General features: G+C 54.2%; 51 protein-coding genes (2 of these 51 running past the window's edge). 24 read left to right on the top strand and 27 right to left on the bottom strand.

Annotation, left to right across the window (positions count from 1 at the left end; translation table 11 throughout):
- From ACO08I_RS15165 to ACO08I_RS15140, 6 genes are all read left to right on the top strand, one after another.
- Positions 1–2994: the 3' portion of a VPS10 domain-containing protein gene (locus ACO08I_RS15165; protein WP_421946359.1), read on the top strand. Its footprint begins 255 nt before the window's first position; the window shows 2994 of its 3249 coding nt (coding positions 256–3249); its start codon lies off the left edge, out of view; it ends in the stop codon at positions 2992–2994.
- A 138-nt stretch (positions 2995–3132) separates the two neighbouring features.
- On the top strand, positions 3133–4383 hold the full coding sequence (locus ACO08I_RS15160; RefSeq protein ID WP_421946358.1) for a YCF48-related protein: 1251 nt from the start codon (positions 3133–3135) through the stop codon (positions 4381–4383).
- 179 nt (positions 4384–4562) lie between these two features.
- Positions 4563–5606 (top strand): alpha/beta hydrolase, encoded by a 1044-nt coding sequence (locus ACO08I_RS15155; protein ID WP_421946357.1) that lies wholly within the window; start codon positions 4563–4565, stop codon positions 5604–5606.
- Positions 5607–5652: 46 nt separating this feature from the next.
- Positions 5653–6642, top strand: coding sequence for a 3-keto-disaccharide hydrolase (locus tag ACO08I_RS15150; protein WP_421946356.1), 990 nt, complete (start codon positions 5653–5655; stop codon positions 6640–6642).
- Between the two features lie 348 nt (positions 6643–6990).
- Positions 6991–7368, top strand: a complete 378-nt coding sequence (locus ACO08I_RS15145; protein ID WP_421946355.1) for an Rpn family recombination-promoting nuclease/putative transposase — start codon at positions 6991–6993, stop codon at positions 7366–7368.
- Positions 7344–7559: a hypothetical protein gene (locus ACO08I_RS15140; protein WP_421946354.1), complete on the top strand. Its 216-nt coding sequence runs from the start codon at positions 7344–7346 to the stop codon at positions 7557–7559. The genes ACO08I_RS15145 and ACO08I_RS15140 overlap by 25 nt, the downstream gene beginning before the upstream one ends.
- Before the next feature lie 69 nt (positions 7560–7628).
- On the opposite strand, the gene aat is transcribed toward ACO08I_RS15140, so the two are convergent.
- Together aat and ACO08I_RS15130 are read right to left on the bottom strand one after the other, a co-directional pair.
- Complete coding sequence (gene aat, locus ACO08I_RS15135; protein ID WP_421946353.1) at positions 7629–8309, bottom strand: leucyl/phenylalanyl-tRNA--protein transferase; 681 nt, start codon at positions 8307–8309, stop codon at positions 7629–7631.
- A 128-nt stretch (positions 8310–8437) separates the two neighbouring features.
- Positions 8438–9844: an MATE family efflux transporter gene (locus tag ACO08I_RS15130; RefSeq protein WP_421946352.1), complete on the bottom strand. Its 1407-nt coding sequence runs from the start codon at positions 9842–9844 to the stop codon at positions 8438–8440.
- 67 nt (positions 9845–9911) lie between these two features.
- On the opposite strand from ACO08I_RS15130, the gene ACO08I_RS15125 reads away from it, so the two are divergent.
- Together ACO08I_RS15125 and ACO08I_RS15120 are read left to right on the top strand one after the other, a co-directional pair.
- On the top strand, positions 9912–10478 hold the full coding sequence (locus tag ACO08I_RS15125; RefSeq protein ID WP_160213683.1) for a glycoside hydrolase family 73 protein: 567 nt from the start codon (positions 9912–9914) through the stop codon (positions 10476–10478).
- A 107-nt stretch (positions 10479–10585) separates the two neighbouring features.
- Entirely contained in the window at positions 10586–11020 is a 435-nt protein-coding gene (locus ACO08I_RS15120) for an HPP family protein (RefSeq protein ID WP_044217830.1), read from the top strand.
- A 2-nt stretch (positions 11021–11022) separates the two neighbouring features.
- On the opposite strand, the gene ACO08I_RS15115 is transcribed toward ACO08I_RS15120, so the two are convergent.
- Positions 11023–12897: a cation:proton antiporter gene (locus ACO08I_RS15115; RefSeq protein WP_282777997.1), complete on the bottom strand. Its 1875-nt coding sequence runs from the start codon at positions 12895–12897 to the stop codon at positions 11023–11025.
- Positions 12898–13066: 169 nt separating this feature from the next.
- On the opposite strand from ACO08I_RS15115, the gene ACO08I_RS15110 reads away from it, so the two are divergent.
- The 8 genes from ACO08I_RS15110 (at position 13067) to ACO08I_RS15075 (ending at position 19922) form a co-directional block, all read left to right on the top strand.
- Positions 13067–14650, top strand: a complete 1584-nt coding sequence (locus tag ACO08I_RS15110) for a peptide chain release factor 3 (RefSeq protein WP_282777995.1) — start codon at positions 13067–13069, stop codon at positions 14648–14650.
- A 216-nt stretch (positions 14651–14866) separates the two neighbouring features.
- Entirely contained in the window at positions 14867–15097 is a 231-nt protein-coding gene (locus tag ACO08I_RS15105) for a hypothetical protein (protein WP_421946351.1), read from the top strand.
- Positions 15094–15438 carry a hypothetical protein gene (locus ACO08I_RS15100; RefSeq protein WP_421946350.1) on the top strand — a complete coding sequence of 115 codons (345 nt, stop codon included), beginning with the start codon at positions 15094–15096 and terminating at the stop codon, positions 15436–15438. Before ACO08I_RS15105 ends, ACO08I_RS15100 begins: the two co-directional genes overlap by 4 nt.
- Before the next feature lie 64 nt (positions 15439–15502).
- Positions 15503–16534 (top strand): OmpA family protein, encoded by a 1032-nt coding sequence (locus tag ACO08I_RS15095; protein ID WP_421946349.1) that lies wholly within the window; start codon positions 15503–15505, stop codon positions 16532–16534.
- Between the two features lie 80 nt (positions 16535–16614).
- Positions 16615–17751, top strand: a complete 1137-nt coding sequence (locus tag ACO08I_RS15090; RefSeq protein ID WP_421946348.1) for a PQQ-dependent sugar dehydrogenase — start codon at positions 16615–16617, stop codon at positions 17749–17751.
- Positions 17748–18533 (top strand): class I SAM-dependent methyltransferase, encoded by a 786-nt coding sequence (locus ACO08I_RS15085; RefSeq protein ID WP_421946347.1) that lies wholly within the window; start codon positions 17748–17750, stop codon positions 18531–18533. Before ACO08I_RS15090 ends, ACO08I_RS15085 begins: the two co-directional genes overlap by 4 nt.
- Before the next feature lie 211 nt (positions 18534–18744).
- The gene (locus tag ACO08I_RS15080) at positions 18745–19233 is read left to right on the top strand and encodes a methylated-DNA--[protein]-cysteine S-methyltransferase (protein WP_421946346.1); all 489 of its coding nucleotides are present in this window, start codon (positions 18745–18747) and stop codon (positions 19231–19233) included.
- A 56-nt stretch (positions 19234–19289) separates the two neighbouring features.
- Positions 19290–19922, top strand: a complete 633-nt coding sequence (locus ACO08I_RS15075) for a Uma2 family endonuclease (protein WP_282774589.1) — start codon at positions 19290–19292, stop codon at positions 19920–19922.
- A gap of 13 nt (positions 19923–19935) precedes the next feature.
- Here ACO08I_RS15075 and ACO08I_RS15070 read toward each other — a convergent pair whose 3' ends face one another.
- The 21 genes from ACO08I_RS15070 to ACO08I_RS14970 all read right to left on the bottom strand — a co-directional run bounded on the left by ACO08I_RS15070 (position 19936) and on the right by ACO08I_RS14970 (position 43305).
- Positions 19936–20517 (bottom strand): hypothetical protein, encoded by a 582-nt coding sequence (locus tag ACO08I_RS15070; RefSeq protein WP_421946345.1) that lies wholly within the window; start codon positions 20515–20517, stop codon positions 19936–19938.
- Positions 20518–20594: 77 nt separating this feature from the next.
- Entirely contained in the window at positions 20595–21212 is a 618-nt protein-coding gene (locus tag ACO08I_RS15065) for a Crp/Fnr family transcriptional regulator (protein ID WP_421946344.1), read from the bottom strand.
- A 62-nt stretch (positions 21213–21274) separates the two neighbouring features.
- Positions 21275–21727, bottom strand: coding sequence for a hypothetical protein (locus ACO08I_RS15060; RefSeq protein WP_282773688.1), 453 nt, complete (start codon positions 21725–21727; stop codon positions 21275–21277).
- 29 nt (positions 21728–21756) lie between these two features.
- Complete coding sequence (locus ACO08I_RS15055) at positions 21757–23541, bottom strand: V-type ATP synthase subunit I (protein WP_421946343.1); 1785 nt, start codon at positions 23539–23541, stop codon at positions 21757–21759.
- A complete protein-coding gene (locus ACO08I_RS15050) occupies positions 23538–24134 on the bottom strand; it encodes a V-type ATP synthase subunit D (RefSeq protein WP_282773684.1) in 597 nt (198 codons plus the stop codon). Before ACO08I_RS15050 ends, ACO08I_RS15055 begins: the two co-directional genes overlap by 4 nt.
- 6 nt (positions 24135–24140) lie before the next feature.
- On the bottom strand, positions 24141–25466 hold the full coding sequence (locus ACO08I_RS15045) for a V-type ATP synthase subunit B (RefSeq protein WP_345894589.1): 1326 nt from the start codon (positions 25464–25466) through the stop codon (positions 24141–24143).
- Between the two features lie 10 nt (positions 25467–25476).
- Positions 25477–27252, bottom strand: coding sequence for a V-type ATP synthase subunit A (locus ACO08I_RS15040; RefSeq protein WP_282773680.1), 1776 nt, complete (start codon positions 27250–27252; stop codon positions 25477–25479).
- Positions 27249–28070 carry a DUF2764 family protein gene (locus ACO08I_RS15035; protein WP_282773679.1) on the bottom strand — a complete coding sequence of 274 codons (822 nt, stop codon included), beginning with the start codon at positions 28068–28070 and terminating at the stop codon, positions 27249–27251. The genes ACO08I_RS15040 and ACO08I_RS15035 overlap by 4 nt, the downstream gene beginning before the upstream one ends.
- A gap of 27 nt (positions 28071–28097) precedes the next feature.
- Positions 28098–28706 (bottom strand): hypothetical protein, encoded by a 609-nt coding sequence (locus tag ACO08I_RS15030; protein WP_282773677.1) that lies wholly within the window; start codon positions 28704–28706, stop codon positions 28098–28100.
- A 23-nt stretch (positions 28707–28729) separates the two neighbouring features.
- Positions 28730–29476 (bottom strand): succinate dehydrogenase/fumarate reductase iron-sulfur subunit, encoded by a 747-nt coding sequence (locus tag ACO08I_RS15025; protein WP_282773676.1) that lies wholly within the window; start codon positions 29474–29476, stop codon positions 28730–28732.
- On the bottom strand, positions 29476–31392 hold the full coding sequence (locus tag ACO08I_RS15020; protein ID WP_421946342.1) for a fumarate reductase/succinate dehydrogenase flavoprotein subunit: 1917 nt from the start codon (positions 31390–31392) through the stop codon (positions 29476–29478). Before ACO08I_RS15020 ends, ACO08I_RS15025 begins: the two co-directional genes overlap by 1 nt.
- Positions 31389–32081 carry a succinate dehydrogenase cytochrome b subunit gene (locus tag ACO08I_RS15015; RefSeq protein WP_044217600.1) on the bottom strand — a complete coding sequence of 231 codons (693 nt, stop codon included), beginning with the start codon at positions 32079–32081 and terminating at the stop codon, positions 31389–31391. The genes ACO08I_RS15020 and ACO08I_RS15015 overlap by 4 nt, the downstream gene beginning before the upstream one ends.
- A 288-nt stretch (positions 32082–32369) precedes the next feature.
- Entirely contained in the window at positions 32370–33671 is a 1302-nt protein-coding gene (locus tag ACO08I_RS15010; protein ID WP_282773672.1) for a sensor histidine kinase, read from the bottom strand.
- Positions 33661–35031 (bottom strand): sigma-54-dependent transcriptional regulator, encoded by a 1371-nt coding sequence (locus ACO08I_RS15005; protein WP_421946341.1) that lies wholly within the window; start codon positions 35029–35031, stop codon positions 33661–33663. Before ACO08I_RS15005 ends, ACO08I_RS15010 begins: the two co-directional genes overlap by 11 nt.
- A 42-nt stretch (positions 35032–35073) precedes the next feature.
- Positions 35074–36246, bottom strand: coding sequence for an ABC transporter permease (locus tag ACO08I_RS15000; protein WP_421946340.1), 1173 nt, complete (start codon positions 36244–36246; stop codon positions 35074–35076).
- Entirely contained in the window at positions 36243–37583 is a 1341-nt protein-coding gene (locus ACO08I_RS14995; protein ID WP_421946339.1) for an ABC transporter permease, read from the bottom strand. Before ACO08I_RS14995 ends, ACO08I_RS15000 begins: the two co-directional genes overlap by 4 nt.
- A gap of 22 nt (positions 37584–37605) precedes the next feature.
- Positions 37606–38271: an ABC transporter ATP-binding protein gene (locus tag ACO08I_RS14990; protein ID WP_044217590.1), complete on the bottom strand. Its 666-nt coding sequence runs from the start codon at positions 38269–38271 to the stop codon at positions 37606–37608.
- Between the two features lie 21 nt (positions 38272–38292).
- Complete coding sequence (locus tag ACO08I_RS14985) at positions 38293–39720, bottom strand: TolC family protein (RefSeq protein WP_421946338.1); 1428 nt, start codon at positions 39718–39720, stop codon at positions 38293–38295.
- A 41-nt stretch (positions 39721–39761) separates the two neighbouring features.
- On the bottom strand, positions 39762–41012 hold the full coding sequence (locus ACO08I_RS14980) for an efflux RND transporter periplasmic adaptor subunit (RefSeq protein WP_421946337.1): 1251 nt from the start codon (positions 41010–41012) through the stop codon (positions 39762–39764).
- Positions 41013–41301: 289 nt separating this feature from the next.
- On the bottom strand, positions 41302–42831 hold the full coding sequence (locus ACO08I_RS14975; RefSeq protein ID WP_421946336.1) for a T9SS type A sorting domain-containing protein: 1530 nt from the start codon (positions 42829–42831) through the stop codon (positions 41302–41304).
- 57 nt (positions 42832–42888) lie between these two features.
- Entirely contained in the window at positions 42889–43305 is a 417-nt protein-coding gene (locus tag ACO08I_RS14970; protein ID WP_421946335.1) for a T9SS type A sorting domain-containing protein, read from the bottom strand.
- 222 nt (positions 43306–43527) lie between these two features.
- Between ACO08I_RS14970 and ACO08I_RS14965 the strand changes: the two genes are divergently transcribed.
- The 4 genes from ACO08I_RS14965 to ACO08I_RS14950 all read left to right on the top strand — a co-directional run bounded on the left by ACO08I_RS14965 (position 43528) and on the right by ACO08I_RS14950 (position 47755).
- On the top strand, positions 43528–44052 hold the full coding sequence (locus ACO08I_RS14965) for a DUF4920 domain-containing protein (RefSeq protein WP_421946334.1): 525 nt from the start codon (positions 43528–43530) through the stop codon (positions 44050–44052).
- A gap of 265 nt (positions 44053–44317) precedes the next feature.
- Positions 44318–44911 (top strand): HD domain-containing protein, encoded by a 594-nt coding sequence (locus tag ACO08I_RS14960; RefSeq protein WP_044217531.1) that lies wholly within the window; start codon positions 44318–44320, stop codon positions 44909–44911.
- 199 nt (positions 44912–45110) lie between these two features.
- Positions 45111–46532: a cytochrome c peroxidase gene (locus ACO08I_RS14955; protein ID WP_421946333.1), complete on the top strand. Its 1422-nt coding sequence runs from the start codon at positions 45111–45113 to the stop codon at positions 46530–46532.
- 83 nt (positions 46533–46615) lie between these two features.
- A complete protein-coding gene (locus tag ACO08I_RS14950; protein ID WP_421946332.1) occupies positions 46616–47755 on the top strand; it encodes a mechanosensitive ion channel family protein in 1140 nt (379 codons plus the stop codon).
- On the opposite strand, the gene ACO08I_RS14945 is transcribed toward ACO08I_RS14950, so the two are convergent.
- The 3 genes from ACO08I_RS14945 to ACO08I_RS14935 all read right to left on the bottom strand — a co-directional run bounded on the left by ACO08I_RS14945 (position 47752) and on the right by ACO08I_RS14935 (position 51796).
- Positions 47752–48435: a hypothetical protein gene (locus ACO08I_RS14945; protein ID WP_421946331.1), complete on the bottom strand. Its 684-nt coding sequence runs from the start codon at positions 48433–48435 to the stop codon at positions 47752–47754. The two genes, ACO08I_RS14950 and ACO08I_RS14945, sit on opposite strands and share 4 nt — an antisense overlap.
- A gap of 154 nt (positions 48436–48589) precedes the next feature.
- Positions 48590–49405: a DUF4249 domain-containing protein gene (locus ACO08I_RS14940; protein ID WP_044217526.1), complete on the bottom strand. Its 816-nt coding sequence runs from the start codon at positions 49403–49405 to the stop codon at positions 48590–48592.
- 21 nt (positions 49406–49426) lie between these two features.
- On the bottom strand, positions 49427–51796 hold the full coding sequence (locus ACO08I_RS14935; protein WP_421946330.1) for a TonB-dependent receptor: 2370 nt from the start codon (positions 51794–51796) through the stop codon (positions 49427–49429).
- A 190-nt stretch (positions 51797–51986) separates the two neighbouring features.
- Between ACO08I_RS14935 and ACO08I_RS14930 the strand changes: the two genes are divergently transcribed.
- From ACO08I_RS14930 to ACO08I_RS14915, 4 genes are all read left to right on the top strand, one after another.
- Positions 51987–52559, top strand: a complete 573-nt coding sequence (locus tag ACO08I_RS14930) for a PhnA domain-containing protein (RefSeq protein WP_421946329.1) — start codon at positions 51987–51989, stop codon at positions 52557–52559.
- A gap of 312 nt (positions 52560–52871) precedes the next feature.
- Positions 52872–54515, top strand: a complete 1644-nt coding sequence (locus ACO08I_RS14925; protein ID WP_421946328.1) for a caspase family protein — start codon at positions 52872–52874, stop codon at positions 54513–54515.
- A gap of 33 nt (positions 54516–54548) precedes the next feature.
- Positions 54549–55739: an NlpC/P60 family protein gene (locus ACO08I_RS14920; RefSeq protein WP_421946327.1), complete on the top strand. Its 1191-nt coding sequence runs from the start codon at positions 54549–54551 to the stop codon at positions 55737–55739.
- 301 nt (positions 55740–56040) lie between these two features.
- Positions 56041–57391: the 5' portion of a transglutaminase-like domain-containing protein gene (locus tag ACO08I_RS14915; protein WP_421946326.1), read on the top strand. Its footprint extends 80 nt past the window's final position; the window shows 1351 of its 1431 coding nt (coding positions 1–1351); its start codon is at positions 56041–56043; the stop codon falls past the right edge of the window.

Below are 57391 nucleotides of genomic sequence, written 5' to 3'. Positions count from 1 at the left end.
TTTACCCCCATTTTTGACGATCAGCCGGTCTACTCCATTGGCTGCGTAACCCTTGACCCTAACAATCCCTACACGGTGTGGGTGGGGACGGGTGAAAATGTAGGCGGGCGGCACGCCGGATTCGGAGACGGCATCTACCGGAGCCTCGACGGGGGCGCTTCCTGGGAAAATATGGGGCTGAAGAACTCCGAGCACATCTCCAAAATCATTGTGCACCCTGACGATTCGGATGTCATCATGGTCGCTTCACAGGGCCCGCTGTGGAGCCCGGGCGGCGACCGGGGCTTTTTTAAATCCACGGATGGTGGAAAGACGTGGAAGAAAACCCTCGGCGACGATCAGTATACCGGCGTGACCGATATGGTCTACGATCCACGTGACCCCGACCGGGTGTACGCCGTGACCTGGGAGCACCACCGCACAGTAGCCGCATGGATGGGCGGTGGAGAAAAGTCCCGCCTGTACGTCTCTGATGATGCCGGCGATACCTGGCGGCAGCTGGAGACGGGTTTGCCGAAAGGCAAATGGGGAAAGACCGGGCTGGCTATCTCTCCCCAAAACCCCGATGTGCTGTACGCTGCTATAGAACTCAACCGCACCAAGGGCGGCGTATGGCGGTCCGACAACCGTGGTGGCAGCTGGACGAAGATGTCGGATGCTGTAGCCGGTGCCACCGGGCCGCACTACTATCAGGAGATCTTTGCTTCGCCTCACAAATTTGACCGGCTTTACCTGATGAACAGCCGCCTGATGAAGTCGGAAGATGGCGGCAAAACGTTCACCAATATGGACGAAACGGCCAAGCATGGGGACAACCACGCCGTAGCCTTCAAAGCATCTGACCCCAACTACCTGCTGGTGGGTACGGACGGCGGCGTTTACGAAAGTTTTGACCTGGGCGCTTCCTGGCGCTACATGGAAAACCTACCGCTAACGCAGTTCTACAAAGTCGCAGTCGATGATGCCGAGCCCTTCTACAATGTCTACGGAGGCACACAGGACAACAGCACGGAAGGCGGGCCCTCCCGCACCGACAACCACCACGGCATCCGCAATGCCGACTGGAAGGTGGTCCTGAACTGGGATGGCCATCAGCCGGCAACGGAGCCCGGCAACCCGGATATCATGTACGGGCAGCGGCAGCAGGGTACGCTTTCCCGCATCGACCTGAAATCGGGCGAGGTCATTGACATCATGCCGCAGCCCGGGGCGGGCGAAGACTACGAGCGCTACAACTGGGATGCGCCCATTCTGGTGTCTCCGCATGTACCGACTACGATTTACCACGCTTCCCACCGGCTTTGGAAATCCACCGACCGTGGCGACTCCTGGACCGCCCTTTCCGGCGACCTGACCAGAGATGAGGAGCGGCTGGCGCTGCCCATTATGGGAGCAGTGCAGAGCTGGGATTCTCCCTGGGATGTAGGTGCGATGTCTAATTTCAACACCATCACCTCTATCGCGGTCTCGCCGAAGAACGCATCGGTCATTTGCATCGGCACCGATGATGGCCTGATACAGATTACCTCCGATGAAGGTGCGAACTGGAAAAAGATCGAAGTCAGCGCCCTTGGCATACCGGAGCGCTGCTATGTCAATGACATCAAAGCAGACCTGTTTGACGAAAGTACCTTTTACGTAGCCCTGGACAACCACAAGGAGGGCGACTACAAGCCCTACCTGTTCAAAACGACGGACAAAGGCGCGACCTGGACGGCCATGTCCAATGGGCTGGGCGAGAAAAACCTGGTCTGGCGCATTGTGCAGGACCATGTGGAGAAAGACCTAATGTTCCTGGGCACAGAGTTTGGCGTCTATTTCACCGTAGACGGAGGCGCCCACTGGACGGAGATGAACGGGGGGATTCCCACCATCTCCTTCCGCGACCTTGCCATACAGCGGCGGGAAAATGATTTGGTGGCGGCTTCCTTCGGCAGAGGCTTCTACATCCTGGATGATTACACCGCCCTCAGAAGCGTAAACAAGGAGCAGCTACAGGAACCGGCCAGCCTGTTTGAGCCCCGGAAAGCCTGGTGGTACATGGAGAAATCTGTGCTTGATTTTGACGATGTAAGAGGCTCACAGGGCTCCCAGCTATTCGTGGCGCCCAATCCTGATTTCGGGGCAGTGCTGACCTACTACCTGAAGGAAGAAGTGAAGAGCCTGGAGCAGGTACGCAAAGCGTTGGAAGATTCGTTGGCTACGAATCTTGTCTTCCCCGGCTGGGCGGCGCTCGAAGCAGAAACCCGGGAAATGAAGCCCTATGTTTATCTGGAGATTCAGGATACGGAGGGCCGGGTCGTCAACCGTGTAAAAGCGGAGAATAAGCCCGGCTTCAACCGTGTAGCCTGGAACTTACGGGTAGGCGGCTCCGGAACGCTGATGCTCGATGGCAAAGAACAGCCTCTGACGGCTATGCTGGCTGCGCCCGGCGATTATACGGCAACTCTTCACGCCTTCGAGCAAGGAAAGAGCATCCGCCTGGCGGGCCCGGTAGACGTGAAGGTGGAACGCCTGGGCGAACCCGCGCTGCAGGGTAAGCCGATGGAAGAGGTGGTCGCCTTCTGGCGAAAATACGAACAGCTGACCCGGGATGTGAATACCCTGTCTGTGCAGTTGTCCAACGCCCGCAAAGCGAGTTCCAGGTTATTCCAGGCGGCATCAAGTTCTGCGGTCGGTGGTGAAGTCCTGGAGCGCATCGCTACTCTGCAGGCAGGCCTCGATGCCCTCGACACACAGCTCAATGGCAATCCCGCTAAAAATGAGATTGGCGAAAAAGGGAAGCCGACGATCGGCAGCCGGCTTTTTGCGCTGAACCGGGGCATTTCCACCTCTACCTACGGCCCGACGCCCACCCACCTGGAAACGGTCGGGATTATCACATCTGAGTGGCAATCCATGAACGATAAGCTGATGCGGCTCAAAGGGGAGGCTAAGGAAATCGGAGCGCTGATTGTTAAGTCCGGAGGCCCCTGGGTGGAAGGGTTGGATTAAAATGCTGCTTTTCCCGGTTTAGGGTTCCGGAGTTGGCGTGCTGAGGGCCACCTCCGGAATTGGCGTTGCCATTATTATTGCCACCCTTATTGCAAAAAGGAATAAAATCTAATAAAGCTATAAAACTAAAACATCATCATGAGAAAAGGACTTACCTTTTGTCTTATGCTCTTCTGTTGCCTATGCATGGAAGCACAGCCTCAATGGTTTACCATGGGACAAACGATTAACAATGGGCGGATTGAGGATATCTGCTTTACAGACCGTGAAACAGGCTGGGCAGTAAGTGCTGGTGGACAAATCTTTTACACCAACGACGGAGCTGTCACCTGGGAGCTGCAATATGGGAATACCTATTACTTAAGAAGTGTAGGTTTTGCAGACAGCCAACTCGGGTTTGCAGGAACACTGGACAATGTTTTTCTGAAAACGGAAAACGGTGGAGCAGATTGGATAGATATTACGGCTCAGTTGCCCATCGTGCCAAGCGGTATTTGCGGTATGCAATGGCTGGATGATCAGCACTTCTTCGCAGTGGGGGCCTGGTTTGAACCAGCCTTTCTCATTCGTTCAGACGATAGGGGCGAAAGTTGGGAGGCACTTGACCTCAGTATGTATGCAAATGCCTTGGTTGATGTACATTTCATCTCGTCAGACACAGGTTTTGTTTGTGGGAAAGGTACAAATGGTGGTATCATTCTTTGCACTACTAATGGAGGAGAGGATTGGGAAGAATTGTACAGCACGGGAAATCCCGGTGATTTTGTATGGAAACTCCAATTTATTGATGAACAACATGTCGTTGCTTCAGTCCAGACCTTTGGTTTCGAAAGTTCGTTACCGTATTCCAATGATGGTGGGCTCACCTGGATAGAAAAACCTGTACCTGATGGAAATGCTCAGGGCGTTGGCTTTGTCACCCCGGCAAAAGGATGGATCGGGGGATATAATCCGGGCTTTCTGGCAACAGAAAATGCGGGGGACGATTGGGAATATGTCCCTTTTGGAGGTAACTACAATCGGTTTCAGGTATTTGACTCTACATTCGCCTACGCCGCTGGTCATCAGGTGTATAAATACGTAGATACTGCTATGGTCGTTGCCCAAACGTCCCGGGAAACCGCTGAACGCCGGTTTGATCCCTTATTAGCGGTAACGCCCAATCCGGCTTTTCAGCAAGCTTCCATTTCTTTTCAACTCCCGAAGGTTAATAATGTAGACCTAAACTTATATGACAGCAAAGGGGCACTGGTTCAGCGTGTCTTTAACGGAAGGTTACCTGCTGGCACACATCGTTTTCCCATTGAAACCACTCACGGGAACGGATATTTTCTGGTTGGCCTTCAATTGAATGAAGGGCTGTTTTCTGTCCCGATAGTGGTGCGATAAGAAGTCTGTAATAAGAGAAGAAGCCCGGCGCCATTCATCTGAGATACAACGGCTTTCATTTTGATAATATTTCCACTAAAAGAACAGGGCAAATCAATGATTATTTATCTGCCATAGCGTGGCTCTGATATGTCCATATTCGCTAAATTAGTGCTTACCCTCAATCATAAATGATACCAATGCTAACCAACAAAACGATTTCCACGCCCCGCCTGAAGCAGTTTGTGCGCTTTTTCCGCGAAAGCGGCACCCCTGTATTTTTCATCCACGGCAATGGCAGCTCTTCCTTCTTTTGGGAAGAAACCATGCAGAATCTGCCCGAAGGCTTCAGGGGCGTAGCGCCTGACCTGCGCGGCTACGGCGATACGGAAGACCAACTCATAGATGCGACCCGTGGCATGGCCGACTGGGTAGCGGACTTTCAGGCTTTGCGCGAGGCGCTTGGCATTGAACAGTACCATATTGCCGGGCATTCGCTGGGCGGGGCATTCCTGTTCCCGCTCATTGCTGAAGAAGGCGAACGCGTGCTGTCGGCTACTTTGGTGGCTCCGGGCTCCCCCTTTGGCTTTGGGGGCACGAAAGACGAGAAAGGGACACCCAACTATGCTGACTTTGCCGGCTCAGGCGGAGGTATTGTCAATCCTGAATTTGCCAAATTAATGGGCCAAAAGGACAGGGGGAGCGATAACCCGCAAGCCTCGCCCCGCGTAGTCATGAATACCTTTTACTGGAAGCCGCCCTTCAAGCCAGAGCGAGAGGAAGAATACCTGAGCTCGCTGCTGAGCCAGAAGACAGGCGACACCAGGTACCCCGGCGACTTTGTGCCTTCCGAAAACTACCCCTTCGTGGCTCCCGGGAATTACGGGCCTATCAATTCCACTTCACCTAAGTATATCGGGGCGTCGGTGGAAAAATTCATTCATGCCGAAGCTAAGCCTCCTGTTTTATGGATACGTGGCGCCGAGGATCAGATCGTTTCGGATAATTCCCTGTTCGACTTTGGCACACTTGGCAAACTGGGGCTGATCCCCAACTACCCTGGCGAGGATGTCTATCCGCCACAACCTATGGTCAGCCAAACCCGCTACGTACTCGAACAGTATCAGCGCAATGGGGGCACCTACACCGAAGTGGTTTTCGACGACTGCGGGCATACGCCTTTTGTAGAAAAACCGGAGGAGTTTTTAACCCGGTTCCATCCCTTTTTGGAAAACCATAAATAATGGTTTATTTCAAGACTTCTTTACCATAACCAAAACAAAAGGAATAATGATGAAGGATTTAAAAAGAGCTTTACTTCTGGTAGTTTGTGCAGTGATGGCTTTTTCCACCCTTTCCGCACAACGCGTGGAGAGTGATTCGGAACTGATTGGCAAATGGGACCTCACCATCACAATGGAGAAAGACCAACTGGAAAATCTCGGTATTTTCAGGCACGGGCTGATGTCGTCCAAGGGCTTCCCGGGATGGCTGCAGGTGAAGCTGTCGGGCTTCTCTACGCTCGTGGGCTACTACGTGGGGTACGAAGGCAGCGCCCGCCCTATTGCTGAAATCCACTACGATGAAGCTAAAGACAAGTACCACTTTACCATTCCGCCACAGTGGATGGATATTGACGATATTTACTTTGAGTTCAGCCTGGAAGACGACAAGCTCTCGGGCTATAAAATGCTCGATGGCAATAAGCTCAAATTTACCGGTGTGCGGGCACCAAGCCTGACGAGGGAGGAGCCACCGGTATGGGGCACGCCCATCAATTTGCTCACTGAGAACATGGACCGCTGGATCATCCCGGAGAATAATCAGTTCAAGATGGTTGATGGGGTCATGATGAATACCAAAAAAGGCGGCAACCTGATCTCCACTCAGAAGTTTGATGACTTCAAGCTCAGCATTGAGTTCCGCTACCCCGAAGGCAGTAACAGCGGCATTTACCTCCGCGGCCGTCATGAGATTCAGATCGAGGACTCCAAGGGAAGAGCGGATGATGTCAGCATCGGTGGCGTGTATGGTTTTATTGCACCAACGGTTAACGCGGCGAAAGCGCCAGGAGAGTGGCAGACCTACGAAATCACCCTGGTGGGAAGGCACGTTACGGTAGTGCTCAATGGGGTGGAAGTGATCTCTAACCGGCCCATCCCCGGCATCACCGGTGGCTCACTGGACAGCAACGAAGGCGAGCCCGGCCCGATCATGATTCAGGGCGATCACGGGCCAATTGATTTCCGCAAGTTTGTAGTGACGCCTGCGGTGAACTGATCTTTCTAAACTCAGGCTGTCCCTATATCTGCTGAGGCTATGTTTGGAGCAGGCTTGCAATGCCGAACGCTTCACACATAGCCTCAGCAGATTCAGGGCGGTTTATGTTTTAAAAGACGAGGGCAAGTGAATATATGGTCTTACATCCACTGGATGCCACTATATGGAAGAAGGGAAATGGGACTATAATGCTTGCACGGAAATCATTCAGGTTAGGACTTTGAAGGATAGTTTGGTGTCTGAAATGGAGGTAATGGATTTGGGAGAAGATAAGTTGACTGTTAAATAGCAGAAATAAAAAATTTCAAATTATTTGGTTTAATCTGAGGGTTTCTATATTTTCCAATTATGGTATGGCGCGACACACTCTGGAAAGCCCTCATTGAGGAATTGGTAGAAGACTTTCTGTATTTCTTCTTCCCGACGTATATGGATCAGATAGATCTCAGGCGGGGCGTAGTATTTTTGGATAAGGACCTTGAACAAATCATGCCCGAGGCGGATACCGGGCGGCGGCATGCGGATAAACTCTTTAAAGTCTGGCTGAACGATGGTGAGGAGCGTTGGTTTTTAGCACATGTCGAGGTGCAGGGTTATCCAGATGCAGATTTTGCTTTCCGGATGTTCCAGTATTATTACAGAATTTTGGATCGCTACAATTTGAAAATGAAGTACGCAAGATTACCAAATCACGAGAACCTATGGGACTGGAAGAAGCCATTTTAAAGGAAGTGCTGGAGCAAGGCATCGAACAAGGCATCGAGCAAGGCGTCGAGCGTAAGGCTCATACCGTAGTAATCCGGGCTCATGAAAAAGGGCTTTCCGTGGTTGATATTGCTGAGATAGCAGGTCTGACTGTGGAAGAGGTAGCATCCATTATAGCGGATTACGAGGCAGACAAAGGTACAAGCGCCTGAAGTGTTTATTGGAATGGAAAAAACAGCTTTTACAACAAACAACCTTTCGGTTAGATTGAAAAAGCGCCCCTATCCCCATTTCCCCTCACCATCCGGGTGTGCATCATTTGCACGCAGAGCCTGTAAAAATTCCGGGCGGGGAATAGTCGTCGCTCCCAGGCTAAGCAGGTGGCCGGTCTCCTGCTGACAGTCAATTAGGGTGAAGCCCTGCGCTTCCAGCCGATGGACAAGGGAGATGAACCCAAACTTAGAAGCATTGGAGGCCCTGGCAAACATAGACTCCCCAAAGAAGACCTTGCCGATTGCAATACCGTATAGCCCGCCCACGAGCTCCTTCTCCTTCCAAACCTCTACCGAGTGTGCAAAGCCTGCCTCGTGCAAACGGGTATAGCCTTTCATCATTTCCCGGGTAATCCAGGTACCTGCCTGACCATTCCGTGGCTGTTGGGCGCAAGCCAGCATGACCTCCGTGAAGCACCGGTCATAAGTAACTTCAAACTTGCGCTGATTGAAGTAAGGGCGCATACTTTTGGAGACTTTCAGGTCTTCGGGAAAAAGTACACAGCGCGGATCGGGGCACCACCACAAGATTGGGTCGCCGGGGGCATACCATGGGAAAATGCCATTGCGGTAAGCCAGCAGCAGGCGTTCCTTAGACAAGTCGCCACCTGCTGCCAAAAGGCCATCAGGGGTTGAATGTATCGGGTCGGGAAAGATAATATGCTCAGGGTCGAGCCAGAAAACAGGCATTCGGTATCGGGCATTGTGGTTAATGATCGCCTAAAGTACACAATTTAGTAAGTTGTTTTGTTGACTTTGCCAGCCAAACAAAGGCGCCCGCTAAGTTGCCCGGGACGTTGCTGCTACTAAAGCCATCGTTAAGCTCCTGTGGTGGAGGACGTTTGCCGTTTGGTTAGCCTTAAGAACCGAAGCGTGAGCAATACTGCACTTGCGCTCAGCCCAAGTACCAGCCCGATCCAAAGCCCCGCAATATCCAAATCCTGCACAAAGGCAAGCCAGTAGCCCGAGGGGATACCAATAGCCCAGTAAGCCAGAAAAACAAAAAAAGTGGGCACTTTCACATCCTGTATACCCCGCAGCAAGCCGACGCCTATGGCCTGTACAGAATCAGAAATCTGGAAGACGGCCGTTAGGAACAAGAGGGTGGCAGCGTAGGTGACCACTTGAGGCTCATCATTGAAAAGCAAGGGCAAGTTATGGCGCGTCAATACAAATACAATGGCACAGAGCAGCCCGTAAGCCGCCGCAATCACAAAGGTAGACTGCCCTACACTGCGGGCATGCGGCCAGTCCTGCCTGCCATAGGCGTAGCCCACACGGATGCTCCCCGCCGCACTGATGCCTACCGACACCATGAAGGTGAAAGAAGCAATACTAATGGCAATTTGGTGGGCCGCTTGCTGAATGTAGCCCAGCCAGCCAGCCATAATCCCGGAAACGGCAAAGGCGGCAGACTCCATACCGTATTGCAAGCTAGCCGGGATGCCAATCCGGAAGATATCCTCAAACCGGTCCCGGCGTATCTGCAGCTGATCTGCCAAATGCTGCCGGTAGGGCGCAAACCCCTTGCCGTAGGCAATCAGCCAAAACAGCGCAATCATCGTGACCACACGGGAGACCATCGTGCCTACACCGGCTCCCTCCAGCTCCATACGCGGTGCCCCCCATTCCCCAAAGATGAAAGCGTAGTTAACCAGGACATTCACCGGGATGGCCAGCAGCGCCAGGTACATAGGCACCCGGGTGTGACCCAGCCCATCGGCAAACTGCTTCATGGCCATGAAAACAGCCATAGGTACCATACCCCAGCCCATCCAGATCAGGTAAGGACGGGAGAGGTCGGCTACGATTTCATCCTGCCCGAAGTAGTAGACCATATCTACTCCAAAGTGGATGCCAATAGCGAACAGCAACGACATAAGGGTCACAATCAGCCCGCCGTTGAAAAGGATGCGCAGCGGCTTATCGGGCTCATTTTCACCCATTGCAGAAGCGACTAAAGGGGAAATGGCAGTGGTCAATCCAATACCGAGGACCAACGGCAATGTGATGAGGTTATTGACGAAGGCAGCAGCAGCCAGTTGCGAACTGTGGATAGCCCCCACCATCGCACTGTCAATGATGCCCAGCGCAATCTGCGTCATATTGCCCAGTATAATGGGCCAGCCCAGCTTTAAAGTATGTTTGACTTCTTGCCACATGCCTGAAAAATTGCGCGGCAAAGGTACAGTATTGTTGGACTTGTTGCCGGTTTTTGATGACATTGGTATATTTGATGCTATTCTTTCTATGCCCGGCGGGCTGTTGCCCGCAGAAAAAAGCAGTCTAAACATGAAACGCCTTCAACCTTTCATCCACTATAGTACCTTCGCCCTCGGGCTTATTCTGGTGTGCAGCTTCATCTCTGAGCGCAATCAGGCGGCGGCGGCAGAGCGCCCATGGAAAGTCCGCGCCTATATCCAAAAGCACGACTTCCTTGCCGAAGCCCTGCACCAGGAAACGGGCATCCCCAAGGCAATTATCTATGCAGTGGCCGGGCTGGAAAGCGACTGGGGCAGAAGTGAGCTGGCTAAGCATGCCAATAACCACTTCGGCATCAAGTCAAAACCGGAATGGCGCGGACTGGAGTACTGCAAGCCTACGCAGGAATACAACGGGCAGCAGATGGTGACGCAGAACGATTGCTTCAGAAAGTACCCGCTTATCCGCCGGAGTTACGAAGATTTTGGGGATTTTCTGATGCAAAGCGAGCGCTACGCCATCCTCAAAACCCTGGAAGCAAACGATTACACCGGCTGGACGGATGCCATTCAAAGCGGGGGGTACGCCACCGATCCTGAATATGCGCACAAGCTGAGGGGTATTATCTGGCGCTACCGGCTTACTCAAATACCCTGACAAGGTTTGGGAAACGTAATTTTTTCTATTTATTAACGACCGGAATTTAGGGCTAATACCCAAAAGCCCTATTTTTGATTTTTTCCAAAACTAAAACCAGCAACACCATGGACCTCAATGCGCCCATTTCCACTATAATGTCCACCGAGCTCAAGACCATTGCGCCGGACAGCCCTGCTACCGAAATTGATACCTTGTTCAAGGAAAACCGTATCCATCATATTCCGGTGCTCGATGAGAAGCGCAAGGTGGTCGGCATCGTCGGCAAGTCGGATTTCCTCTACCTGCTGCGGGGCTATACTTCCCATGAGACGGACCGCTTCCGCGAAACCGCTAAGCTGCGGGCCTTCAAGGCAATGGAGATTATGCAGGAAGAAGTGGAAACGCTGCGGGAAAGCGACCCCATAAAGGAAGCAGTGCGCCTCTTGTCGGAGAACCGCTACCAGGCCCTTCCTGTGCTTGACGGGAAAGACAGTATCTGCGGTATCGTCACCACGCACGATATCCTCGACCTGGTCAATAAAGCCGGCCAGGAATCCTGAGTTTACTTGCCCATGACTTCCTGAATGGAAGGCTTTTCCAGCTTGCGCCCCAGATAAACAATCTTAACCCCTTCCTCACATTCGTAATTGTCAAGACTGTGAGGGATGGGTTCAAGGTTGCCGTCCGGCGAAAGCAAAAACAGAGGGGCAGTATGCGTATTCACGGCGGTGCGGTCAAGTATCCGCTCGATATCCTCTTTAGCATTGACCTCCAGTTCATGGATGACGGGGTAGTCCCGGGCTATCTCATTGAGGTTGAGGAAGTCGTCAGTGTAGGAGAAAATACCCTGCTGCGGTAATTCCTCCCGGCTGCGCTTGAGCTCATCGGGCGTTAACAATCGGAAAGCGCCATTCTCTCCAAAAATCTTCTGGTACTTGCGCACCGCGTAGGTATTGATGTCCGCACTGCTCGTCATCGAAATCATATAGCCCATATCCAGCAGCTCAAACTGATCAGACAAATCATCGGTGTAGATATTGACGTTGTACGCTTCAAGGTTTTCTTCTCTGGCCTTTTTTACATTGCTCTCGTTGTTGTCTATGAGCACCACATGCCGGTTGCGCCCCTGCAGGTATTGCCCGATGATGCGGCTCGCTCCATTGGCGCCCACAATGAGAATCCCCTCCGAGCTGTCGAGCGTAACTTTCAGTACTTTGGCGATAAAGCGGGCCGTGGTAGCATTAATAAGCACCGTGCCCAGTACGATCATAAACACCAGTGGCACCAAAAACTCGGCATCTTCCACCGGTGGGTTTTCTGACGTCAGCGTCAGGCCAAAGAGTGAGGCAATACCGGCGGCAACAATTCCCCGTGGGCCTACCCAGGAAATAAACAGCTTCTCCCGGAAATTCAGGTCTGAGCGGCGCGTACTCAGGAATACGCCTATGGGCCGCAGGATCAGGGTAATGGAAAGGAAGAGACCCAGCGCCCGCCAGTCGCTGATAATGATTTGGATATCATCAACGTTGATTAGTGCGGCCAGTATGATGAACAAAATGGAGATGAGCAGTACGCTCAGCGATTCCTTAAACGACAATATCTCTTTAAGCCAGGGCACATCCATATTGCCCAGTACCATGCCCATAACGACTACCGAAAGCAGCCCGGACTCATGGGCCAGCACATCAGAAAATACAAAGATAAGCAGCACCATCGCCAGAGTGAATACATTGAGGAGGTAGTGGGGGATCAGGTCCCGGATGATGAACTGATAAAGGGCGTAGCCCGCTACGGCACCCATGGCCAGACCAATGAGGAGAATCTGGAAGAAGGAAACCAGCGCATGGGAAGTAAATTCCACACCGCCCTCCGCCGAGCGGATAAACTCAAAGACCAATACTGCTACGAGCGCCCCTATGGGGTCAATCAGGATACCCTCCCACTTCAGAACAGTACTGACGTTACGGTTGAGTGGGATATTTTGCAGGATCGGTGCAATTACGGTCGGCCCGGTCACGATAATAAGCGCTCCAAACAAAAAGGAAACCGCCCAGTTGAGCTCCATAATGTAGTGCGCAAAGAGGCCGGCGCCAATGAAAGTAATGAGCGACCCCACGGTTATCATTTTCAGGATAGCCGGGCCCACGCCGGCGATTTCCTTTCGTTTCAGTGTGAGTCCGCCTTCAAAAAGGATAACACCAATAGCCAGAGACACGAAAGAGAACAGGTATTTGCCGGGAAAAATCCCGGTTGTCCCTTTCTCGCTTTCTACGAGGAGCGGTTCCAGCAGTTTCTCACCATCGTGGGTAAAAAAGGTGGAGATCGGCCCTACAATCAGCCCAATCAGAATCAACGGCAGGATAGCCGGTACTTTGGTGCGCCAGGCCAGCCATTGGGCGAAGATGCCTAAAACGATGATTCCAGCAAGTTCGAGCATGGGCGTTGTCCAGTTAGTGGGTTGTAAAAACAATTTAACTCTACAATTAACCCACTTCACCCGGCCTTGGTTTGCGAGTCTTTACGATCATAGCCGCTAAATACCTGAACATCCGTGGTTTCGGCAGAAAAATAACTACCTTTGCGCTTCGAAAATTCACGCAGTCTATATGTCTTTCAACAAAGAACTCAACCGGCGCCGCACTTTTGGCATCATCAGCCACCCGGATGCCGGAAAAACCACCCTTACGGAAAAATTGCTGCTCTTTGGGGGCGCCATTCAGGTAGCCGGTGCAGTCAAGTCGAATAAAATCAAGCGCAGCGCCACGTCCGACTTTATGGAGATTGAGCGGCAGCGGGGTATTTCGGTGGCAACCTCCGTCATGGCCTTTGAGTACCGCAACCTCAAAATCAACATTCTCGATACCCCTGGACACCAGGATTTCCAGGAAGACACCTACCGCACACTTACAGCGGTCGACAGCGTGATTGTGGTGATCGACGTGGCCAAGGGCGTGGAGGCGCAGACTGAGAAGCTGGTCAATGTATGCCGCATGCGCAATACACCGATCATCGTCTTCATCAACAAGCTGGACCGCGAGGGCCTCGATGGCTTCGACCTCCTCGACGAGCTGGAGCAAAAACTGGGGCTGACCGTTCGCCCGCTAAGCTGGCCAATCGGTATGGGGCAGCGTTTCAAAGGCGTGTACAGCATGTATGAGCAAAAGCTGGTGCTTTTCCGCCCCCACGGCAAGCAGGAGGATGAGGAAGATCGAATAGAAATCAACGACCTGACTGACCGTCAGCTTGATGAGCTGGTGGGCGAAGCCGCGGCGGATGAATTGCGTGAAGAAGTCCATATGGTCGAGTCTGTCTATCCCAAATTTGACCGGGAGGCTTACCTGAAGGGCGAGCTTTCACCGGTTTTCTTTGGCTCAGCCATCAACAACTTTGGCGTACGCGAGCTCCTCGATTGCTTTGTGGAAGTGGCACCTCCACCCCTGGGGCGGGTCACGGAAGAACGGGAAGTCAAGCCAAACGAAGATAAATTTGCAGGTTTTGTATTCAAGATCCACGCCAATATGGACCCTAATCACCGGGACCGTATCGCTTTCCTGCGGGTCTGCTCCGGCCGCTTCGAGCGTAATACCAACTACCTGCACGTGCGGCAAAACCGCAAGATGAAGTTCCCTAACCCCACGAGCTTCATGGCGGCCAAAAAGACCATTCTGGAGGAAGCCTATCCCGGCGACGTGGTGGGCCTCTACGATAGCGGCAACTTTAAGATTGGCGATACCCTCACCGAAGGCGAAGTGCTGCACTTCAAAGGCATCCCGAGCTTCTCCCCGGAGCAGTTCCGCTTTGTCAATAACGCCGATCCCCTTAAGTACAAGCAGCTCGATAAAGGTTTGGTACAACTAATGGACGAGGGCGTGGCGCAGCTTTTCACCAAAGAGGATAACAACCGGAAAATCATTGGCACAGTAGGCGCCCTGCAGTTTGAGGTCATTCAGTACCGCCTGGAGCATGAGTACGGTGCCAGGTGCAGCTACGAGCCGGTCAACCTTCACAAAGCCTGCTGGGTCACCTGTGACGATGAAAAGGCCATGAAGGAATTCATTCAGCGGCGGAAGCGGGACCTCGCCCGCGATAAACACGGGCAGCTGGTCTATCTGGCAGAATCCGCCTGGTCCCTGCAAATGGCGCAGGAGAATCATCCGAAGGTGCAATTCCACTTTAAGAGCGAGTTTTAGGCCGCGCAACTTTACGTGCTTGCCAGAGCGGAGGGGCTGCGGCGCAAAGATTTTGCAGGGGGATGTTCAAGGTTATAATCCGGATTTTCCATCCGGAGCCAGCTCCCTGTGCATCTGCTTTCCTTTCTCGCTTAGGTAAGGAAACAGCAAAGCCATCATCGCCCGGTGGTAGTACCGCACAACTTCCTCCCCTGCCTGTTCTAAAATAAATTTCAAATGGAGCAATCATCCGATCCCCAGAACGAAGAAAAAATGATGGACAAGTCCCTCAGCCAAATGAAGGACAGTTACCGGTCTATCGACGAAAAGTTGAAACTTCAGGAGGATGACTCCCTCTTCCTGTTGGCAGGCAAGGTCGTACTGCGGGTCTTGCTGATTATCGTCATGATTGCGCTTTCGCCTTTCCTGGTCATCGGCTTAATCTTTGCCTTTATGGCGGCGCTATGAGCAGGCGGCAGGTTTTTGGGGGCAGCCTGCTCCTTTTTGTGCTGCATCAGCTGCTGCAAAAGGGCTTAGGAATCCACCTGCCTTTTTTTCACGCCTACCTTGACCCTTTTCTTTCCATGCCCATCGTGCTCGGCCTGCTCGACTGGGAGCGCACACGGCGCTATGGCTGGAGGCCGCTTCAGCCCTGGGAAATTGCCGTGACGACCTTGCTGTTCGTTCTTTTGTTCGAGTGTGGCTTTCCGCTTTGGAATCCGGCTTTCATTGCCGATTGGTGGGATGTGCCGGCTTATGGGGCGGGGGCGTTGCTTTACGCATGTGGGCGGCTTCCTGCGAAAAAATAAGACAATCCATTTTCAGGAAGACACTGTAACCATTTGCCCAGCAGCACATTATGCTACTAAAAGCATGCCACGTCTCCTACTCCCCTTCCTCCTCTGCCTATTCGTGTTTACCGGTACTGCACAAAATACCCAGCGCACCCAATACTGCGACCTCCCTGTTTACTTCGATTTTGGTGCGGATAGCCTGACGGCCAACGCCCGTGACCGCTTGCAGCAACTAGCCATTGATATCGTGGAATTGCCGGGGCTCGATATCCGCCTGACCGCACATACAGATGCAGTCGGGGGCTCCGGTGCCAATCTCGCCCTTTCGAAAAGGCGTGCCCAGGCCGTGTCAGAATTTCTTACCGCAGCAGGTATCCCGGACAGTACGCTTCAGCAGGTAGGCAGGGGCGAGGCGGCACCCGTAGCCAATAACGATACGCCGGAGGGGCGACAGCAAAACCGCCGGGTGGAGGTGCAGGTGTACTCAACCGTGCCCATGCGTGCCCTCACGGGGCAAATCAGCAGTCAGACAGACAGCGCAGGCGTACCCGCTACGGTCCTCCTCTCCACCGACAGCTGGAGGGATTCCCTGAAAACCGATACCACCGGGCAGTTCACCACCCTGATACCTGCCCTGCAGCCCGTGCGCCTCGATGCCTTCGCAAAGGGCTTCTTTTTTGATACGAAAATACTGGCGCCCGACGCTTCTGCAGCGGATGTAGAGGCTACACTGCCACTGCCCCCGGCGGATGCTGGTGCTAAACTTCCGGTCAAACGGTTGCACTTTGTGGGTGATCAGGCCGTGCTACTTCGGAAATCATTGCCGGAACTGGACCGGCTGCTACGGTTTATGGAGCTGAATGCTGACCTCGAGATCATTATCCACGGGCATGTCAATGTCCCCAATTCACCCCCGATAAGCCCATCCTCCGCCAGCTTCAAGCTCTCCGAAGACCGGGCAAAGCGTATTTATGAGTTTCTGACAGACCATGGCATTGACGCCGCCCGCCTTTCGTGGAAAGCCCATGGCAACTGGGAAATGCGCTACCCAAGGGCCAGATCCGAAGGGCAGCAAGCGGCCAACCGGCGGGTGGAAATTGAAGTCCGGTAAAAGCAGTTAGCAGCGTCGCGTAAACACGAGGGTATTTCCCAACTCTGGACGCCGGAAATCTGTTCCCTCTAAAAAAGCTCATGCGATTACTACCCATTTTTGTCCTTATCCCCCTGCTCGCTTTCAGCTGCGGCAAGATTAACCCGCCTGGCCCCAAACTGTTCAAATCCTCCAAATTACCCGTGGATAAAATCCAGTTACCGGAAGGGTTTGAAATAGAGGTGTATGCCGAAGGCGTGAAAAATGCCCGCTCCATGGACCTCTCCCCGGACGGTACGCTATTCGTAGGGACCAGAGGCGAGGGTAAAGTTTACGCTCTCAAAGATACGAACGGTGATGGCCGGCCTGATCAACAGTACGTTCTGGCTGCCGGGCTCAAAATGCCCAATGGGGTGGCGTTCCGGGATGGCGACCTGTACGTTGCGGAGGTCAGCCGGATCCTGCGCTTTCCGGATATTGAAAGCCGGCTGGAGAACCCCGGTGAGCCCGAAGTGGTCTACGATGGTTATCCGACCGAAACTCACCATGGTTGGAAGTATATCGCCTTTGGGCCGGATGGCAAGCTTTATGTGCCGGTGGGTGCCCCCTGCAATATCTGCAAAAGTGAAAAGCCCGTATTTGCTTCCATCACCCGCCTCAATCCGGACGGGACCGGCATGGAGGTCGTTCAGGAGGGCATCCGCAATACCGTAGGCTTCACCTGGCACCCCGAAACAGGCGAGCTTTGGTTTACGGACAACGGGCGCGACTGGATGGGCGATGATCAGCCTTACTGCGAGCTCAACCGGGCACCGGAAGACGGGTTGCATTTTGGCTACCCCTATTGCCATCAGGGAGATTTGCCAGACCCCGAATTTGGAGATGCTGCTCCTTGTTCAGACTTCACTCCGCCGGCTGCAAAACTCGGTCCGCACGTAGCGCCGCTTGGACTGGAATTTTATACCAGCAAGCAGTTTCCGGAATCTTATAGGGGGCAAATTTTCGTTGCTGAGCATGGCTCCTGGAACCGCAGCGAAAAGATTGGTTACCGGGTTATGATGGCTACCCTGGAGGGTAATGAGGTGATCAGTTACAAACCCTTCGCTGAGGGGTGGCTGGATGATGGCGATGTCTGGGGCCGGCCTGTGGACATCGAGCTGCTGCCCGATGGCTCTATGTTGGTGAGCGACGATTTCGCGGATGCGATTTACCGAATTTACTACAACCCCAAGTCATGAAGCAGCGCACGGTCTGGGATGCTCAGCTCTATGACCAAAAGCATGCCTTTGTAGCGGAATACGGCAAAGGCTTAATCGAATGGCTGGCCCCTAAGCCGGGAGAGCGCATCCTGGACTTGGGCTGTGGTACCGGGCACCTGGCTGATGAAATTGCTCAGGCTGGTTGTGAGGTGGTCGGGATGGATGCCTCAGCGGAGATGGTTGAACAAGCGCGCAGGGCATTTCCGGAGCTGCACTTTGAGGTGGGTGATGCCGCTGATTTTTCATTCACGGAGCCATTCGATGCAATTTTTTCCAATGCCACCTTGCATTGGGTACTGGATTATCAGGCGGCAATAGCGTGCATGTACCGTCATTTGAAGCCGGGGGGCAGGCTGGTGCTGGAAATGGGTGGAGCCGGGAATATTGAACAGATCATCCGGCAGCTCCGCACCGAATTGCAAAACCGTGGTTACCGGGCTCAAAGTGAATTGCAGCTTTGGTTCTTCCCGGGCATCGGCACCTACACAAGTGCGCTGGAGGCTGCTGGGTTTCAGGTGGAAATCGCCCAACATTACGACCGTCCCACGCAATTGCAATCGTCGGCGCACGGTGTGGAAGACTGGCTGAGTATGTTTGCCGGCGCTTTCTTCGAAGGAGTCCCTGAGGGAAAAGCGGCTGAAATTAGAGCACAGGTACAGGCAGCGGCCCGCCCCCACCTTTTCCGGGATGGGCATTGGTATGCCGACTACAAAAGGCTGCGCGTGATGGCGGTGAAGCCTCTCCGGGCAGAGTGTGCATAACAAATTGCACTTTTTGAATAGCTTGCCAGCATTTGCCGTTTGCCTCTCCTGGATAAGCTGGAGCAGAGCGGGAAGCTCTACCCCAGCAGCCATAGGGCTTAAATGCAGAGGGTTGCCTTTGTGTTTTGTGCAATTTGTTATACACACCCGGGCAGATAAAGATTGAAGAATTGGTTAAAAACCGGTAAATTACAGCTATAATCTTCAAGCCGTGACTGAATACGCTCATTTCCTGTCCCCGTTTGGCTGCCTTCGCGTAGAGGGTAGTGAAGATGGCATCAGCCTGGTTCAGATGGTGTCGACCAAGCCTTGTCCCACGGGGCCTATCCCTGCGGTCCTCAAACCCTGCATACAGCAACTGGCGGAATACTTTCGCGGCGACCGGGATGGCTTTAACCTTAAGCTCGACTTTGGAGATGCCCCGCCTTTCCACAAAGCCGTCTGGAATGAACTCCTGAAAATCCCCTACGGCCACACCACCACTTATCAGGCGATTGCCGAAAATTTGGGGGATAAAAAAGCCGTCCGTGCAGTAGGGCAGGCCAACCGGCACAACCCTATTGCCATCATCGTGCCCTGTCACCGGTGTATTGCCAAAAGCGGGGAACTGCAAGGGTACTTTTACGGGTTGGATATGAAACGGCAGTTGCTGGAATTGGAAAACCCGCTGAGCTTTGCCCGTCAGGGTAGCTTGTTTTAAGCGCGTCATAAATATGAACCCAACTTATGCTACAGAAAAAATTTAAACTTTAACCGATGGAGGTCACCACTCAAATCCCCACAACCCTGGAAGAACGCCTGAAATACGGCACAGAGCTGCGTATTGCGGCAAGCTGGGAAGACTTTTTGGAGATCCTGCCTGCCGCAGAGTACCGCGTGGAATACTACGGTGGCGAAATTATTTCTGTTATGGGCCAAGCTTCTGATAATCATGAATTGATCGTTGCTGCAATTATCAAGTTGATCAGTAATCTTTTGGACAAAGATGATACTTATTACATCTACGGCAGCAATCTGCCCCTTTACGCAGAGGGCATAACCAAAAATTACTACAATGCGGATTGTACCGTCGTCAGAGGAAAAGCCGAGAAGAAAGAAGTGCTGCCCGGGGTAAACGCTACTACCAACCCAGTCCTGCTGGTCGAAGTACTGTCTCCTTCCACCGAGCAGGAAGACCTCTCCACCAAGCTGCACCACTACCGCGAAATGCCCTCTGTACAGCAGCTGTTGTTTATTCACAGTACGTCCATGCGGGTAACGAGCTACACCCGTGAGCCCGAACAGGATGGATGGCTGCTGCGGGATTTTACAGCTGAATCCGAGTCTTGCCCGGTACTGGGCGAGGGAGGTTTTCTGCTGCGGGATTTATACCGGAAGGTGACGTTCTGATGCTTTTCAATGCTCAGTCTATTCCCTCTTCAGCCACAATCTGCCATCGTTTTTGCCTGTGAATGTAGAACCGCCTTGCAAATCTGGTGATAAGTCCGGTAAGTCCACTACCATAGATCACGATAGTGTCTTCATAATGGGTACGGCCATCGCCCAGATCCTTTAGCGTAATTTCGTGCTTCCAAATCTTTGCCCGGTTGTCCCATTCATGGGTAGCGATTTGGTATTTGCTTTCGTCGATCTTTTCAATCTTCAGATAGTGAATCCCTCCGAATGGCAGGATCCCCCAAATGCGCATTCGGGTGCTGTAAGTTTTGCCGGCTTCCCATTTTTCTGGAAACCCCTCGTCCATTGGATTAAAACGGATCATGCCCTTTGCTACAAATTCCAGCAATGCAGGGGTTTGTACCTTAGTCCATACTTCCTCTACAGACATTGGGATTTCAGACTGCACGCTGAGCTGCCGGGCCTTTACCCTTTTGCCCTGGTAATCCGCTTGGACACGATTGATGGTTGCGCCTGGCTTCGGTATTTGGGTGCCGGCAGGCCCAGCGTTCAAAAGAAATAAGCTTAGGATCAAGAACTTTCGCGTCATTGTATTTAGAGTTTTGAAAGGTTTATGCAAAACTCGCGGCGAATGAGGAAGCATTCATTGATCCGGATCAAGAAAGATCAGGTGAGGTCAGGATCAATAGGATCGTGGACGGAGGGCTTAATCGAATCGAGGCCCATCCGCCGCCGCTTGATCCGGCTGAGGGTCTCGGGCTTCACGTTGAGGTAAGAGGCAATCATATACTGTGGGACCCGCTGCAATAATTCAGGCTGCTCCCTCACCAGCGCATCAAAGCGGGTATCCGGATCATCGTGTAACAGCCGGTTGGCGCGTTGTACCGAGATAATGTAGGAGCGCTCTGCCAGCAATCTGCCAATACGCTCCCAGTTTTTTGAGGTATTGAACAGGGCTTCAAGGTCATCCCTGAAAATACTGTAAACTACGGAGTCTTCCACAGCTTGAATGGGCCGTACGGAAGGTGTCCGGGTCAGATAGCTAAAGTAGTCAGTGACGAATTGCTGCTCGGAAAAGAACATCATGATCTTCTCGGCTCCTTCATGAAGGTAAAAGAGCTTGAAAAGGCCCTTCTCAATGAAGGAGATTTTGTTGCAGTACTGCTGCTCCCGGATGTAGTAGGCACCTTTCGGGTAGGTGTCCCGGGTAAATACAGAGCTTGCAGCCTCCCACTCTTCTTCGGAGAGGGAGGCGACTTGCTGCAGATAGCTCTTGAAAAGCATAGCTATAGCTCTTTGACTATGGAGCCGATCAAAACAGACCCTTTGCCAGCTGGATTGGCGGCTTACAGCCCTGCGTTAATCAGGAAGGTCGCTGCGAAAGCTACAATCGCGTACAGCTCGGGGAATACCGCCAGTACCATCGTCTTACCAAATACATCGTAACCCGCGCCCACCCCGGCAATACCGTTGGCACAAATCCGGCCCTGCTGCATGGCAGAAATCAGGGCAACCAGCCCCAGCGCAAAACCCGCAGCAAATACTGCAATGCCCTGCCGCATGGTGATGTCATCCGTCAGTACACCGGAAGCATTAATGATAAAGAAGCCGGCAAAGCCATACAGTCCCTGTGTACTGGGCAGGGCACTTAGCAGCATGTAACTGCCGAAGGCCTCTTCGTTTTTCTTTAGGGCACCCACAGTCGCATTACCGCCCATGGAAACACCAATGGCGCTGCCCACGCCCGAAAGGCCAATCATTAATCCAATCCCCAGATAAGCTATTACAATCGCACTCATGTCTTTTATTGTTTTTCTTTTGTTCGCGTTTATGATTCCTGTTGCCGCAGCGGGTCGTAGGGTTTCCCTCCGCCCTCAAAGCCGGCATTTTTGTAAAATTCCACAAAGGTGAGGCGCATCGGGTGAACGAAGGCGCCCAAAGAGGCAATCAGCAGGTTGGCGGTATGCCCGACGAGCAGGAACACCACAAACAGGATCGGGCCTACAATTTCCATAGAGCCCTTGATCTGCAGGCCAATATCATTGACGACCAGCCCGAGGATGGCGCTCGCTATACCCAGCGCAAAGAGCCGAATATAGCTCAGCAGGTCCCCAAAAATACCGGTGATGCCGTACAAAGCCCATGCGCCACTGCCAAGCCGGCTGAAGAGGCCGCCTTCCGGGTCGCTGAAGAGCAGGATCAGCCCTACTGCTGCCCAGGCGGCATACTGTGAATACGGCAGCAACTGTTTGGTCAGCCCAATGTCCGCCAGGCTCAGCACCAGCAGTATCCAGCCCACCGGCGCTATGCCGTGCATCCAGCCGTACTGTCTGCTCTTATTGACGGCTTTCACACCCAGCCCAAAGAGAATCTGAACGACCCCCAGGATAAGGGCGAGCTGAAAAGCCTGATCACTGTTCAGCATAATTTCCCGGATATTGCCCAGCCATGCAAACTGATCCTGAAGGAGGTTGACGCCGAAGACCGTGCCGGTGAGCACCCCGAAGAGTACCGTAGCAACGCCCAAAAACTGCACGAGCGTCAGCGTAGGCTTCATGTCTTTTGCTGCCCGGAATTTATAGACGGTAGCGCCCAGCAACAGCACAATGCCGTAGCCCGCATCGCCGAGGCAAAAGCCGAAGAAGAGCAGGAAGAAGGGCGCAAAATAAGGGGTCAGGTCCATCTCCCCGTAGGAAGGCAGGGCAAAGAGCTTAGCAATCGGTTCAAATAACCGGCTGAAGCTCGAGTTTTTCAACAGAACAGGTGGTTGATCGGCAGGCTTGGGCTGCTCGGTCAGAAAGGGGATGCCTTGTTGTTCACACAGGGCTTCCACTTCCTGTTTTTTAGGTTTCGGCGCATAGCCTTCCAAAAGCATCAGCTGCTCATCGGCTTCCCACCGGGTATGTTCAATGACACTCATCAATTGCGTGGTGTCCTGCAAATCACGCAGAGCCGCTTGCAGAGCAGGTATGCCGACTTGTGCCAACCGGTCCAGGCGGGCATTGATATCAGCGATGGAATTGTCCAGCTCTTTCTGCCGGGCCTGAAGCTCCACCGTCCCGTTTTTAGGGTCGGGGATCATCTCCACGCCGGGAATTTCAACGGGCGCTTCCGCCTTGGTAATGCCTGCAAAGTAGGAATTGGCGCCCAGGTTGCGCAGATGGGCAACAGGGTATTCTTTCGCCCAGTCCGGATTGTATTTTTTGGTGGGGCAAACCAGGAACTGTACTTCCAGCCCGGCGGCTTCCAGCTTTTTAACGGTCTCGATGGAAAAGTCGCCCCAGGGCTTCAGAATATCAAATTCCTTGCGCACGGTGGCGCGTTCCTGCAAGAGTGGCTCCAGGCGGTCGGTCAGGGTATCGTATTCTGCGGCTACACTGTGCCCTTCCTCTGCGGTGGCGGTGCGTTGTTCCACATCCACTTCCCGCTTTTCCAGGGCTTTCAGCACCTTTTGGAATTGCTGCTGCAGCGCCAAACGGTCCATTAGACCGGACGAGCGTTCGCCTTCCTGTTGCTGCACGTGCAGTACGCCCAGTTGCCGCAGCCCCTCCAGGAATGCCGTGTATTCGGAGTGGTGGACCAGGAACAGGTATTTTTGCATCGGTACAATCATAAGGCATCGCTGTTGCTGCGCTTTTTCACAATCTTCTGGGCGGCTTTCGCCAAATTCTCTTCATCTTCCAGATAGCGCTCAATCTTTCGGATGGCATCTTCATAACCGGGAATCTGTACTTTCTCGTACAGGTTGACCTTTTGGGTGGTCTTCTTTCGGGCAAACTCCAGGCGGTCCATTTTCTGCAGGATGACTTTGCGGCGCAGCGCGAGCTCTATCCACTGCTTGAGCAGTTCCATCCCCGCCGGGAACCAGGCCGGCCGGTTGAACAGGCTGAACGGGTGGCGGATGAACTGTATGTCTTTGAGGACCGGTGTGGCTACGCCGGCGACCTTTTGGCTGCCCATTTCCACGGATTCCACCTCCAGCAGGTTGAAATCAAATTCTTCCCAAAGCCCGGCCATACTTTCGTGCCGGTCAATCGTCTGTTCCAATTCTGCGGCCACCTGCTCCGCTTCCTTACGGGCTTTTTTGACCTCCACGCGCAGGGCTGCCTCCTTATTCTTAAGAATAGGCAGGGCATTCTCACGAATCTTGAGCTGCTTCTTGAGGTGCTGCAGGGACGTCTTGTTATATTGGAAAGCGATTGCCATAGCTCATTATTGGTTTTCGGGCCAGTATTGGTCAGTCAGGGATTGCTTAATGCCCACTTCAGCTTTGGAGAAGTGGGCGGCAAATAGCTGCCAGGCCGTATCCAGCATTTTGTCCGTATCAATATTCACGTCGATAGCCAGGAGCTTATCGGAATATTCACGGGCAAACTCCAGGGTTCGTTCGTCGTAGTTGGTCAGCTCGAAGCCGTTCTCCAGTTTGGTACGGGCGTTGGCGGCATCGGCATAGAGGCGCACAGCTGAGTTCATCACCTGCGGATGGTCTTCCCGGGTCTTCTTGCCAATTACCAGCTGCTTGAGCCGGGAGAGGCTCCGGAAGGGGTCTACGATTACCTTGCCAATGTCTGTGTCGCGGCGCAGGAAGAGCTGCCCCTCGGTGATATACCCGGTATTATCCGGAATGGCGTGGGTGATATCTCCACCGGAAAGCGTAGTCACGGCTACAATCGTAATGGAACCGCCATCTTCAAACTGCACGGCTTTTTCGTATAGCTTGGCCAGGTCACTGTACAGGGAGCCCGGCATGCTGTCCTTGGACGGGATTTGATCCATACGGTTGGAGACGATACTCAGAGCATCGGCGTAGAGGGTCATATCGGTGAGTAGCACCAGCACCTTTTCCTTTTTCTCCACGGCGAAGTATTCCGCAGCGGTCAGTGCCATATCGGGTACGAGCAGGCGCTCCACAGTCGGGTCTTCGGTGGTATTCACGAAGCTGACGATACGGTGGAGGGCGCCGGCGTTTTCAAATACACTTTTGAAGTAGAGGTAGTCATCGTTGGTCAGCCCGATACCGCCCAGCACAATTCGGTCGGCAGCGGTACGCAGGGCCACGGTAGCCATCACCTGATTGAAGGGTTGGTCGGGGTCGGCAAAGAAGGGGATCTTCTGCCCGGTGACCAGGGTGTTGTTGAGGTCGATACCGGCAATACCGGTGGTGATGAGCTCCGAAGGCTGTTTCCGCCGCACGGGATTTACCGAGGGCCCGCCGATTTCCTGTTCCTTCCCTTCCACCTCCGGTCCGCCGTCGATGGGGTTGCCGTAGGCATTGAAGAAGCGTCCGGCCAGGGCCTCGCTCACCTTCAGGCTTGGGGCTTTGCCCAGGAAAATGACCTCGGCATTAGTAGGTACCCCTTCCGTGCCCGCGAATACCTGCAGGGTGACTTCGTCGCCCATAATTTTTACCACCTGAGCCAGTTGCCCGTTCACGGTGGCCAGTTCTTCATAGCCAACGTCCGTAGCACGCACCGTACAGGTCGCTTTGGTGATTTCCTCTACCTTGGTGTATATCCTTTGAAATGCGGTGGGCATGATGATTCGTTTTTTAGTTTGCTTGTTTACGCTCAGCCAGGGTGTCTTCCAGCTCCTTCATATTCTGGTTGAAGGCTTCCGACTCGAACTCCGAGTAGTTCATCTGCTTCATGGCATTGATAACCCGCTTGAAGTAGGGGTTGATTGCCTCGTAGCCCTCAAAGCTCAGCGGCGTAGCTACCACATCGAGCACTTTGTTGACCATATACTGCTGCCGGTCCATAGGTGTGCGGGCATCCACCTCGTCGAAGGCGTTTTGTTGGAGAATGATCTCGTCCACCACTTCAGACCTCCAGAATACCAAGTGAGTATCAATGGATACACCGTCATCACCAAGGATATTGATCTGCTCGGCGGCTTCCTTGCCCCGCAGCAGGATATTCTTTAGCTCGTTGACCTTTTCGGTCCAGCCTTCTTCAATTTGCTCGTTCAGGACCCGCTGCAGTTCGGGGTATTCCAGGTATTTGGAATAGCTCTCGATGGGGTCAATGGCCGGGTAGCGCTTACTGTCGGCCCGGGACTGGGAAAGGGCATAAAAACAACGTGCCACTTTCTTGGTCGATTCCGTAACCGGCTCCTTGAGGTTACCACCGGCAGGGGATACCGTACCGATGAAGGTGATCGAGCCGGTCTCTCCGTTATTGAGGTACACATAACCCGCCCGTGCGTAGAAGTTGGACACGATAGCCGGAAGATCCATCGGGAAAGCATCCGGGCCTGGTAGTTCCTCCATCCGGTTCGACATCTCCCGGAGCGCCTGTGCCCAGCGGGAGGTGGAGTCGGCCAACAGCAGCACTTTCAGCCCCATTGAGCGATAGTACTCGGCAATCGACATTGCGGTGTAAACAGAAGCTTCCCGTGCCGCCACCGGCATATTGGAGGTGTTGGCAATAATGGTGGTCCGCTCCATGAGCTTACGGCCGGTCCAGGGGTCTTCCAGCTCGGGGAATTCCACGAAAAGGTCGACTACCTCGTTGGCACGCTCGCCACATGCGGCCACAATTACAATATCGGCTTCGGCCTGCTTGGAGATCGCCTGTTGCAATACGGTCTTTCCACTGCCAAAAGGGCCAGGGATGAAGCCCGTACCGCCCTCCACCATAGGGTTGAGGGTATCAATGGTACGCACGCCGGTTTCCAGTAGTTGGAACGGGCGTGGTTTCTCCCGGTACGCCTTCACCGCCTGTTTTACAGGGAATTTTTGGAGCATGCTCACTTTATACTCGGTCCCGCGCTCATCTTTGAGCACAGCAATGGTATCCTGAACTTTGTAGTTGCCGGCCGGCATCACTTCCTCCACGGTATAGCGCCCTTTCATTTTGAAGGGTACCATAATTTTGTGGGCAATACCGTTTTCGTCTACCTTCCCGAGCCAGTGCCCGGCGGTGGCTTCGTCCCCGGCTTTAGCCAAAGGTTCGAAAGCCCATTCCTTTTTCAGGTCGAGGGCGGAGGTGTAGTCGCCCCTTTGCAGAAAAATGCCGCTCATGGTGCTCAGGTCGTGCATGAGGCCATCATAATTGCAGGAAAGAATGCCCGGGCCAAAGGTAGCCTCCAGCATGTGCCCTTCAAAGCGCACCTCCATGCCGGGCCGGAGCCCGCGGGTACTCTCAAAAACCTGCACATAGGCTTTGTCGCCCATCACTTTAATGACCTCTGCCATCAGGGAGGTATCACCGTGCTGTATGAAGCAGATTTCGTTTTGCCCAACCGGGCCGTCCACTTCCACGAGGACGAGGTTGGAGATGATGCCGTTGACACGGCCTGTGGTATGTTGCTGCGTTGCCGTCATGAGCGTTCTATCTTTTGTTCCATTTCGGAAATGAAGCTGCGTACCCGTTCCTGCCCGGCCTGCGGGTCAAGAGAAAGCCACCGCTGCAGCATACGGAGCTGCAACAGATAGCCCAGCACCACTTCTATGCTGAAGTAGTGGAAGGTCAGCTGTTCGTCTATATAATTCCACTGTACGCGGTCGATATCCTTTTCGCGGATCATGAGGTCCTCGCGTTCCAGTTGATTGAGTAGTTTCGGTAGATAGGGGTAATCGGTGCCCAGCCCAAAGTCGCGGGCGCGGGATTTTTTCAGCGCCTCAATATTTTCGCCCTGACCGATTAGTTGCCCTTCGCCCTGTAGGGCATAATGGCGGATATTCCAGGCCGCAAGAATATTGCGCAGGCCGCGCTCAAATACAAGCCAGTCGTGGAGGAAGCCTTCCGTTTGCCGGAGTGCGGCCCCGTAGTATAGCCCGGATAACTGATTGGTCCAGCTTTGCTCCGGGTGGATGGGCTGCTCGCTTTGGTACGCCCGGTAAAACCGGTGCATGTATTCTGGTAGCCCGTTTTCTGCCTTGAGGGCTTCCTGCATTTCCGCTTCTGAAAATTGCCCCAGCGTATCCCAGTCGCCAGACTGTTCTCCCAGGAGCAGGAGCAGGTTGCGGTTGTCATGGGGGCGCAGCAGGATGCGGACGAGTTTAAAGTCATCAGGCTCAAGCGCCTCTTCCAACTGCGCCACAAAGTCCACCATCGTGTATGGCGCCCGGCTTTGGTCGAGCACCATCTCCGGTAAACTGGAGATGAGGTAGAAGTAATCGCGTTTTTGCAGTTGGCTCATGTTTTGCTTTGTGCTGGTGTATAAAATCTAGCCTTCGCCGTATAAAAGGGTTTTGGTCCGGGGCCGCAGGAAGTCGGCAAAGAAAGCCTGAAAATCTTCTTCGGTGAATGACACCACATAGCTGCCATTCGCCGGACCAATACGGAAGCCTTCTGCAAGGGAAGGCGCGGGTTTGACTACAAGGCCCTCCTTCAGGCTTTCCTGAGCCAGGGCGGAGAAGAAGTCAAAAAGCTCTTTTTCCCGCTCCGGCGAGAGGTGCAGTGCTGCGCCCTGCTCATCCTTCTGCCACTGTTCGATCAGTGACTGTATCACATCCTTGAGAAAGGATTTATCACTAAAAGCGGCCTGCGTTGGGGCAGTTGTCGCTTTTGCAGTGACCAATTCTGTAATGCGCTGCTGCAGGGCTTCCACCGTTTGCTCTGCGGATAGCTTTAGCTCAGAAGTGACGTTGCGTTTCAGCTCCTCCGCATCCTGTTCGGCCTGCTTACGGATTTCTTCGGCACGGCGCTGGGCAGCAGTAACGATGTCCTCGGCTTTTTGCTCGGCATCGTTGATGAGGCTGTTGGCTACCTCCTGCCCTTTGTCTACGCCCTCCTGCTGAATCTTTTCGAGTAGGGATTGAAGCTTTTGTTCCATAATATTGGTTGTCTTGCCGGGTGCTATTTCTCGAGCACCGCGGCTTTGTTGTATTCAAAATTCATGCGGGCAATGTGCTCGATGGAGATCTCCTGCGGGCATTCGACCTCACAGGCTCCGGTATTGGTACAGTGCCCAAACCCTTCGGCTTCCATTTGCGCGACCATCTTTTCTGCCCGTTCGGGAGATTCCGGCTCGCCCTGTGGCAGCATGGCCAGGTGGCTGACCTTTGCGCCGGTAAAGAGGGCAGCAGAGGCATTTTTGCAAGTCGCCACACAGGCACCGCAGCCAATACAGGCGGCAGCATCAAAGGCATCCTCCGCGGTTTGGTGCCCGATTGGAATGGCATTGGCCTCTGGCGCATCACCAGTACGGGTGGAAATAAAGCCCCCGGCCTGAATGATGCGGTCAAAAGCGGAGCGGTCGATGCGCAGGTCTTTGATCACTGGAAAAGCGCTGGCCCGGAACGGCTCCACATAGATGGTATCCCCATCCTCAAAGTGCCGCATGTGCAGCTGACAAGTAGTCGTTGCTGACATCGGGCCGTGTGCCCGCCCATTGATGAAGAGCCCGCATTGCCCGCAGATGCCTTCCCGGCAATCGTGGTCAAATTCTATGGGGTCATCCCCGGAGCGGATCAGTTTTTCGTTCAGGACATCAAGCATTTCGAGGAAGGACATCTCCGGGTTGACATCCGGAAGGTTGTAGTCCACCATTTTGCCTTTTGCCTGGGCGTTTTCCTGCCGCCATATTTTGAGTTGTATCTTCATTACTTGTAACTTCTTACGCTAGGTTGAATGGTTTCAAACTCCAGTTCTTCACGATGGAGTACCGGCTCCTGATCCGCGGCCGCATATTTCCAAACGGATACGAACTGGTATTCTTCGTCCCGACGTTCGGCTTCGCCCTCTGCCGTCTGGAACTCCTCCCGGAAGTGAGCCCCGCAAGACTCGTCCCGGGTAAGGGCATCGTAGCACATCAGCTCCGCCAGTTCGAGATAGTCAGCAACCCGGCCGGCTTTTTCCAGCTCGGTATTGACGTGTTCAGAGGTGCCGGGTACGCGGAGGTTTTCCCAAAAGTCGGCCCGTAGCGCCCGGATTTTTTCGATAGCGCTTTCCAGCCCCTCTTTTGTACGCTGTACTCCGCACTTATCGTAGAGCAGCAGGCCCAGTTCCTTATGGTAATCGGTAGCAGTACGGTTGCCTTTGATGTCGAGGAAACGTTGCAACTGCTCCCGGACCTGCGTTTCTGCTTCTGCGAAAGCGGGGTGATCAGTGCTGATCTTGCCCGCCCGCAGCTCATCCGCCAGATAGTTGCCGATGGTGTACGGCAGAATAAAGTAGCCATCCACACAAGCCTGAAGCAGGGAGTTGGCGCCCAGTCGGTTGGCCCCGTGGTCGGAGAAGTTGCACTCTCCGATGGCATAGAGCCCCGGAATGCTTGTCATGAGCTCATAGTCCACCCAAAGCCCGCCCATAGAAAAGTGGGCAGCCGGGGAGATCATCATTGGCCGTTGGTAGGCGTTATGCCCGGTAATTTTCTCATACATCCGGAAGAGGTTGCCGTAGCGTTCCCGGATCGTATCCTCCCCGTACTCCTGAATGGCGTGGGCAAAGTCGAGATAGACCGCGTTGCGCTGCGGGCCGACGCCAAATCCGGCATCGATGCGTTCCTTAGCAGCACGGGAAGCGATGTCCCGGGGTGCGAGGTTGCCGAAGGCCGGGTAGCGGCGCTCCAGGTAATAATCGCGCTCGTCTTCGGGGATGTCGCCTGGTTCGCGAGGGTCATTTTCTTTTTTGGGCACCCAGATGCGGCCGTCATTGCGCAGGGATTCCGACATCAGGGTGAGTTTAGACTGATAGTCGCCCGATTGCGGCAGGCAGGTGGGGTGGATCTGTGTCCAGCTTGCGGAAGCAAACCCCGCGCCTTTTTTATGCGCCCGCCAGATGGCCGAGCCGTTACAGCCCATCGCCAGGGTGGAGAGGTAGTAAATTTTGCCATAGCCACCGGTGGCCAGCACGACCGCATGAGCAGCGTGGCGCTCGATCTCACCGGTGTCCAGGTTGCGGGCGATGATGCCTCTGGCCTTGCCATCGATGAGTACGAGCTCCAGCATTTCGTGACGGGAGAAGAGTTCGATATTGCCCTCGGCCACCTGCCGGTTGAGGGCAGAATAGGCCCCGAGGAGTAGTTGCTGCCCGGTTTGGCCTCGGGCGTAGAACGTACGCCGGACCTGTACCCCCCCAAAGGAGCGGTTGGCCAGGTACCCACCGTACTCGCGGGCAAAAGGAACGCCCTGCGCGACAGCCTGATCGATCAGGTTGGCAGAACATTCCGCCAGGCGATAGACATTGGCTTCGCGCGCCCGGAAGTCGCCCCCCTTGAGGGTATCATAAAACATCCGGAAGGCGCTGTCGCCATCGTTCTGATAGTTCTTGGAGGCATTCACACCACCCTGTGCTGCTACGGAGTGTGCCCGGCGGGGACTGTCCTGGAAGCAGAAAGACTTGACTTTATAGCCCATTTCCGCAAAGGAAGCAGCGGCAGAGCTGCCTGCCAGGCCGGTGCCCACGACGATGATGTCCAGTTTCTTTTTATTGTTGGGGCTCACGAGGCGGCAAGTCGCTTTGTAGCGGTTCCATTTCTCCTGTAGCGGGCCCTCTGGTATTTTCGCGTCTAATTTCATGGCAGGGGCTGGTTTTGGATGAAGTACATGTAGATAGGGATGATGGTAAAGCCGGCGGTTATAATAAAGGTGTACCCATAGCCGGCCCATTTGACCCAGCGGTTGTATTTGCTGTGGTATAGCCCCAGGGTTTGAAATGCACTATGGAAGCCGTGCAGCAGGTGGAAACCCAGCACCAGCATAGCCGCCACGTAAAGGGCAACATACCATAACTGCTGGTAGGCAACGGCGACTATAGTGTAGAGGTCCTTGCGCCCTTCAGCGTCCAGCGGCATTTCGGTGAACTTGTACTGAAACCAGAAGTCGCGCATGTGGATGATGATGAAGGCCAGGAGCAATGCCCCCAGCACGCCCATATTGCGTACGTACCAGGGCGTGACCTGTCCCCGCTTGTCGTAGGCATAGCCTTGTGCGCCGCGTGCCTGTCTGGCCCTAAGGGTCAGGATCAGTGCATATACCGCGTGGGCGATGATACTGGCGTACAGGGCGTAGGAAACGATCTTAATGAAAATATTGTGGGACAGCAGCTCTGAGTAGTGGTTGTACTGCACCTGAGCTTGTTCGGCGGGCAGAAGGAGCTGTAGGTTGCCGGCAAGGTGAATCACTAAAAACAGGCACAGGAACAATCCGGTGAGCGCCATAAGGTTCTTGCGCACGACGCTGTCCCTGAGGAATAGGCTTCGGCTCATGTTTTGTTTGTTTTGCGATCTAGGAAAAGAGGTTTTTCGTTCTCTTTTCGTTCTGGACTTAAAGCTAAGGGCCATCGCTAAAAGGGGGGGTGACAATTGTCATCACAGGGGGGTGAGAGTTGTCAAAAATCAAAAAAAACATGGGCGCCTGCCTTGAAAATATAGAGCACTTTAGTCGTGCGCGCGTTCATCAACTCAGGCTGTATCCGCAGGAGCAGCGGAGACCGTGCATTACCATAGCATACCTAAGGCTGATAAGCCCCAACGCTGGAAGTCTGTTGTTGGAAATCAATGAAAGCGGATCCGGCACTCCGTCCACCCATTGGGCAGGGTTTCCAGCTCACAGCGGCCACCATGCTGCCGGGCAATTTCCTTGATGAGGGTCAGCCCTATGCCCTGACCTTCGGGCTTGGTACTGTAAAAGGGGGACATCCATTCCCGTTCGGCACCGGGAGGGAGCCCCGGCCCGTTATCCGCGACGATGATTTGTGCCGGGCTGGCTGAGAGGATCAGCTTTACCGTGCCGCCCCTGCCTAACGATTCCAGGGCGTTTTTGACCATGTTGACCAGGGCTTGTTCGATTTGCTCTTCGTCGATTTCAAGGCGAATGGGATGATCGGGCACCACCAATTCCAGAGCGGTACTTTGTCGTTGTGCCAGGGGGAGCATCAACTGCTTTACGCGCTTCAGTACCTCGCCTGCAGCTACCCACTCCCGATTGGGCTCGGGCAGGCGGACGACCTCAGCAAAGTTGCGCATAAACTGATTGAGCTTCTGATTGCGCTGATGGGCAACCTCAAGCGAGGCTTTTATATCTTCGGCAAACTCGTCACCGGGCACTTCAGGGTAGGCTTCAATGGTACTCTGCAGAATGGAGTTGATGGCACCAATGGAGTTGTTGACCTCGTGGGCCATCATGCGGATGACTTTGGCGTACGCCCGCTTTTCGGTGGCCAGCATTTCTTTGGATAGCTCCTGTATCATGAGGAACCTGCGGTTAAAGCCCCGGTGGACAAACTGCACCACTTCACATCGGTAACGCTCCTGCCCTTTTCCGGAAAGAATACCCGATTGTCCGGAGTCCCACCCGGCAAGCTCCTTTAGCATAGGGTGGTTGATGGCTTCCAGCTTTTGCCCGATCGGCGGATTGCGCAGCCCCAACAGCTCAAGCCCCATCGGGTTGATTTCCGTAACGTGCCCGTCGTAATCAAGGAGGACGATACCTGCCGGAGAGGCCTGTATCAGCCGGTCCAGAAAAAAGTGCTGCTCCTGCACCTGCCGCCGTTCCTCCCTGATGTGGTCCAGCATCTGATTGTAGACCTTGACCAGGCGGTCCATCTCTGCAGAGCCCGTAGGCCGGAAACGGACGGAAAAATCCTGGTCTTTGATTGCGTCAATGCCCGTGCCCAGGAGCCGAAGCGGGCGGGTGAACTTTCGATACAGAATGTAGGAAAGCACGAAAGAGAGAAGCAACCCCAGTTCTACCAAAAGGAGCCAGGCTACCGTTTCTTCCAACAGCAGATACGCCAACAGCCCCAGCAGTCCATGCAAGAGGGCTATGTACAGGAAATACTGCCAGTTAAGTCGCATAGGGGATTCCGTATTTTTGTAACCGGCGGTATACCGCAGACCGGGTCAGCCCCAGGTCCTGAGCCACGAGGGTGATGTTGCCATCGTGGTGGCGCAGCGTCCGGCGGATCATTTCCACTTCCATTTCCTCCAGCGAGGCTTTGCCGACTTCGGGCAGGGGCAGGCCGCCCTGCAATTGGCCCGTTGCCGGCTGGTAGAGCTGCTGCAAATCTGCGGCTTCCAGTGCAGCCGTTCCGGAGACAAGCACGCTGCGTTCAATGAGGTTGCGCAGCTCCCGGATATTGCCGGGGAAACGCTGTTGCCGCAGCCATTTTTTGGCACCCGGGCTCAGGTGCAGTTCCGGGCGCTGATAATTGCGCTTGAAGGTTGCCAGAAAATGATCGGCCAGCAGGGGGATATCACCGGGGCGGTCCCGCAGTGGCGGCAGGGTGAGCTTAATGAGGTTGATGCGGTAGAACAAATCTTCCCGGAAAGTCCCCTCTGCGACCATGGCGGAAAGGTCTTTGTTGGTGGCGCTGATGACGCGGCAGTCTACCCGGAGCGTCTCGCTGCTGCCCAGGGGCTCAAAGGTCTTCTCCTGCAGTACCCGGAGTAGTTTCACCTGATTGGGCAGGGGCAGGTCACCGATCTCATCCAGAAAAATACTGCCGCCATTGGCTTTGGCAAACCGCCCTTCGCGCTCAGCGATGGCATCGGTAAAGGCTCCTTTCTTATGCCCGAACAGCTCGCTCTCGAACAAGCTGGAGCTAATCCCCCCAAGATTGACCCGCACAAAAGGCGCCTGCTGCCGCTCCGACTGATAGTGGATGGCTTCTGCCAGGACTTCCTTTCCGGTGCCGCTTTCGCCCAGGATCAGCACACTCGCGTCCGTTGGACTGATGCGTTTGGCTACCGCCAGCGTCTCCAGGAAAGCCGGATCTTCACCTACGATGTGTTCAAAGCCTATATTAGAAGGTGTGGGTTCGTCTGCCGGGGTTTGCAAATCCAGCAGCGTTTTGATGGTTTTCAGCAGCGCTTTGTTGTCCCAGGGCTTGGCGATGAAGTCGCGGGCCCCGAGCTTCATACCCTCCACCGCCAGTTGGACGGTCGCCCAGGCGGTCATCAGCACCACCGGAATTTCCGGGTGTTTGGCTTGTAGTTGTTGCAAAACCCTCAGCCCCTGCCGCCCCGATGTGTCAATGGTGAAGTTCATGTCCAGGAGGATAAGGTGGGGCAGTGTTTTGGCCATCGCCTCCTCCATGTCCTGAGGCCGGTTGATGGAAGCGGTGCTGTAGCCTGCCCGTTTGAGCAGCAGCTTCATCGAAACGCAGACCGCTTCGTCATCGTCGATGATCAGGATATGGGCTGAATTGGGTTTCATAGGATGAAAAGTAGTTAAATTATGTGGGATAGGAGGCTTTTTTTACTCTTCGTGCAGCACAATCGCAGGCTGCAGTCGTCCGGCTTCCTGCGACGGATAGAAGGTGCAAAGCAAGACCAACCCAATGATGAAGGCTGCACCCACCCCCATGGCCACATAGTAGTCAAAGGCTTCGATTTCACCTTCCAGCACACCCATCAGAGGGAGCTGTACCGCAAAGACAGCCCCGAGCAAAAGAGCGAGCAGGCTTACGATCATGATTTCTCCTACAAACTGCAGGCTTACTTCCGTCCGGCTCGCGCCAAGGGTACGCCGGAGCCCTACTTCCGCCCGCCGCTTACTGATGTTGTACCAGAGTACGCCAAACAGGCCCAGCGCTACGTTAAGCACCAGAAATCCGCAAATACTCAGCATACTGACCATAGGTACCCATACGCTGCGGGCAGCCTGATCCCGGCTTTTTTGCAGGTGTTCAATGGTAAAGTCGCTCTTGCCGGTGACATCGGCGACGATGCGGTTGACTTCCTCCTCGAAAGCGACCGGTGTGCCCGGTGCGAGCAAAAGGTGAAGGTTGGGCATGTCAATAGCGGAGGAGGGCTCGTAGAAAAAGGTCACATTGTACTCCGGGGAGAAATCGCCGTGGTACTTGTAATGGTCCACTACACCGACGATTTTATTTTCCCCGTCAATCGTGTACACGCTGTCCTGCAAATTACGGCCCTCAAAGCTTTCGTCGTATAGTTTTTTGCTGATGACTACCGGCTTGTACCTGGCGTCCCGGTCTGTTTCGTTAAACCAGCGGCCTTGTACCAGTTTCAGCCTGGCGGCATCCTTATAATGCTCATCGGCAAATACCAGGTGGGTTTGGATCATAAAACCGTTGTTGTCGTTGTTGGTCGACCAGATCGACCCACTGAAGGGGCTCACGTCTCCACCGTAGGAGGCTGCTTCTATCTGTGGCAGGGCCAGCAATTCTTCCCTCAGCCTGACTTTGGTTGCCGAGGCTGCCAGGGTGTCTTCGGCATCGTAGAAATCCAGGTGGACGATCCAGGTGTTTTCGGTTTCAAACCCCAGAGGCGTGCTGAACAGGCGCAGGTTGCGGGTCACCCAGGTCAGCACCAGAAAAAGGATGGCAAAGGCGAAGAAAATCTCGAGGAACAACAGGGCATTGCTCCGCTTCTTGTTCCAGACCAGTTGGAAAATATGGCGTATCATAGGTTGTTGAATTTTATGGCGTTCACGATATGAAGTTTGGACATGCGGTAGGCGGGCAGGAGGCCGGAAAGGATGCCAAATACAAGGCAGATCAGCAGGCTGTACAGGAAGACAGCGGTGTTGAACTGCAGTTGGGTATCGCCCAGCACCTGACTGTCATTGACGAGGTAGATCAGGGCAAGGGCAAAGAGCCAGCCCAGGATACCGCCCAGGAAAGTCAGCACGACATTCTCAAACACAAGCTGTGCCAGGATGCTGCCGGAATGGGCGCCAAAAGCCTTACGCACCCCGATTTCTGCGGAGCGCTCCATGGCCCGGCTGATGTTCAGGTTGATCAGGTTGAGGGTAGGCAGGAGGATAAACAACAGCATAAGGCCGATGGCTACCAGGGTAAACATTTGCAGCGCGCCTTCCGGGTCGTCCTGTACCGGCATCATGTAATAGGCATACAGCCCGATCACGGTAGCCGGCATGAGCTCCAGCTTATTGTAGTCTTCCGGGTTAGGCAATGGGATACGGTCGGCTTTTTGGCGGATCGATTCTACGATTGTTGCGCGTGCCTGCGGGCTTTCTGCCAGAAAGACAGCTGCAAATGGGCCGTGGAAGCCAGTTTCCGTCAGTGCAGACCCTGACATCAGGGTGAGTGGCAGGTATACCTCTGAGGTCACGTAATCTTTGGAGTTGGAAGGCTGCTCCACGATGCCGATGACTTCCAGTTGTTTCCCATCCATCTCGATACTGCGGCCGACTACCTGTTCTGTTGTCCCAAAGTAATCCACGGCGGCTTTGCGCGACAGCACGGCTACTTGTACCTGCCGCTCCACCTCAGAAGGCTGGAAAGAGCGCCCCGCCAAAAAGTTGAAATCAAAAATTTCCCAGTAGGTGGCGTCGCTGTACAGGGTTTTAAAGTTGAGCTTTTTGCCATTGATGAAAATATCAAATTGAGTGTCTGAGCAGAAGAAACTGTGTGCCTCCGCTCCCGGAATATCGCGCATGTAGCGGTCCAGAAAGGAATAGCTCAGGGAAGAGGAGGAGTAGCTGTTCTGCCGCTTCTTACCCACCGTGAAGGTGCTGTCGTAAGCAGGCTGCCCATCGAGCATCGTGGTGTCTACAGACCAGGTAGTGTCGGTCACCATCTGCTTCATGATGAGGCGGGGCAGGAGGACCATGCGGTCTTTTTCGGTCAGGGGCGGATGGCTGCCCAGCTCGGTCTCCAGGAAGGAAGTTGTCACCATCAAAATCATCAGGGTGAAGCTGATGCCGAAGAGGCTGATGAAGGTGAAGAACCGGTGCCGCCCCAGCACCTTGATCGCTAATTTGAAATAACTGCTAAACATAAGAAGTTCGTTTTACAGGGTTTTAGGATACTTGCTGTCCATCAAAAAGGCGGACGAGGCGGTGGGTTTTGCGGGCCATGGTCTCATCGTGGGTGACCATGACGATGGTCGTGCCCTGCTCCTGATTGAGGCGCATGAGGATGTCCATGATTTCGTTGCCCATGGCGGAGTCCAAATTTCCCGTAGGCTCGTCAGCCAGAATGATGCGCGGCTGCCCGACGATGGCCCGGGCGATGGCTACCCGCTGCTTCTGACCGCCCGACAATTGCGAGGGGAAGTGCTTCATGCGGTTGCTTAGCCCGACTTGGGTGAGAGCCGCTTCAGCCATCTGCCGGCGCTGCTTGCCCGATACTTTGCGGTAAATCAGCGGCAACTCCACATTATCGATGACCGACAGCTCATTGATGAGGTGGAAGCTCTGGAAAATGAAGCCCAGTTGCTCATTGCGAAAACGGGCCGTGGCTTTGGAGTGGTAATTGCCCACCAGCTTCCCGGCAACCTTGACCTGCCCGGTAGTGGGCTCATCAATCATTCCCATGATGTTGAGCAGGGTGCTTTTGCCGCAGCCGGACGGGCCCATGATGGATAGGAATTCGCCCTCCGGAACTTCGATGTTGATGTTGTCCAGGGCAGTGGTTTCAATGACTTTGGTCTGATAGACTTTGGTGATGTTTTCAAGCTGTATCATGGCGTAGGTATTTTTGAAAATTTAAAATTCGATTAAAGTCAGCCGCTGCAGTTCGTAGTAGGCCTGCCAGTAGTCGCCCAGGGCGAAAATATAGGTGCGCATGGCCAGGTCTTTCTCCTGCTGACTGATGATGAGATTCGTGATATCAATGCCGCCGAGGCGGTAGCTTTCCAGTGCGATGCGGAAGCGCTCCTGTGCCAGGTTGGTCAGGGATTGTGCCAGTTGTACCTCCTGCTGCAGGTTTTGAACCTGCTGCAAGGTCTGCCGTACATCGGTCTGAAAATCCAGTTCTTCCTGTTGGACCTGCCGCTGCTCGAGTTCGAGGCGGGCCTGCTGCAGGGCTACGCGGCTACGCTGTGCGCCCCAGTCCAGTATAGGTACGCTCACTTGCACCTGTATCAGCTGTTCGTTCAGTGGCGACTGGTAAATCTGCTCCAGGTCCTGAGCTGAACGGGTCCAGCCCACAGAAGCGATCAGGTCAGCCTGAAAGCCGCCCTGCCCTTTGGCGCGGGCCACTTCCTGTTCGGCTTCGAGGATGCGGCGGGCGTAGCGGTCGAGCTCCGGGCGGTTTTTGAATGCTTCGGCAATGGCTGCTTCCGGTTCAAGGGTGACTTCGGGAGGCGTGCCCGGGCGTTTGGGATAGGGCAGGTCTGCCTCCGGCGACAAGCCGAGGAAAGCCCGGATTTGAGCCGCCCGGTCGCGGTAGGTCTGCTCCGCATTGCGGCGGCTGCGCTGTGCAGAAAGCAGGCTGACCTGTAGTTGTATCAGGTCGCTGTCCGAAATTTTGCCCAGGTTATGTCGTTCCTGTGCGATTTCGAACAGCTCCTGATTGCTTTCCTGATTGGCAATAGCGATGTCGAGTTCCGTACGGGCATAAAGGAAATTAAAAAACAGTCGGGTGGCTGCGGTACGGATGGTAGCCCGGTCGGCGCGGTATTGCTTCTGCGCTTCGGTCAGGCGTACGGGCGCCAGTTGTTGCGCCCACTTTTGCTCGTTGAAGCCAAACAGGGGTTGTGCCAGCCCTATGCGGACGGGTATGCCGTTGTAGAGGGAGTTATTCCCTTCAAAGTCATCGAAGCGCTGCAGGTTGCTCTGCACAAACAGGGTGCCGCCGGTAGCCGGGATGGCCTGTGTGAGGCGGAGCCCCAGGGCGCTGTTATTGTTACGGATGGGCTGGAAGAGCACCGTGCCATTTGGCTGTACAATTTCACTTACGGTTCGCTGGTAGTTGGGGAGATTGGCGCTTGCCATAAGCTGTGGGCGCTGGCTGGCGCGGAACAACCGGAAGTCCAGCTCTGCCAGTTCCAGGCCTGTTTCAGCTTGCTGCCGGTCCAGGCTGCGCGCTTCGGCCAGTTGGAGGAAGGCTTCCAGTTGCAGGCTATCGGGCAGTACCTGCGCCAGGAGGGCGATAGGCAGCAGGCTGAGGTATAGGGTGATGATTCGTTTCATGGCTCAAGTTTTGATCGCTTTTGAATAGGAGTTGCAGGCGCTTATTCTTCCAGCTTGATCTGCTCCAGGTGTTCGTATGCGGCCATATCGGAAATGATGACTTGCTGACCGGGCTGCAGGTCGGTTTCCAGCAGCTCCACGTAGTCGACACTAGTGAGGCCAATGCGGGCTTCCGTGCGGCGGGCTTCCTTGCCGTCCACGACAAATAGCGGCTGTATGGTTTTGCCCCGGAAGGCCGGCCCGTTTTTCAGGCGCAGGGCTTGCTCGCGGGCATTGGCAATCAGGAAGACCTCCACGCGGCGGTTGGGGCGCAGTTTGGGGTGGTCGGGCTCGTCCAGCTCGACGATGAAGGCGACGGTATTGTTTTCCACTGCCGGCAGGATAGTGGAGATGCGCCCGTTCAGATCCGTTTGATTGATGCGCACCCGTACCGGCAGCCCGATTTTGACCTGAGCGGCATAGCGGTCGGAGCAGGTCGCCTCGATGCGGTAGCGCTGAAGGTCGGCCAGACGGACCAGGAGTTCGCCTTCGCTGACCTGCTTGCCGAGATCCTCATTAATCCAGGTGATGACACCAGAGCGGGGTGCGATGACGCTCGTTTCCCGAAGCTTTCGGGAGAGCTCACTGCTTTTCTTTTCCTCCATGCGGACTTCAAGTTCCAGGTTGCGGCGGTCGCCGGGCAGGACCTGTTCGCGGAAGCGCAGTTCGTTGTCCAGTTTTTGCTTTTCCAGGCGGGCGATGTCGAGCTGCAGTTGAGCCTGATCGACTTCCTCCGGGGTAGCGGAGCCGATTTCACGCAGGCGCTTGGTGTCTGCCAGTTGAGCTTCCAGGCTGGAGATTTGCAGGGCTTTGATTTCGCTTTCGTAAGCCAGGTCCTGAATGTTTTTGTCGTACTCGTGCCGTAGCCGGGTGATTTTGTTCTTCTTCAGCTCCAGCTGATCGGCCAGCGATTCGTACTGCAGGCGGATGTACTCCTCATCAAGTTGGAGAATGGTATCCCCTCGCTCCACCTGATCGCCCGACTGCCGGCGGACCTCCTGAATAGCAGCGGTGACAGGGGCGGTGAGTTGCTGCTCAAAGGCCGGTACGACCAGCCCGGAAGCGGTGATGGCTTCTTCCACTTTGCCCACCTCAACGGTAGCGGTTTGAAAATCTTTGCGGTCCAGCTCTTTGGTGAGCATGCTGCGCAGCACAAACAGGGCGCCAACTAATACAGCAATCAGCCCGGTAATGCGGAGGGCGTTTTTGCCCAGGCGGCGCTTTTTCTTGGTGTCAGATATTGGTCGGTCCATCTCTCAGGTATTGTTTTGCTGAGAGGGGTGCAGGAGTCGTGCCAAAAATAGAGGTGTTGATTAACAGGGTTTTACGCTTTCGGGTTTTTGCTACCTGTTCGATATCGGACGGTTGGTGTTTGGAAGTGGGCGTTGGGGTAGTTCAAACAACGTGGGATGGAAGCCTTAATTGGGTTTGCATAGCCGCCTTACCCACGCACCGTGCATCAGGCCTTCCATCTTTTTGAAGCATGCATTGAAACGCTTAACCATATGCTCACTGAGAGCCTCCGGTGAGCGCTGTTGTTAGTTACCTGCCTGTTATCACCAGCTTCTTCACGCCCGTCCATCCATCAACTCCTGTAACCCTGCAAAAGTAAGTCCCGCTGGGCAATGCCGCTGTTTCCAGCAACACATGCTGTGCGCCTTCTCCTGCTGTTTGCTGTAGTACCGGCTGCCCCTGAAGGCTGTAGAGGGTGACATTTGCCCGGCCGGAAAGCGGGGTGCTGAACTCCACCGTAATAAGCCCGGAGGTAGGGTTGGGGTAGAGGCTGAAGCCGGACCCGGCCTGTGGAGGCACCGTAGGCGTGCTCACCACCGTTTCGCAGGGCGGAGGCGGTGCCTCGCCGGGGATTAGGGGGCCGAGGCGATAGTTGGGGAAATTGGGCAGAGCAGTATCGTGCCAAAAAGGTAAATCTAAGGCATGTTGTTCAACAAAACAAGCTGTGCCTCTCTCATTAGGCTGGTGGATGATATGGAGGGTTTTCACATTGGCAAAAGTGTTGATATAAATTTTACAGTCTGGCGCTAACAGTGCATTTCCAAATGTAGTAGCAAATAACTCTTGATTGCCATCGTAAACTGCGACAACGGTGCCGGAAGCTTCAATATCCGGTGCCATGAGGTCAAACTGCATAATGGTATCAAAGGCGCTGACGTAGCACAGCTCAGAATTGGGGGAAAAGGCAACCCCGCCTAGCGCATTCACGTCCGGTATGGGGATATGCTGAAACGCACTCAGCGCCCCGGCCTGCCGGTCAAGTTCCATGAGGAAGAGCCCGTCGGCACTGTAGCGGGCGTAGTAGCGGCCATCGGGGGAGAAGTTGGCCTGGCCGCCTCTTGATCCACTATAGGAAGCTGGCGGGCCCATTGAATCTATATGAGAAAACGCAGCGCCCGTATTATCGAGTAGAAAAAAAGCATATTCTGGTGATTGATCCAAAGCGTTCACAATCCACCAATCTTCCCCATTGGCATGCTTCACTGCCGTTAATTGCCCTCCCACAGTAGGCTCCTCAAAAAGGACAACATTTTTCTCCACTACCCGGCCCAGCCCCTGATTGGCGCTCATATCCACCACAGAATAAAGGATACGGTCGGTGATGACATCAAAGACCGGCTCTTCCTGATAAATGATCCGCTTGTGGAAGAGGTAGTAGAGGCTGTCGCTGCCCGGCATGGGCAGGATTAAGCTGCTTTGACGGCCGGCGGTGTAGCCATATCCTATTTCTTCGCATTGGAGTTGGTGAACCGCTCCAGGGTTTATACTGTCTCCATTTTCCATGACATAATGAGCAGTGTTGTAGATGTCGCATCCATCGGTATAAAATTGCAAAACGCCTTCTTGGTCTGCGATGGATGTACTGCTGACGAAAAAACCACCACCAGTTCTTATACTGTCCACCTTTACCGGAGAAAAATTAAAATCAAGTATGCTCGCTTCGATTCCTGGCTCACCAGCATCACTATCATATCCCTGCAACCAGATGTAATCGTGCTTTTGTGCTGCTCCCGCTACTACGCATAGCAGAAAACCAATTGCATATAAATACTTTTTCATGGTATACGCTTTAGTCAGCAAGGGCTATTCGCTAAAGCTACGGATAGCCCTCACACTTTATAACTTCACCAACTTCTTCACGCCCGTCACTCCATCACCCCCTGTCACCCTGCAAAAGTACGTCCCGCCAGGCAGAGCCGCTGTTTCCAGCAGGATATGCTGTGCGCCTTCTCCTGCCGTTTGTTGTAGTACCGGCTGCCCCTGAAGGCTGTAGAGGGTGACACTGCTCCGGCCAGTGATCGGCGTGTTAAATTGTAGCACCGTAAGACAGGAGGTGGGGTTGGGAAAGAGCGTAAAGTCAAGCGGTTCGGTTGCTTTTGGCGCCCGCAAGGCAGCATTGGGCTGGCAGAGCGCAGCATTGTCAAAACGGTGGGTAGGGTCAGCAAGGCGGTAGAGGCTGCGGGCCCGGAAGACGGCATCGCCTCCGGAGAGGGGGCCAACCCAATTCCTGTTGTGGTGGTTTTGTAGTCTCATTTCGCTCAAACTCTGTTTGTTAATCTTTAAATATAACGAAAACATTATGGCTTGACAATCCTGTAATGAAATAAAAGGTGCTTATTCAGGACTATAACCCACCGAACTGTCCATCCCCTCATCCGACAATTCCTTCATATAATATTGGCAGCCTGCTCCAGAGCCCGTATCTTTGCGCTGCAAAGCCTCAAAAGGCCGTAAAGAAATCAAAATCAAGAAATCATGTTGAAGAAACTATTATTTGCCGGCACCTTTGCTGCCCTCCTGTTTTCCTGTAATTCCGAAAGCGCTCCGGCGGAAGAAGCGGCTACTGAAACCACAGAGGCAGAAGCACCTGCCGAACCGCAAACTTTTGGCGAAGCTATCACTGCCGATGGTGCCATTTCTTATCAGGACCTGAGCAGCAAGATGGAAACTGAAGCTGCAGACTCCGTAGCCGTTAAGTTTACCGGTACGGTACAGGAAGTTTGTCAGGCCAAAGGCTGCTGGATGACCATCGCTTCTGACGATCCGGACGCAGAGCCCATCATGGTACGCTTTAAGGACTACGGCTTCTTCATGCCTAAGGACATCGCTGGACGCAAGGTCATCATGGACGGCTACGCCTTCGTGGAAGAAACACCAGTAGACGAGCTGCGCCACTACGCTGAGGACGCAGGCAAGTCACCGGAAGAAATTGAGGCCATCACCGAGCCTAAAAAGGAAACAAAGTTCCTGGCGAGCGGTGTACTGCTGCTGGAGGAATAGAAATTCATATTTCAGACAGAACGGAATCGCGATCGGGGCAACAACTGCTGCGGTCGCGATTTTTTTATTGCCCGCAAACCCAAAAAAATCCCACCCTGCATAAGAATTGCCACTTCCGTTTCGTTAAAAGACCCCTGAAAAGGACCTTCCCCGGCTTCGTGCGCAAGCACTCCCCCTTGCGTAATCCGTGCGAAGTGGTTATTTTAGGAGCCGATCATCAAACGAACAGCAGGAAACCAACCGGTACCGGCATTAAAGCTAAACCATGAATTTTCACGCAGCGAAAGCTTTTATCCTCGACAAACTGGAATCCGAACTTAGCAATCAGCTCTATTACCATGGCATTCATCACACCCTTGATGTACTGTACACCGTGGAGGAGCTCTGCTATTACGAAAAGGTGACCCCCTACGAGGAAATGCTGCTGAAAACGGCCGCCCTGTTCCACGATTCCGGCTTTACCATCTCTGCACAGGAGCACGAGCGCCTCGGCTGCGGTATCGCCCGCGACCACCTGCCCCGCTACGGCTACAAACCACAGGAAATCGAGCGCATCTGCGGTATGATTATGGCTACTAAAATCCCGCAGACCCCCAAAAACAAGCTGGAGCAAATCATGTGCGACGCCGACCTCGACTACCTCGGGCGTGATGATTTCTACGATATCGGGCGTACCCTTTTTGAGGAGCTCAAAGCCTCCAATGTACTCACCTCCGAGGAGGCCTGGAACCGCATTCAGGTCAGTTTTCTGGAACAGCACAGCTTTTTTACCCGCACCAACCGCAAGCGCCGCGCCCCAAAAAAGCAGCGCTACTTATCTGAATTAAAGGAACTTGTAGCCGAATACGAAAAAAATTAGTGCGCAAAGCAGCGCATCGGGCTGCCCGGCCGTTTACGTTATAGTTTGATGATATAGGCGTAAATTTTGTAAGCAGCCCCTGGCTACACTCACTAGTTTTAATTGTAGGGGCTGCCTACTTTTCTCTCCCGCTCTTTTCCCTGTTTAAACTTTCCTATTTTTGTCTAGTCAAAAGGTGACACAAAAACACCTTACTGCTATGACTATGCCCCGGATGGTAACCCTCACTGCTGCTTTCGCTTTATTGTTGGCCCTCACGGCTTTTGGCCCCGATTTTGACCCTGTCGGTAATGATTGCCTGACCCTGCCGGAAGAAGCGCCGTTCAATTATGCCAACCTGCCTTTGCCGCTTTTCTTCAATGCGCCCCCCATTCAGGGTGCGGATAATACACCCGCTGATAATCCCGTCACCGATGAAGGGGCAACCCTGGGGCGGGTCCTCTTTTACGATACCCGCCTGTCGGTCAACCAAACGGTAGCCTGCGCCTCCTGCCACAAACAGGAACTCGCCTTCTCGGATGATGCCACGCTGAGCGAAGGTTTCGATGGGGAACATACCGCCCGGCACTCCATGGGGCTGAGCATGGCTAAGTATTATCCCAACGGGCATTTCTTTTGGGATGAGCGGTCCGGCACCCTGGAAGAACAGGCGCTGTTGCCGATTCAGGACCCCGTGGAAATGGGACTTACGCTGGACGAACTTATTTACCGTCTGGAAACCACGGAGTTCTATCCGTCCCTTTTTGAAAGTGCCTATGGTGATGCTGCAATCACAGAAGACCGCATTGCCCGGGCGCTCGCCCAGTTCATCCGCTCTATGGTCAGCTATCAGTCCAAATGGGATCAGGGGCGGCAGCAGGCCCCTCCGGGCCCGCCGAATCAGGGCCCGCTGCCCAACTTTACGGATCAGGAGAACCTCGGCAAAGCCGTCTTTTTTGATCCGGAATTAGGGAATTGCGCCGTTTGCCACGGAACAGATGCTTTCATTGCGTCCGAAGCGCGCAATAACGGACTGGACACCGATCCCTCCATCGACCCGGGCCTGGGAGGTGTAACGGGCATCCCGCAGGAAATCGGGCTTTTCAAGGTGCCTTCCCTCCGGAATATCGGGCTGACAGCCCCCTACATGCACGATGGCCGCTTCGAAACGCTGGATGAAGTGGTGGACCACTACAACAGCAACGTACAGCCCCATCCCAACCTGTCTCATCAGCTCCGCATAGGTCCCAGCGGGCCACCCCGCCACCTCGACCTGACGGAGGAAGAACAGGAGGCCCTCGTCGCCTTTCTCCACACCCTGACCGATGAAGCCTTTATTGCGGATGAGCGCTGGTCGGACCCCTTCTGTGGTACGCCTTCTTCTACGCTGGAGCCATTGCCACAACAAGGATGGACGGTTTTCCCCAACCCTGCCGGCTATACCTTTACCGTGCGCCTGGACAACTGGTCGGGGCAGTCGGCTCAGCTCCGGTTAATGAACAGCAACGGGCAGCAACTCCGCTCCTGGACGGTCTTCCAGCCGGTACTGCAACTCCACCGCCAACAACTGGCGCCGGGCTTGTACTATCTGGTACTGCAGGGGCAAAACGGGGCATCCACTCAGCCCATTGTCTTCGAATAATCAGCCAGGATCGAACAAAGCCGGGCAAAAGACGAGTTGTATCTGTAGTACCCTATTTTGGATAACCTCTAAAAAGCCTGTCTATGTTTGACCAACTTTTAGCAACCTCTTATGCCTGGCTACTCCCCTTGATACAGCTTGTACTGGCAGGGCTTGCGGGCTTCCTGCTCTTTTGGGGCATTTTTAAAGGGATCCACTGGTACGGAGAGCGCCGGGACAGCCTGCCTTTTCAATCCTTTAACCGGAATCTCCGCCGCCCTGCCCGCTTTCTGGGCGTGGTGGTCGGGCTGAATATAGCCATAGCCTTTATTGAAGTAAGTGAACGGGTAGCAGGCAATCTCAGCATCTTGTTTGAAAGCCTCATTTATGTATTCGGTGGCTGGGCATTGATCGAACTGACCGATGTGGTGAGCGATTTGGTCCGCGACCGCTACCGCCTCACCAAGGAGAATAACCTGACGGAGCGCAAAATCATCACACAGTTTCAGTACATCAAGCGGGTGGTTTCTGTGGTGGTATTCATTGTAGCGGTAGCCTTCATTCTGTTGCAATTTGATAAGGTACGGGAATTGGGTACCGGCCTGCTGACCTCAGCCGGCGTAGCGGGTATCATCATTGGTCTGGCCGCCCAAAAGTCGATTGCGAACCTACTGGCGGGCTTTCAGCTGGCCTTTACACAGCCTATCCGGATTGATGATGTTGTGATCGTAGAGAACGAGTGGGGCCGGGTGGAGGAGATTACGCTTACCTATGTGGTCGTCCGCATTTGGGATGAGCGCCGTCTTGTCGTCCCCCTGAACTACTTTAACGAAAAGCCTTTCCAAAACTGGACGCGCAGCTCTTCACAGCTCCTGGCCTATGTATTTTTATACACTGACTACCGGGTGCCGGTGGATGCCTTACGGCAAAAATTCACAGCGCTACTGAAGGATAATCCGCTCTGGGACCAACGCGTCAACGTGGTGCAGGTCACGAATGCCGACCGGCACACCATGGAAATACGGGCGCTCGCCAGTGCCCGCAATGCATCGGAAGCCTGGGACCTGCGCTGCCAGGTCCGCGAAGGGCTGATTACCTTCATACAAAAAGAGTACCCCGAAAGCCTGCCCCGGACACGGGTGGAATGGGTACCGTTCAAAGAAGGTACAAATGCACAGAACGGTGCACCGGAGTTCACTTCCCAGGGCGAGCCTTCCGGGGGGAAAGGCGGTACACCGGATTAATTCTTAAGCGATTTCGCTCTCGCCCTGGCTTGTTCCACAATCTGCTTTTGCTTGTTGACGGCTTCGGCTTTCATCTGGGTTTCCTTTTGAGCACTGCCCAGTGTTTTCTTTAACTCCGCAAGCTCGGCTTCCATTTCCTTGATGTCCTCAGCGATATCCTCCTCTTCTTTGCGGGTATCCTTGAGCGCCTTTTCCATGTCCTTGAGCTTGTCCTCTTCTGCTTCCAGGGCTTCCTCGGCGTATTCCTTCATCACGAAATTGCGGAAGCCTTCCAGCCAGTTGCGGGCACCCTCCATACGGTCAGGGTGGGTAGCGGAGGACAGGTAAGCGCCGCCCAGGTCAAACCAGATGGTCACGATAGCGCCAGGTGCCGGCTTCTTGGATTTTACCGTGGAATAAATGTCAATCGTATTGGCGCTGATGGCTTCGATCTCGGCATTATCGCCAAAGTATTCGCCGGCATCATTCTTCTTAGGCTTGCGGGCATCAAAGTCCTTTTGGTAGTCCACCCACAGGTCAGCGATGTCATCGGCTTCACCAATTTGAAAGTCCACCAGGAAACTGTTGTGTACGCCCTTGCTCATGGAGCGTTCGCCTTCTGCAAAGGGCTGCCCAAGGGCCATGCCAAAGCTGAAGGTCAGTAATGCGAGTACGAGCATGTTCTGTTTTAAGTGTAGCATAGTTTTTGTTTTTTTGACGGCTGAAACGGCGATCGTCACAATCCGTTGCTTTTGCTACTGCTTTAACGGACGGTCTGAGTAGGTGTTCAAAAAACAAAAGCCCGGTGCAAAAAGGGCTGCACCGGGCTATGCTACTTCTTTTGTTGAAAAAATGCTACGGGTTAACCTCTGTCTCCAGCGTATGCAGGACCGAAGCCTGGAAGTATCCTAATGCTCCGCCTTCGATATTGGTCCGCACATTGGCGGGCTGCCCGCTAAACATGCCGCCATCGTTGTTGATATTGGAACTGAGATCGAGATAGTACCGGTACGCCTGCCGGGTAATGGGGTACATCTCCAGTTTTGCTTTGTCTGATGCGGCGTAGTAAAGCGGAGCCGGGAGTGCCTGAATATTGCCTCCCAGTATGGTATCGTCATACGCGAAAATCCAGCTGCCGTCATTCGTGAAAAGGGTGTCATTGCGGTAAAACTTGAACAGGTAAAAGTTTTGGGTCTCCTGTGGCTCCTTACCGTAGATGAGGACTTCGTAGAACCGGCCTTCCTCTTCCGGGTCGGCTTTTTCGGCAGGATCTTCCCGCACGGCGAGGCTGTCCAGTGGCGGCACGTCCTGCATCACTTCCTCAGCAGTGTAGGTTTGTCCGTCCACTTCCACGTGAAGGGTGTAAGTAATGCCGGGTGTTCCCGCGAAGGGCTCCGCAGGTACATAGTAGCCGGGCGTACTTTCTGTATAGTCCATCACATAGCCATACGCATCCGAAACGCTTACCGATGCTCCACTGACGGTGGGCACTTTTTCTTTTGCCCCAAAGGGAATGGTCCGGGTGAGCTGTACATACTGCCGGCCTGGCTGATTGGTAACCAGGGCCTCTATGATGAGCCTGGGCTCAGCCTGCTGAATGTCTAACTCGACGACTTCATCGCAGCTGCTTAGCGCAATAACAGACAGGAAAATAATGATGATATTTTTCATGGTGTGGGTCAATTCGGGTGGTTAAAAATTAAAATTCCAGGTGAAGTAGGGCATTGCGCCAAAGAGGTAGACCATCCGGGCTTCCTTCTCGGTGCCATCGCCTATGATATTGCCGTCATCGTCCTGTTTGGTCTGGGTGTAGATCGTCCAGGGGTTCTTGCGGTTGTACGCATTGTACACCCCGAAGCTGAAGCTGTTGTTCCACCGCCGGCCTTCGTTTTTCTTAGGCTCGTAGGTGGCAGAAAGGTCGAGGCGGTGGAAGTCAGGCAGGCGGTAGCCGTTGCGCTCGGAGTAGTAGTTGGCCAGGTAGCCGTCAAACTCGTATTGCCCGACCGGCAGCGTAATAGGGCGGCCGGTGGCGTAGGTGAAGTTGGCCCCCACATTCCAGCGGTTGTTGATGTCGTAGTTCATGGCTACATTCAGGTTGTGGCGGCGGTCGTGATTGGCGGGAAAGGGTTGGTCGGCATTGAGGCCCGGTACGTCCATTTCGGCCTTAGACCAGGTGTAGCTGACGAAGCCCCGCAGGCTGCCTTTGTTCTTGCGCAGGAACAGCTCCAGCCCGTAGGCTTCAGATTCGCCCTGCCGGAATTCGGTCACGATGTGGGGGTTGAAAAACAGCTGGGCATTATCCACAAAGTCGGTCACATCAGTGGATTTCTTGTAGTAAGCCTCTGCTGAGAACTCGTAGGTATTGTCCTGCAAATTCCGGAAGTAGCCCACTGCCAGTTGGTCTGCCCGCTGCGGGTCGAGGTAAGGCGAGCTCGGTGACCAGGTCGCAAAGGGAATGGGCACCGTCGAATTGGAAACCAGATGCACGTACTGCACCATGCGGTTGTACGATAGCTTCAGGGACTGCCTGTCGTCGATCATAAAGCGGGCACCAAAGCGGGGCTCTGGATTCTGAAAGCTTTTGATGATGTCAAAGTTGCCATAGACGGTGGAGTCCACCACCTCGATATTGCCGTTATTGCCTGGCTCCGCATAGTCATAGACTGTGCCCTCGCCGATATTCTGGAAAAGGCTGTAGCGTACGCCATACTCCAGGCTCAACCGGTCGCTCACCTGATGCTCTGCGCCTGCGTACAGGGCGTGGTCCAGGGCAAACTGCTTTTGCATCTCAGTCGTTTCGTAGATGCTGTCGTCTCCATTGGGCGTAATGGTGCCCGGTGTGAACCGCCGGTAAATGCCCTGATAGCCAAATTTGAGGGTAATGTCCGGATTGAGGAAGAAAGTCATATCCTGCTTCAGCGAAGCCTCCCGCTGATTGGCCACCCACTCAAAGCCCTGCACCTCGTCCTTGTCCTGCAGGGCGTAGTCAAAGTCGCTGTAGATCAGCGTCAGGTTGGAAAACAGACGCTCGCTGAACAGGTGGTTCCAGCGGAAAGAGGTCGTGGTATTCCCCCAGTCCATTTGGAAGGCATCATCAAACTGCCAGATGTCGCGCCCGCTGTAGGCAGACAGGAAGAAGCGGTCTTTGTTGCTTGCTTTCCAGTTGACTTTGGCATTCAGATCGTGGAAGATGACCGCTGTGCCGTCCAGCTGTTCACTATTGCGGGTGTACAGGTCGGCATAGGAGCGGCGGCCCGCCAGGATAAAGGAGGCTTTGTCTTTGACAATCGGCCCTTCAATGGTGCCCTTTGCGGCCAGAATGCCGATGCCGCCGGAGCCGGAAAATTGCTTGGCGTTGCCGTCCCGGGTCGTCACTTCCAGCAGAGAAGACAGCCGGCCTCCGTATTTGGAGGGGATGCCGCCCTTGTACAGCTCGGCATTCTTAATGATATCTGCATTGAAGACCGAGAACAGCCCAAAGAGATGGCTGACATCATAGACCGGCGCCTCGTCGAGCAGCACCAGGTTTTGATCTGCGCTGCCGCCCCGCACGAAGAAGGCGGAGGTTCCTTCGCCCGCGCTCGTTACGCCCGGCAGGGTTTGGATGGTTTTGATCACATCCGGCTCGCCCATGAGGGAAGGCATTTTCTTAATGTCCTCAATGGGCAGGGCGATGCGGCTCATGGCTACCTGCTTCACGGATTCGTTGGCGGCCTTGTCCGTCACCACCACTTCCTGCAGGACAGCGGAAGAGGGCGTGAGCTCCACATTCAGCTCTGTGTCTGCGCTCAGCGTGATGGCCCGGGTAAGCGGCTGAAAGCCCAGGTAGGTGAACGTGAGTTCGTACTGTCCGGCAGGCAGGGTGAGGGAGTAGAATCCGTAGAGGTTGGTGGTGGCCCCGGCGCTGGTGGTAGGCTCAAGGACATTGGCATACAATAGCTCTTCTCCGCTGCTGCTGTCTTTGATGTACCCGCTGAGGGTGTACTGAGGTTCGTTTTGTGCCATCCCTGCCTGAATGATGAACAGGCAAAGCAGGCTGGCCAAAATGGCTCGCTTTTTCATGGTTTTGATTTTCGGATGATTTCTAAAGTGTGTGTCGGAATCGCTATACTGATGCTTGCGCCCCCTACCTCCCCCCTGTCTTTTTTTGAGAATGCTGCCAACTTGACACCGTTCCCGACCAATAGATGGCCTTACCCGACGAATGAATGCCGGTTTTGCTCTACCTTTGCGGCAGCCAAAAAAAGTCACCATGTCTGTAGAGAAAGAATTGATGGCCCGCAGCGGCCAGGCCTGCGAGCTATGCGGGCAAAGCGAATCCCTTGAGGTATATACGGTCCCGCCGGTCGATGCCCCGTCCGTAGCCGAAAGCATTCTGGTCTGTGGGGCTTGCCATACGCAACTTACTGATCCGGATAATCTCGACCCCAATCACTGGCGCTGCCTCAATGACAGCATGTGGAGCACCGTCCCGGCGGTACAGGTCGTAGCCTGGCGCATCCTCAACCGCCTGCTCGGAGAGGGCTGGCCCGCTGAGCTGCTCGATATGATGTACCTGGACGAGGATACCCTGGCCTGGGCAAAAGCCGGGCTGCCGGATGAAAACGCATTGGTCCACCTCGACAGCAACGGGCAGGTGCTCGAAGCCGGAGATACCGTGACCCTGATCAAAGACCTGAAAGTCAAAGGCGCCAATTTTACGGCCAAACGGGGCACCGCAGTACGACGCATATCACTGGTACACGACAATGCTGGTCAGATCGAAGGCAAAGTAGAAGGGCAGCAAATCGTCATTTTGACCGAGTATGTGAAGAAAAGAAGCTAATAAGACTTCCCCGGTAACGGGACTCCTCTTTGTCCGGGAAACGACGACATACATCGAAAAAGTCCTAATGTTTTATTAAAGGTTTTGAACTTGGCAATACATGCACCCGTTGTGCAGTTTTGAAAAACATATTGACTGACATCCAAAACCGAGCTATTCCTTATGGTAATACCCCCTACACTTTACATCTACGCTTTGGGCTTTACATATGACCCTAAAGCCTGCTTGAACACCAGCTTTGATGGCTAATTCCGCATCGTAATTTTTTACGTTTGGAAGTGGCAGCATCAGGGCAGCAAAAACAACACAACCATGAGGAGGGCTGCACTATTTGCATTTTTATGTACTGTATTGACCATTTCGCTAACTGCCCAGATTGACTGCAAGTCTGGCGATTGCATCAACGGGGAAGGCGTCTGCATCTACCCTAGCGGTGCCCGCTACGAGGGGCGCTTCCGGGACGGCAAGCCACAGGGCAATGGCACCTTGATCTTCTCTGATGGTCGGGAGTATACCGGCGACTGGAAAAATGGCTTCAAGGAAGGCCGGGGCATTCTCACCTACCCCAACGGCGACAAGTACACCGGCGATTTCCGGGACAACAAGTTTCACGGCCGCGGCATTATGGCGTACGCCAATGACAACCGCTACGAAGGCTTTTGGGTGAACGGGCAGCAATCCGGCAAAGGGACTTTCCATTTTGCCAACGGGGACCGCTATGAGGGCGGCTTCATGGCCGGGCAGTTCAATGGCATGGGCCGGATGTACTACTCGGATGGCTCCGTCTACGATGGCCAATGGAAAGACAATGACCGCCACGGCCGGGGCAATCTGTCCTTTTCGGACGGGGAGGAGATCGTTGGCGAATGGTCGGATGGGCAGTACCTGACCGACTGGAGCAAATTTGGTTACGAAGGCGACACCACCAACCTCCGCAATTGCAACAACATCTACTGCCAAAACGGCAAAGGCAAGTTTACCTACGAGGATGGCTCCAAATATGTGGGCGACTTCCGGGAGGGGCAGCCGGAAGGGCATGGTACCGTCTACTACGTGAGCGGCAGCAAATACATGGGCAGCTGGAAAGACCATACCCCGCACGGGCGGGGCGTGATGTACTACGCAAGTGGCCGGGTGGTGGGCGCGATCTGGGATTTCGGTAAGCCTGCCAAAAAGTTATTCATAGAAGGCGGCACCGATCAGCAGATGCCGGTAGCGGTGGAAAGAGACCCCGAAGTGAAAATCTGGGCCGTCATTATTGGTGCGGCGACCTACTCCTACATGCCTACCCTGCGCTATACGGATGATGATGCCTATCAGCTATACGCCTTCCTGAAGAGCCCGCAGGGAGGTGCCATCCCCGATAATCAGATGCGGTTGCTCATCGATGAAGACGCGACCTACCGCAACATTAAGGAAGCCATGCGCACTACCTTTATGCGGGCCGACGAGAATGATGTGATCCTGTTCTACTTCTCCGGCCATGGCCTGCAGGGTTTCTTCATGCCGGTGGACTACGATGGCTACCACAACAAGCTCATGCACGAAGACATCAAGTTTATGCTTGAGAACAGCCGGGCCAAGCACAAAGTCGTACTCGCGGATGCCTGCCACTCCGGTAGCTTGCTGGCGCGCCGCGGTGGTGCAGCCGGCGATCTCAGCCGGCTGTACAAAGCCTTTGAAGATACCAAGGGCGGACTGGCCCTCATGATGTCCTCCAAGGGGGAAGAGTACTCTCTGGAGGACGGCGGGCTGCGTTCCGGTATTTTCAGCCACTTCATGGTGCGCGGGCTGAAAGGAGAAGCAGACAACAACCACGACGGCATCGTGAATATTCAGGAGTTGTTTGATTTTGTGCATCAGCAGGTGCGCCGCTATACCGGAAATGTGCAAACGCCAACGCTCACCGGGGAGTTTGACCACCGTATGCCGATTGCGGTGGTGCGGGAGGATTAGTGAACAGAGTTTTTTATCTTCCCGGTAAAAAAGATGCGAAACCTTCTTTTTGCCCTGGCTTTCCTACTGCCCGCCGCAGGCTGCAACTCCGGCGGGCAGGCGGAGGCTCCACAGCCACCAACGGAGCTTTCCAACCTGATTGACCAACTCAAGGCAGCCCACGCTCCCGATAAGCGGGTGGCCCTTTTCGATATCCGCGCTGAACAGCAGGACGGTCAGTGGCTGCTCACCGGCGAAACCAATCTGCCTAATGCTAAAAAAGCCCTGGAATCAGAAGCAGAAGCACTGGGGTACGCCACTACGGTACAGCAACTGCCGGATGAAGCCCTGGAAGGCCTGCATTACGGCATCGTGAATCTCTCCGCCTGCAATATCCGCTCCAAGCCGGGGCATTCTTCCGAACTGTCCACACAGTCCACCCTGGGCACCCTCCTTAACGTACTCAAAAAAGAAGACGGCTGGTACCTCGTGCAAACCCCCGATGGCTACCTGGGCTGGCTGGATTCCGGAGGCTTTGAGCGGACTAATAAGGCCGGTGCAGACGCCTGGGTCAATAACGAGCGGGTGATTTACCTGCCGGATTTTGGCTTTTCCTACAGCAGCCCGGGTGGAGAAGGGATCGTTTCTGATCTGGTGGCCGGCAATATCCTGCGCAAGCTCGGACAGGAGGACGGTTTTACGAAAGTACAGTACCCCGATGGTCGGGAAGCCTACATTATGGCCGATGAAGCCATGGATTATCAGGCCTGGCTCGACAGCCGCTCGCCTACAGCGGAGAACATCCTCCGTACCGCAAGCCGCTTCATGGGACGCCCTTACCTTTGGGGCGGCACCTCTGGCAAAGGCGTGGACTGCTCCGGGTTTACCAAAACGGTTTTTTACCTGAACGGGCTGATGTTGCCCCGGGACGCTTCCCAGCAGGTGCATACCGGCGTGGAAGTGGAAACCGATACCACCTTCTCCAACCTCCTCCCCGGTGACCTCCTTTTCTTTGGCCGCAAAGCTACCGCCGACAAGCCGGAGAAGATTACCCATGTAGCCATTTATCAGGGCGACGGCGCTATCATTCACGCCTCCGGGCAGGTACGGGAAGAAAGCCTGCGCCGGGGCGATTCCACCTTTACAGAATACCGGCTGACGTCTTTTGTACGGGCGAAGCGTATGCTCGTGGATCAGCCCACGGAGTACGGGATATTGCCTTTGGCGGAAGTGCCGGGCTACTAATTTTTAGGGCAAACGCACTAAAATATGAATGTGACTGGAGCACGGTTGGAACATGTCGCGGAACACGTTAGAGAGGGTGGCGGCTGCCGAAATTGCATGTTCGACGGAGGAGTTTGCGAATTTCTAGCGTTTTTGTTCACTTTTTTGGCGATGCAAAAAGTGAAAGCCCGCCGGCTTGAGGCAAAGGACAGACTAAATCGCCATGCCCGAGAGCCTTAATCGCCCTTTTTTATGAAAACTTAGTTTGGTGCGTTTGCCCTAATTAATTTTAGAAATCCCTAAATTTAAAAGTAACCACCCTATGCGAAGCTTACTGTCTGCACTAATCTTGCTGATGACCATTTCTCTGGCCGCTCAGACCGGCTTTCCTGACATTGATCAGGCAATAGCCGAAGGGGAATACCGGACCGCTCAGGACCTCATGGCCAGCCGTATTGCTGAAGGAGGACTGGAAGAAACCACCGCCTATCAGCTGCAACTACAGTCCGCCCTGCTCGACCGTATCAAGCTCGACTTTTCGCGGGATGAAGCCTACATCCGGGAGACGCTGGGCGCTTACTTTCCCAATCTGACCGATGCGCAGCTACAGGCATGGGAAGAGAGCGGCGAGCTGGAAATGCGCGTCATTGAAGGCAAAAAGCGCTACTTCCGTAATGCCGTGTGGAACCTCTTCCGGGTAAATGCGGAAGCCAAAGCCCGGAAGGAGGAAGTGGATGGCCCCGGCAGCCAAACCCTGGACAGTTTCCTGCAGGTGTACCTGCCCCGCGCTGTGGAGGCGGTAAAAGGGGAGGATGCACCCATTGCCCGTCCCCGCACCCTCAAGCTCACCTACACCCTGCGCGTGAAGCCCGATGCCGTACCCCACGGCGAGATGGTCCGCGCCTGGCTGCCTTATCCCCGCCCAAGCCGTGACCGCCTGGCTGCTCCGCAATTGCTCAATGCGAGTGAGCCGCACTACATTATTTCGCCCCTTAGCTATCCGCATACGTCCATTTACATGGAAAAGCCGGCACTGGCGGGGGAGTGGACGGAATTCCAGTACGAAGTATCCTACACGGCTTACGATCACTGGCAGGATTTGCGGAATGCGAAAGTGGAGCCTTACGATACCTCCTCTATGCTGTACCAATACTACACGCAGGAGCGGGCACAGCACATCCGCTTTACGCCGGAGGTACAGCAGCTCGCTCAGGACATCGTTGGCAATGAGCAGGACCCCGTCCAAAAAGCCTGGCTCATCTATCAGTGGATTGGCGAAAATATTCCATGGGCGAGTGCGCTGGAGTATTCTACCATGCCCAATATCCCAGCCTACTGTATCGAAAATCAGCGCGGGGACTGTGGGATGAAAGCCTTATTATTTATTACGCTCTGCCGTTATGTGGGCATTCCGGCGAAGTGGCAAAGCGGGTGGTTCCTCTATCCGGTCAGCAAAAACCTGCACGACTGGTCGGAGCTGTACTTCGAGGGGCTGGGTTGGGTGCCCGTTGACCCCGATTTCAACCTGCAGGCCATTGAAGACCACCCGGAGGCCCAACGCTTTTTCTTTGGCGGAGCTGATGCCTACCGCCTGATTGTCAATGATGACTTTTCCGGTGATTTCTTCCCGGCCAAAGTGCACCCCCGCAGTGAAACGGTGGACTTTCAGCGGG

Origin of the sequence: Phaeodactylibacter xiamenensis (assembly GCF_965229835.1) — a bacterium.
Classification (GTDB): domain Bacteria; phylum Bacteroidota; class Bacteroidia; order Chitinophagales; family Saprospiraceae; genus Phaeodactylibacter; species Phaeodactylibacter xiamenensis.
The sequence above is the reverse complement of the archived record's forward strand: the minus strand, read 5'-3'. Positions and strand labels throughout refer to the sequence as shown.

What these genes read in the sequence shown, in the direction of transcription:
- ACO08I_RS15160 (WP_421946358.1), top strand. Translation starts at nt 3,133, where the DNA reads ATGAGAAAAGGACTTACCTTTTGTCTTATGCTCTTCTGTTGCCTATGC.
- ACO08I_RS15155 (WP_421946357.1), top strand. Translation starts at nt 4,563, where the DNA reads ATGCTAACCAACAAAACGATTTCCACGCCCCGCCTGAAGCAGTTTGTG.
- ACO08I_RS15150 (WP_421946356.1), top strand. Translation starts at nt 5,653, where the DNA reads ATGATGAAGGATTTAAAAAGAGCTTTACTTCTGGTAGTTTGTGCAGTG.
- ACO08I_RS15145 (WP_421946355.1), top strand. Translation starts at nt 6,991, where the DNA reads ATGGTATGGCGCGACACACTCTGGAAAGCCCTCATTGAGGAATTGGTA.
- ACO08I_RS15140 (WP_421946354.1), top strand. Translation starts at nt 7,344, where the DNA reads ATGGGACTGGAAGAAGCCATTTTAAAGGAAGTGCTGGAGCAAGGCATC.
- aat (WP_421946353.1), bottom strand. Translation starts at nt 8,309, where the DNA reads ATGCCTGTTTTCTGGCTCGACCCTGAGCATATTATCTTTCCCGACCCG.
- ACO08I_RS15130 (WP_421946352.1), bottom strand. Translation starts at nt 9,844, where the DNA reads ATGTCATCAAAAACCGGCAACAAGTCCAACAATACTGTACCTTTGCCG.
- ACO08I_RS15125 (WP_160213683.1), top strand. Translation starts at nt 9,912, where the DNA reads ATGAAACGCCTTCAACCTTTCATCCACTATAGTACCTTCGCCCTCGGG.
- ACO08I_RS15120 (WP_044217830.1), top strand. Translation starts at nt 10,586, where the DNA reads ATGGACCTCAATGCGCCCATTTCCACTATAATGTCCACCGAGCTCAAG.
- ACO08I_RS15115 (WP_282777997.1), bottom strand. Translation starts at nt 12,897, where the DNA reads ATGCTCGAACTTGCTGGAATCATCGTTTTAGGCATCTTCGCCCAATGG.
- ACO08I_RS15110 (WP_282777995.1), top strand. Translation starts at nt 13,067, where the DNA reads ATGTCTTTCAACAAAGAACTCAACCGGCGCCGCACTTTTGGCATCATC.
- ACO08I_RS15105 (WP_421946351.1), top strand. Translation starts at nt 14,867, where the DNA reads ATGGAGCAATCATCCGATCCCCAGAACGAAGAAAAAATGATGGACAAG.
- ACO08I_RS15100 (WP_421946350.1), top strand. Translation starts at nt 15,094, where the DNA reads ATGAGCAGGCGGCAGGTTTTTGGGGGCAGCCTGCTCCTTTTTGTGCTG.
- ACO08I_RS15095 (WP_421946349.1), top strand. Translation starts at nt 15,503, where the DNA reads ATGCCACGTCTCCTACTCCCCTTCCTCCTCTGCCTATTCGTGTTTACC.
- ACO08I_RS15090 (WP_421946348.1), top strand. Translation starts at nt 16,615, where the DNA reads ATGCGATTACTACCCATTTTTGTCCTTATCCCCCTGCTCGCTTTCAGC.
- ACO08I_RS15085 (WP_421946347.1), top strand. Translation starts at nt 17,748, where the DNA reads ATGAAGCAGCGCACGGTCTGGGATGCTCAGCTCTATGACCAAAAGCAT.
- ACO08I_RS15075 (WP_282774589.1), top strand. Translation starts at nt 19,290, where the DNA reads ATGGAGGTCACCACTCAAATCCCCACAACCCTGGAAGAACGCCTGAAA.
- ACO08I_RS15070 (WP_421946345.1), bottom strand. Translation starts at nt 20,517, where the DNA reads ATGACGCGAAAGTTCTTGATCCTAAGCTTATTTCTTTTGAACGCTGGG.
- ACO08I_RS15065 (WP_421946344.1), bottom strand. Translation starts at nt 21,212, where the DNA reads ATGCTTTTCAAGAGCTATCTGCAGCAAGTCGCCTCCCTCTCCGAAGAA.
- ACO08I_RS15060 (WP_282773688.1), bottom strand. Translation starts at nt 21,727, where the DNA reads ATGAGTGCGATTGTAATAGCTTATCTGGGGATTGGATTAATGATTGGC.
- ACO08I_RS15055 (WP_421946343.1), bottom strand. Translation starts at nt 23,541, where the DNA reads ATGATTGTACCGATGCAAAAATACCTGTTCCTGGTCCACCACTCCGAA.
- ACO08I_RS15050 (WP_282773684.1), bottom strand. Translation starts at nt 24,134, where the DNA reads ATGGCAATCGCTTTCCAATATAACAAGACGTCCCTGCAGCACCTCAAG.
- ACO08I_RS15040 (WP_282773680.1), bottom strand. Translation starts at nt 27,252, where the DNA reads ATGACGGCAACGCAGCAACATACCACAGGCCGTGTCAACGGCATCATC.
- ACO08I_RS15035 (WP_282773679.1), bottom strand. Translation starts at nt 28,070, where the DNA reads ATGAGCCAACTGCAAAAACGCGATTACTTCTACCTCATCTCCAGTTTA.
- ACO08I_RS15030 (WP_282773677.1), bottom strand. Translation starts at nt 28,706, where the DNA reads ATGGAACAAAAGCTTCAATCCCTACTCGAAAAGATTCAGCAGGAGGGC.
- ACO08I_RS15025 (WP_282773676.1), bottom strand. Translation starts at nt 29,476, where the DNA reads ATGAAGATACAACTCAAAATATGGCGGCAGGAAAACGCCCAGGCAAAA.
- ACO08I_RS15020 (WP_421946342.1), bottom strand. Translation starts at nt 31,392, where the DNA reads ATGAAATTAGACGCGAAAATACCAGAGGGCCCGCTACAGGAGAAATGG.
- ACO08I_RS15015 (WP_044217600.1), bottom strand. Translation starts at nt 32,081, where the DNA reads ATGAGCCGAAGCCTATTCCTCAGGGACAGCGTCGTGCGCAAGAACCTT.
- ACO08I_RS15010 (WP_282773672.1), bottom strand. Translation starts at nt 33,671, where the DNA reads ATGCGACTTAACTGGCAGTATTTCCTGTACATAGCCCTCTTGCATGGA.
- ACO08I_RS15005 (WP_421946341.1), bottom strand. Translation starts at nt 35,031, where the DNA reads ATGAAACCCAATTCAGCCCATATCCTGATCATCGACGATGACGAAGCG.
- ACO08I_RS15000 (WP_421946340.1), bottom strand. Translation starts at nt 36,246, where the DNA reads ATGATACGCCATATTTTCCAACTGGTCTGGAACAAGAAGCGGAGCAAT.
- ACO08I_RS14995 (WP_421946339.1), bottom strand. Translation starts at nt 37,583, where the DNA reads ATGTTTAGCAGTTATTTCAAATTAGCGATCAAGGTGCTGGGGCGGCAC.
- ACO08I_RS14990 (WP_044217590.1), bottom strand. Translation starts at nt 38,271, where the DNA reads ATGATACAGCTTGAAAACATCACCAAAGTCTATCAGACCAAAGTCATT.
- ACO08I_RS14985 (WP_421946338.1), bottom strand. Translation starts at nt 39,720, where the DNA reads ATGAAACGAATCATCACCCTATACCTCAGCCTGCTGCCTATCGCCCTC.
- ACO08I_RS14980 (WP_421946337.1), bottom strand. Translation starts at nt 41,012, where the DNA reads ATGGACCGACCAATATCTGACACCAAGAAAAAGCGCCGCCTGGGCAAA.
- ACO08I_RS14975 (WP_421946336.1), bottom strand. Translation starts at nt 42,831, where the DNA reads ATGAAAAAGTATTTATATGCAATTGGTTTTCTGCTATGCGTAGTAGCG.
- ACO08I_RS14970 (WP_421946335.1), bottom strand. Translation starts at nt 43,305, where the DNA reads ATGAGACTACAAAACCACCACAACAGGAATTGGGTTGGCCCCCTCTCC.
- ACO08I_RS14965 (WP_421946334.1), top strand. Translation starts at nt 43,528, where the DNA reads ATGTTGAAGAAACTATTATTTGCCGGCACCTTTGCTGCCCTCCTGTTT.
- ACO08I_RS14960 (WP_044217531.1), top strand. Translation starts at nt 44,318, where the DNA reads ATGAATTTTCACGCAGCGAAAGCTTTTATCCTCGACAAACTGGAATCC.
- ACO08I_RS14955 (WP_421946333.1), top strand. Translation starts at nt 45,111, where the DNA reads ATGACTATGCCCCGGATGGTAACCCTCACTGCTGCTTTCGCTTTATTG.
- ACO08I_RS14950 (WP_421946332.1), top strand. Translation starts at nt 46,616, where the DNA reads ATGTTTGACCAACTTTTAGCAACCTCTTATGCCTGGCTACTCCCCTTG.
- ACO08I_RS14945 (WP_421946331.1), bottom strand. Translation starts at nt 48,435, where the DNA reads ATGCTACACTTAAAACAGAACATGCTCGTACTCGCATTACTGACCTTC.
- ACO08I_RS14940 (WP_044217526.1), bottom strand. Translation starts at nt 49,405, where the DNA reads ATGAAAAATATCATCATTATTTTCCTGTCTGTTATTGCGCTAAGCAGC.
- ACO08I_RS14935 (WP_421946330.1), bottom strand. Translation starts at nt 51,796, where the DNA reads ATGAAAAAGCGAGCCATTTTGGCCAGCCTGCTTTGCCTGTTCATCATT.
- ACO08I_RS14930 (WP_421946329.1), top strand. Translation starts at nt 51,987, where the DNA reads ATGTCTGTAGAGAAAGAATTGATGGCCCGCAGCGGCCAGGCCTGCGAG.
- ACO08I_RS14925 (WP_421946328.1), top strand. Translation starts at nt 52,872, where the DNA reads ATGAGGAGGGCTGCACTATTTGCATTTTTATGTACTGTATTGACCATT.
- ACO08I_RS14920 (WP_421946327.1), top strand. Translation starts at nt 54,549, where the DNA reads ATGCGAAACCTTCTTTTTGCCCTGGCTTTCCTACTGCCCGCCGCAGGC.